Annotated in this window: 61 protein-coding genes and 1 tRNA gene (2 of these 62 running past the window's edge); 35 read left to right on the top strand and 27 right to left on the bottom strand. The window is 69.0% G+C overall.

The window, feature by feature from the left end; translation table 11 throughout:
• Positions 1-908 carry the 3' portion of an HD domain-containing protein gene (locus tag AAEP80_RS11270; protein ID WP_420364472.1) on the top strand. 109 nt of this gene lie to the left of the window's left edge, so the window shows 908 of its 1017 coding nt (coding positions 110-1017); its start codon lies off the left edge, out of view; it ends in the stop codon at positions 906-908.
• A complete protein-coding gene (locus AAEP80_RS11265) occupies positions 905-1186 on the top strand; it encodes a hypothetical protein (RefSeq protein WP_281264330.1) in 282 nt (93 codons plus the stop codon). The genes AAEP80_RS11270 and AAEP80_RS11265 overlap by 4 nt, the downstream gene beginning before the upstream one ends.
• Positions 1187-1207: 21 nt before the next feature.
• On the opposite strand, the gene AAEP80_RS11260 is transcribed toward AAEP80_RS11265, so the two are convergent.
• Positions 1208-2434 (bottom strand): ROK family transcriptional regulator, encoded by a 1227-nt coding sequence (locus tag AAEP80_RS11260; RefSeq protein ID WP_420364471.1) that lies wholly within the window; start codon positions 2432-2434, stop codon positions 1208-1210.
• A gap of 175 nt (positions 2435-2609) precedes the next feature.
• Here AAEP80_RS11260 and AAEP80_RS11255 point away from each other — a divergent pair, with 175 nt between their 5' ends.
• The 6 genes from AAEP80_RS11255 to AAEP80_RS11230 are packed head-to-tail and all read left to right on the top strand — an operon-like array spanning position 2610 to position 9364.
• On the top strand, positions 2610-3599 hold the full coding sequence (locus AAEP80_RS11255) for a carbohydrate ABC transporter permease (RefSeq protein ID WP_413602100.1): 990 nt from the start codon (positions 2610-2612) through the stop codon (positions 3597-3599).
• A gap of 4 nt (positions 3600-3603) precedes the next feature.
• Positions 3604-4542, top strand: a complete 939-nt coding sequence (locus tag AAEP80_RS11250) for a carbohydrate ABC transporter permease (RefSeq protein ID WP_420364470.1) — start codon at positions 3604-3606, stop codon at positions 4540-4542.
• The gene (locus tag AAEP80_RS11245) at positions 4539-5942 is read left to right on the top strand and encodes an ABC transporter substrate-binding protein (protein ID WP_420364469.1); all 1404 of its coding nucleotides are present in this window, start codon (positions 4539-4541) and stop codon (positions 5940-5942) included. Before AAEP80_RS11250 ends, AAEP80_RS11245 begins: the two co-directional genes overlap by 4 nt.
• Before the next feature lie 43 nt (positions 5943-5985).
• Positions 5986-6972 carry a Gfo/Idh/MocA family protein gene (locus AAEP80_RS11240; protein WP_420364468.1) on the top strand — a complete coding sequence of 329 codons (987 nt, stop codon included), beginning with the start codon at positions 5986-5988 and terminating at the stop codon, positions 6970-6972.
• A 53-nt stretch (positions 6973-7025) separates the two neighbouring features.
• Positions 7026-8045 (top strand): Gfo/Idh/MocA family protein, encoded by a 1020-nt coding sequence (locus AAEP80_RS11235; protein WP_281264324.1) that lies wholly within the window; start codon positions 7026-7028, stop codon positions 8043-8045.
• Positions 8042-9364, top strand: a complete 1323-nt coding sequence (locus AAEP80_RS11230; RefSeq protein ID WP_420364467.1) for a glycoside hydrolase family 125 protein — start codon at positions 8042-8044, stop codon at positions 9362-9364. Before AAEP80_RS11235 ends, AAEP80_RS11230 begins: the two co-directional genes overlap by 4 nt.
• On the opposite strand, the gene AAEP80_RS11225 is transcribed toward AAEP80_RS11230, so the two are convergent.
• Complete coding sequence (locus AAEP80_RS11225; RefSeq protein ID WP_420364466.1) at positions 9306-9572, bottom strand: DUF7218 family protein; 267 nt, start codon at positions 9570-9572, stop codon at positions 9306-9308. The genes AAEP80_RS11230 and AAEP80_RS11225 overlap by 59 nt on opposite strands.
• 25 nt (positions 9573-9597) lie before the next feature.
• On the bottom strand, positions 9598-9933 hold the full coding sequence (locus tag AAEP80_RS11220) for a DUF3140 domain-containing protein (RefSeq protein WP_402728540.1): 336 nt from the start codon (positions 9931-9933) through the stop codon (positions 9598-9600).
• 94 nt (positions 9934-10027) lie between these two features.
• Here AAEP80_RS11220 and AAEP80_RS11215 point away from each other — a divergent pair, with 94 nt between their 5' ends.
• Positions 10028-10927 (top strand): SDR family oxidoreductase, encoded by a 900-nt coding sequence (locus tag AAEP80_RS11215; protein ID WP_420364465.1) that lies wholly within the window; start codon positions 10028-10030, stop codon positions 10925-10927.
• 7 nt (positions 10928-10934) lie between these two features.
• Here the strand turns inward: AAEP80_RS11215 and AAEP80_RS11210 are convergent, their stop codons facing one another.
• Positions 10935-11156, bottom strand: a complete 222-nt coding sequence (locus AAEP80_RS11210; RefSeq protein WP_420364464.1) for a hypothetical protein — start codon at positions 11154-11156, stop codon at positions 10935-10937.
• Between the two features lie 135 nt (positions 11157-11291).
• Positions 11292-12458: an MFS transporter gene (locus AAEP80_RS11205; protein WP_420364463.1), complete on the bottom strand. Its 1167-nt coding sequence runs from the start codon at positions 12456-12458 to the stop codon at positions 11292-11294.
• Positions 12459-12481: 23 nt separating this feature from the next.
• On the opposite strand from AAEP80_RS11205, the gene AAEP80_RS11200 reads away from it, so the two are divergent.
• The 3 genes from AAEP80_RS11200 to AAEP80_RS11190 all read left to right on the top strand — a co-directional run bounded on the left by AAEP80_RS11200 (position 12482) and on the right by AAEP80_RS11190 (position 15008).
• A complete protein-coding gene (locus AAEP80_RS11200) occupies positions 12482-13051 on the top strand; it encodes a TetR/AcrR family transcriptional regulator (RefSeq protein WP_413602108.1) in 570 nt (189 codons plus the stop codon).
• A gap of 33 nt (positions 13052-13084) precedes the next feature.
• Positions 13085-13936, top strand: a complete 852-nt coding sequence (locus AAEP80_RS11195) for a PHP domain-containing protein (protein ID WP_420364462.1) — start codon at positions 13085-13087, stop codon at positions 13934-13936.
• Positions 13937-14021: 85 nt separating this feature from the next.
• Positions 14022-15008 carry an aldo/keto reductase gene (locus AAEP80_RS11190; protein WP_420364461.1) on the top strand — a complete coding sequence of 329 codons (987 nt, stop codon included), beginning with the start codon at positions 14022-14024 and terminating at the stop codon, positions 15006-15008.
• 30 nt (positions 15009-15038) lie between these two features.
• Here the strand turns inward: AAEP80_RS11190 and AAEP80_RS11185 are convergent, their stop codons facing one another.
• Complete coding sequence (locus tag AAEP80_RS11185) at positions 15039-15878, bottom strand: NAD-dependent epimerase/dehydratase family protein (protein ID WP_420364460.1); 840 nt, start codon at positions 15876-15878, stop codon at positions 15039-15041.
• A 38-nt stretch (positions 15879-15916) separates the two neighbouring features.
• Positions 15917-16783, bottom strand: coding sequence for an SDR family oxidoreductase (locus tag AAEP80_RS11180; RefSeq protein ID WP_420364459.1), 867 nt, complete (start codon positions 16781-16783; stop codon positions 15917-15919).
• Between the two features lie 167 nt (positions 16784-16950).
• Between AAEP80_RS11180 and AAEP80_RS11175 the strand changes: the two genes are divergently transcribed.
• Positions 16951-18594, top strand: a complete 1644-nt coding sequence (locus AAEP80_RS11175; protein WP_420364458.1) for a long-chain-fatty-acid--CoA ligase — start codon at positions 16951-16953, stop codon at positions 18592-18594.
• Between the two features lie 1211 nt (positions 18595-19805).
• Here the strand turns inward: AAEP80_RS11175 and AAEP80_RS11170 are convergent.
• From AAEP80_RS11170 to AAEP80_RS11160, 3 genes are read right to left on the bottom strand one after another with little or no spacing between them, the layout of a single operon-like run.
• Positions 19806-19949: a hypothetical protein gene (locus AAEP80_RS11170; protein WP_420364457.1), complete on the bottom strand. Its 144-nt coding sequence runs from the start codon at positions 19947-19949 to the stop codon at positions 19806-19808.
• Positions 19950-19983: 34 nt separating this feature from the next.
• Positions 19984-20814 (bottom strand): SMODS domain-containing nucleotidyltransferase, encoded by an 831-nt coding sequence (locus AAEP80_RS11165; protein WP_420364456.1) that lies wholly within the window; start codon positions 20812-20814, stop codon positions 19984-19986.
• A complete protein-coding gene (locus AAEP80_RS11160) occupies positions 20811-21323 on the bottom strand; it encodes an SLATT domain-containing protein (protein WP_420364455.1) in 513 nt (170 codons plus the stop codon). Before AAEP80_RS11160 ends, AAEP80_RS11165 begins: the two co-directional genes overlap by 4 nt.
• 174 nt (positions 21324-21497) lie before the next feature.
• On the opposite strand from AAEP80_RS11160, the gene AAEP80_RS11155 reads away from it, so the two are divergent.
• Genes AAEP80_RS11155 through AAEP80_RS11145 form a run of 3 tightly spaced genes read left to right on the top strand, consistent with a single transcriptional unit; the run spans position 21498 to position 23286 of the window.
• Positions 21498-22187: a hypothetical protein gene (locus tag AAEP80_RS11155; protein ID WP_420364454.1), complete on the top strand. Its 690-nt coding sequence runs from the start codon at positions 21498-21500 to the stop codon at positions 22185-22187.
• Positions 22187-22741: a GNAT family N-acetyltransferase gene (locus AAEP80_RS11150; protein WP_420364453.1), complete on the top strand. Its 555-nt coding sequence runs from the start codon at positions 22187-22189 to the stop codon at positions 22739-22741. Before AAEP80_RS11155 ends, AAEP80_RS11150 begins: the two co-directional genes overlap by 1 nt.
• A gap of 59 nt (positions 22742-22800) precedes the next feature.
• A complete protein-coding gene (locus AAEP80_RS11145) occupies positions 22801-23286 on the top strand; it encodes a GNAT family N-acetyltransferase (protein WP_420364452.1) in 486 nt (161 codons plus the stop codon).
• Between the two features lie 59 nt (positions 23287-23345).
• Here AAEP80_RS11145 and AAEP80_RS11140 read toward each other — a convergent pair whose 3' ends face one another.
• Positions 23346-24167: an SDR family NAD(P)-dependent oxidoreductase gene (locus AAEP80_RS11140; protein ID WP_420364451.1), complete on the bottom strand. Its 822-nt coding sequence runs from the start codon at positions 24165-24167 to the stop codon at positions 23346-23348.
• 145 nt (positions 24168-24312) lie between these two features.
• On the opposite strand from AAEP80_RS11140, the gene AAEP80_RS11135 reads away from it, so the two are divergent.
• On the top strand, positions 24313-25194 hold the full coding sequence (locus AAEP80_RS11135) for a helix-turn-helix transcriptional regulator (RefSeq protein ID WP_420364450.1): 882 nt from the start codon (positions 24313-24315) through the stop codon (positions 25192-25194).
• Between the two features lie 264 nt (positions 25195-25458).
• Here AAEP80_RS11135 and AAEP80_RS11130 read toward each other — a convergent pair whose 3' ends face one another.
• The 3 genes from AAEP80_RS11130 to AAEP80_RS11120 form a co-directional block, all read right to left on the bottom strand.
• On the bottom strand, positions 25459-25728 hold the full coding sequence (locus tag AAEP80_RS11130) for a hypothetical protein (RefSeq protein ID WP_420364449.1): 270 nt from the start codon (positions 25726-25728) through the stop codon (positions 25459-25461).
• Positions 25728-28133 (bottom strand): hypothetical protein, encoded by a 2406-nt coding sequence (locus AAEP80_RS11125; protein WP_420364448.1) that lies wholly within the window; start codon positions 28131-28133, stop codon positions 25728-25730. The genes AAEP80_RS11130 and AAEP80_RS11125 overlap by 1 nt, the downstream gene beginning before the upstream one ends.
• Before the next feature lie 300 nt (positions 28134-28433).
• On the bottom strand, positions 28434-29315 hold the full coding sequence (locus AAEP80_RS11120) for an alpha/beta fold hydrolase (RefSeq protein ID WP_420364447.1): 882 nt from the start codon (positions 29313-29315) through the stop codon (positions 28434-28436).
• Positions 29316-29406: 91 nt separating this feature from the next.
• Here AAEP80_RS11120 and AAEP80_RS11115 point away from each other — a divergent pair, with 91 nt between their 5' ends.
• The gene (locus AAEP80_RS11115) at positions 29407-29856 is read left to right on the top strand and encodes a MarR family winged helix-turn-helix transcriptional regulator (RefSeq protein ID WP_420364446.1); all 450 of its coding nucleotides are present in this window, start codon (positions 29407-29409) and stop codon (positions 29854-29856) included.
• Between the two features lie 84 nt (positions 29857-29940).
• Here the strand turns inward: AAEP80_RS11115 and AAEP80_RS11110 are convergent, their stop codons facing one another.
• A complete protein-coding gene (locus tag AAEP80_RS11110; protein WP_420364445.1) occupies positions 29941-30426 on the bottom strand; it encodes a GNAT family N-acetyltransferase in 486 nt (161 codons plus the stop codon).
• A gap of 444 nt (positions 30427-30870) precedes the next feature.
• Here AAEP80_RS11110 and AAEP80_RS11105 point away from each other — a divergent pair, with 444 nt between their 5' ends.
• The 3 genes from AAEP80_RS11105 to AAEP80_RS11095 all read left to right on the top strand — a co-directional run bounded on the left by AAEP80_RS11105 (position 30871) and on the right by AAEP80_RS11095 (position 32493).
• On the top strand, positions 30871-31074 hold the full coding sequence (locus tag AAEP80_RS11105) for a hypothetical protein (protein WP_071278458.1): 204 nt from the start codon (positions 30871-30873) through the stop codon (positions 31072-31074).
• A 79-nt stretch (positions 31075-31153) separates the two neighbouring features.
• Positions 31154-31525, top strand: a complete 372-nt coding sequence (locus tag AAEP80_RS11100; protein WP_420364444.1) for a PadR family transcriptional regulator — start codon at positions 31154-31156, stop codon at positions 31523-31525.
• Entirely contained in the window at positions 31522-32493 is a 972-nt protein-coding gene (locus AAEP80_RS11095; RefSeq protein ID WP_420364443.1) for a hypothetical protein, read from the top strand. The genes AAEP80_RS11100 and AAEP80_RS11095 overlap by 4 nt, the downstream gene beginning before the upstream one ends.
• A gap of 406 nt (positions 32494-32899) precedes the next feature.
• Here AAEP80_RS11095 and AAEP80_RS11090 read toward each other — a convergent pair whose 3' ends face one another.
• From AAEP80_RS11090 to modA, 4 genes are all read right to left on the bottom strand, one after another.
• Positions 32900-33193: a hypothetical protein gene (locus AAEP80_RS11090; protein WP_420364442.1), complete on the bottom strand. Its 294-nt coding sequence runs from the start codon at positions 33191-33193 to the stop codon at positions 32900-32902.
• Between the two features lie 48 nt (positions 33194-33241).
• Positions 33242-33907: an alpha/beta hydrolase gene (locus AAEP80_RS11085; protein ID WP_420364441.1), complete on the bottom strand. Its 666-nt coding sequence runs from the start codon at positions 33905-33907 to the stop codon at positions 33242-33244.
• Between the two features lie 40 nt (positions 33908-33947).
• Entirely contained in the window at positions 33948-34259 is a 312-nt protein-coding gene (locus AAEP80_RS11080; RefSeq protein WP_420364440.1) for a pyrophosphatase, read from the bottom strand.
• A 96-nt stretch (positions 34260-34355) separates the two neighbouring features.
• A complete protein-coding gene (modA, locus tag AAEP80_RS11075; protein WP_420364439.1) occupies positions 34356-35159 on the bottom strand; it encodes a molybdate ABC transporter substrate-binding protein in 804 nt (267 codons plus the stop codon).
• 179 nt (positions 35160-35338) lie between these two features.
• Here modA and AAEP80_RS11070 point away from each other — a divergent pair, with 179 nt between their 5' ends.
• From AAEP80_RS11070 to AAEP80_RS11035, 8 genes are all read left to right on the top strand, one after another.
• On the top strand, positions 35339-36112 hold the full coding sequence (locus AAEP80_RS11070; RefSeq protein ID WP_420364438.1) for a class I SAM-dependent methyltransferase: 774 nt from the start codon (positions 35339-35341) through the stop codon (positions 36110-36112).
• A complete protein-coding gene (locus AAEP80_RS11065; RefSeq protein ID WP_420364437.1) occupies positions 36109-37281 on the top strand; it encodes an MFS transporter in 1173 nt (390 codons plus the stop codon). The genes AAEP80_RS11070 and AAEP80_RS11065 overlap by 4 nt, the downstream gene beginning before the upstream one ends.
• A 10-nt stretch (positions 37282-37291) precedes the next feature.
• Positions 37292-38242, top strand: a complete 951-nt coding sequence (locus tag AAEP80_RS11060) for a GlxA family transcriptional regulator (protein ID WP_420364436.1) — start codon at positions 37292-37294, stop codon at positions 38240-38242.
• 381 nt (positions 38243-38623) lie between these two features.
• Positions 38624-39385 (top strand): carboxymuconolactone decarboxylase family protein, encoded by a 762-nt coding sequence (locus AAEP80_RS11055; protein ID WP_420364435.1) that lies wholly within the window; start codon positions 38624-38626, stop codon positions 39383-39385.
• A gap of 123 nt (positions 39386-39508) precedes the next feature.
• Positions 39509-39916 carry a cupin domain-containing protein gene (locus AAEP80_RS11050; protein ID WP_420364434.1) on the top strand — a complete coding sequence of 136 codons (408 nt, stop codon included), beginning with the start codon at positions 39509-39511 and terminating at the stop codon, positions 39914-39916.
• 101 nt (positions 39917-40017) lie between these two features.
• The gene (locus AAEP80_RS11045; protein ID WP_144713276.1) at positions 40018-41040 is read left to right on the top strand and encodes a zinc-dependent alcohol dehydrogenase family protein; all 1023 of its coding nucleotides are present in this window, start codon (positions 40018-40020) and stop codon (positions 41038-41040) included.
• Between the two features lie 77 nt (positions 41041-41117).
• Positions 41118-41492 carry a DUF2255 family protein gene (locus tag AAEP80_RS11040; protein WP_420364433.1) on the top strand — a complete coding sequence of 125 codons (375 nt, stop codon included), beginning with the start codon at positions 41118-41120 and terminating at the stop codon, positions 41490-41492.
• Positions 41489-42721, top strand: coding sequence for an MFS transporter (locus tag AAEP80_RS11035; RefSeq protein WP_420364432.1), 1233 nt, complete (start codon positions 41489-41491; stop codon positions 42719-42721). Before AAEP80_RS11040 ends, AAEP80_RS11035 begins: the two co-directional genes overlap by 4 nt.
• Positions 42722-42791: 70 nt before the next feature.
• On the opposite strand, the gene AAEP80_RS11030 is transcribed toward AAEP80_RS11035, so the two are convergent.
• Entirely contained in the window at positions 42792-43856 is a 1065-nt protein-coding gene (locus tag AAEP80_RS11030; RefSeq protein ID WP_420364431.1) for an aldo/keto reductase, read from the bottom strand.
• Positions 43857-43964: 108 nt separating this feature from the next.
• On the opposite strand from AAEP80_RS11030, the gene AAEP80_RS11025 reads away from it, so the two are divergent.
• Positions 43965-44870, top strand: a complete 906-nt coding sequence (locus AAEP80_RS11025; RefSeq protein WP_420364430.1) for a helix-turn-helix transcriptional regulator — start codon at positions 43965-43967, stop codon at positions 44868-44870.
• Complete coding sequence (locus tag AAEP80_RS11020; protein WP_420364429.1) at positions 44867-45856, top strand: aldo/keto reductase; 990 nt, start codon at positions 44867-44869, stop codon at positions 45854-45856. Before AAEP80_RS11025 ends, AAEP80_RS11020 begins: the two co-directional genes overlap by 4 nt.
• A gap of 64 nt (positions 45857-45920) precedes the next feature.
• Here AAEP80_RS11020 and AAEP80_RS11015 read toward each other — a convergent pair whose 3' ends face one another.
• The 4 genes from AAEP80_RS11015 to AAEP80_RS11000 form a co-directional block, all read right to left on the bottom strand.
• Complete coding sequence (locus tag AAEP80_RS11015; protein ID WP_420364428.1) at positions 45921-47234, bottom strand: MFS transporter; 1314 nt, start codon at positions 47232-47234, stop codon at positions 45921-45923.
• A gap of 556 nt (positions 47235-47790) precedes the next feature.
• The gene (locus tag AAEP80_RS11010) at positions 47791-48234 is read right to left on the bottom strand and encodes a barstar family protein (protein WP_261645874.1); all 444 of its coding nucleotides are present in this window, start codon (positions 48232-48234) and stop codon (positions 47791-47793) included.
• A 324-nt stretch (positions 48235-48558) separates the two neighbouring features.
• A tRNA-Val gene (locus AAEP80_RS11005) sits at positions 48559-48634 on the bottom strand.
• 293 nt (positions 48635-48927) lie between these two features.
• The gene (locus AAEP80_RS11000) at positions 48928-49524 is read right to left on the bottom strand and encodes a TetR/AcrR family transcriptional regulator C-terminal ligand-binding domain-containing protein (protein ID WP_420364427.1); all 597 of its coding nucleotides are present in this window, start codon (positions 49522-49524) and stop codon (positions 48928-48930) included.
• Positions 49525-49598: 74 nt separating this feature from the next.
• On the opposite strand from AAEP80_RS11000, the gene AAEP80_RS10995 reads away from it, so the two are divergent.
• Positions 49599-50696 (top strand): Gfo/Idh/MocA family protein, encoded by a 1098-nt coding sequence (locus AAEP80_RS10995; RefSeq protein WP_420364426.1) that lies wholly within the window; start codon positions 49599-49601, stop codon positions 50694-50696.
• A gap of 142 nt (positions 50697-50838) precedes the next feature.
• On the opposite strand, the gene AAEP80_RS10990 is transcribed toward AAEP80_RS10995, so the two are convergent.
• The 3 genes from AAEP80_RS10990 to AAEP80_RS10980 form a co-directional block, all read right to left on the bottom strand.
• Complete coding sequence (locus AAEP80_RS10990; RefSeq protein ID WP_420364425.1) at positions 50839-52086, bottom strand: phosphatidylserine decarboxylase family protein; 1248 nt, start codon at positions 52084-52086, stop codon at positions 50839-50841.
• An 80-nt stretch (positions 52087-52166) separates the two neighbouring features.
• The gene (locus AAEP80_RS10985; RefSeq protein WP_420364424.1) at positions 52167-53099 is read right to left on the bottom strand and encodes a hypothetical protein; all 933 of its coding nucleotides are present in this window, start codon (positions 53097-53099) and stop codon (positions 52167-52169) included.
• On the bottom strand, positions 53096-53650 hold the full coding sequence (locus tag AAEP80_RS10980) for an RNA polymerase sigma factor (RefSeq protein WP_420364423.1): 555 nt from the start codon (positions 53648-53650) through the stop codon (positions 53096-53098). The genes AAEP80_RS10985 and AAEP80_RS10980 overlap by 4 nt, the downstream gene beginning before the upstream one ends.
• 171 nt (positions 53651-53821) lie before the next feature.
• Here AAEP80_RS10980 and AAEP80_RS10975 point away from each other — a divergent pair, with 171 nt between their 5' ends.
• The 3 genes from AAEP80_RS10975 to AAEP80_RS10965 form a co-directional block, all read left to right on the top strand.
• Positions 53822-54199: a holo-ACP synthase gene (locus AAEP80_RS10975; RefSeq protein ID WP_420364422.1), complete on the top strand. Its 378-nt coding sequence runs from the start codon at positions 53822-53824 to the stop codon at positions 54197-54199.
• A gap of 114 nt (positions 54200-54313) precedes the next feature.
• Positions 54314-54583, top strand: coding sequence for an acyl carrier protein (locus AAEP80_RS10970; RefSeq protein ID WP_281264279.1), 270 nt, complete (start codon positions 54314-54316; stop codon positions 54581-54583).
• Positions 54580-54789: the 5' end (the start) of an acyl-CoA dehydrogenase family protein gene (locus tag AAEP80_RS10965; RefSeq protein ID WP_420364421.1), read on the top strand. 999 nt of this gene lie beyond the right edge of the window; only the first 210 of its 1209 coding nucleotides appear in the window; it begins with the start codon at positions 54580-54582; the stop codon falls past the right edge of the window. The genes AAEP80_RS10970 and AAEP80_RS10965 overlap by 4 nt, the downstream gene beginning before the upstream one ends.

The raw sequence follows: 54789 nt of genomic DNA, 5'->3' as shown, positions 1-54789 counted from the left end.
GGCCGGTCCGGCGGCTCGCGTTCATCGCCCACGCGGGCGCGGCGTCGATCACCACGACGCAGACGTACACGCGCCTCGAGCACTCGCTCGGGGTCCTCGCCCTCGTGGCGCACTTCGCCCCGGACGACGCGCTCGCCCGGGTCACCGGGCTGCTGCACGACGTCGGGCACCTGCCGTTCAGCCACACGCTCGAGGGGCTCGGCGGACTCGACCACCACACGCTCGGTCGCGCGGCGGTCCGCGGGCTCGCCGACGTGCTGCACGCCGGCGGCATCGATCCGGAGGACGTGATCAGCACGGACGACGGCGCACTGCCGTCCCCGCTGACGAACCGGAGCGGCGGCCTGAAGCTCGACCACCTCGACTCGTTCCTGCGCAGTGGTCAGGCGCACGGCCGGACGACCTCGCCGCCCGCGGAGCTCCTCGGCCGGCTGCGGCTCGTCGACGGTACCGTCGACACCGACGCCGCGACCGCCGCCGCGGTGGTGGACCTCGCGGTGCGCGAGGCCCGGGCGCAGCGGTCCGAGGCGAACATCGTCCCGAACGTCGTGCTCCGGTCGCTGGTGACGCGCGTGCTCGACGCGGGGACGCTCACCCCCTCCCGGTTCGCCGGGCTGACCGACGACGAGCTCTGGGCGGTGCTGCTCGCCGACCCGGCCACGGTCGACGAGGCCGTCGAACTCCGTCGGAACCCGGAACACTGGCAGTTCGCCGACGGACACACCCCGGCGTCGGACGACGCCCTCGCCCATGTGGTCCGACGGACCTACCTGGACCTGCCGACCGTCGACGGCGCGGTCATCACGAGCGAGGACGTCACCGAGCTGCAGCGCGGGATCCCCCTCGACCTCGCCGTGCAGCGCACCCGTGTGCCGAGCGCGCTCCGGAGTGGGACGATGACGTCATGACCGGTCCCGGGAGCACGAGCGACGGGCTGTCCCTGGACGAGGCAGCCGCGATCGCCGAACACGCGCGCGAGGGCCGTCTCGACATGGACGACCCGCAGATCCGGCAGCTCGTCGGCGAGGCGAACCGGATGATGGTCCGCACGCAGATGTGGGGCGAGCAGCCGGCGACGCCGAGGCGGCGGTGGAAGCGACGCGGCCTCGCGATCGGCGCCGCCGCCATCGTCGCGATCTGGGTGATCGGCCTGCTGGGCCCGCTCCTCCTGCGCCTCGGCGTCTGATACGGACGCTTCCGCGACCGCCTACCAGGGGTGGGCGATGTCCCGGGGCCGAGCCGGGCCTCCCGTCCGGACCTGCCGCACCGCGGGGACGACGGGACCGGCCGGGGCGGACGTGAGCAGCACGGCGCACGCCGCGCCGCGGGCGACGACGTCCTCACCGAGCGCCGTGAACGCCACCGCTGGCGCGCGACGCGAACCCAGGCGTTCGAAGAGCCTCGCGTGCAGTGCGTCGAGGAGGGTCGCGCCGCCGGCGAGTGCTGCGCTCCCGCCGACGACCACGCGCTGCACGTCGAGGAGCTCGACGACGTGGACGAGCGCCGACCCCAGCGCCGCGCCGGCCTCGGCGAGGAGCGGCCGTGCCGCAGGCAGCGCGCACAGCTGTTCGAACGCGGCCCGGACGGACGCCGGGTCGTCTGCGGTCGGCGCGAGCAACCCGGCGGCCACCCCGCGCCTGACCTGCTGGAGGGGCTGACACGCCTCCCAGAGCTCGGTCCAGCCGCCGTGCGCGTGCACGGGGATGCCGCCGAACTCCCCGGCGTTGCCGGTGCTGCCTCGGACGACCCCGCCACCGACCACGATGCCCGCTCCGACGCCGTGCCCGAGGTACACCGACACCAGGTCCTCGGTCGACCGCGCCGTCCACCACTCGGCGAGGGCACTCGCGACGACGTCCTTCTCGATGCGGACGGAGAACCCGGTGCGCTCCGCGAGTTCGGCGGCGATCGGGACGCCGGACCACGAGGCGAGCTGCACGGGAGCGCCGAGCGCCGCGCGGTCCCGCTCGATGGGGCCAGGCGCCGCGACACCGATGCCGGCCACGCGCGCCCGGTCGATCCGAGCGGACGTCACGAGGTGGTCGACCGCGCCGGCCATCGCGTCGAGCGTCGACGAGGGAGCGTCGACGTCGGCCGCACCGAGGTGCTGCTCGGCGACGAGCCCGCCGGCGAGGTCCAGGAGCACCACGGAGACCTGCGCGGGGTCGAGGTGGACGCCGACGGCGAAGCGACCGTCCGGCGCGAGTTCGAGGCGACGACCGGCCACCGGGCCGGCGACCCGGACCGCCGCGTCGATCTCCCGGACCAGGCCGTCGGCGAGGAGTCGGGCCGCGATGTTCGACACGGTCTGGGCGGTCAGTGCCGTCCTGGTGGTCAGCGCGGAGCGGGTGACCGGTCCGTCACGGCGCACGACGTCGAGCACCACGGCGCGGTTGTGCGCCGCGATGTGGGTCGCGTTCTGCCCTGCAGACATCTCAGCGATCCGGTGCTTGACGAAGCTCGTGCATGGTCCCTAGCATTCCTGACCAAGCGAATTTGTCAATCAATTGGATTGAACCGATCCGGACGGGCAGATCGCCGAGTGACCACACCGAGGTGGTCGCGCCCGTCGTCACACCGCTGTGCGACGGGAACTCGAAGGGACGCCCGTGACGACGACCGCTCGCCCGGCCACCACAGCGCGACCCGCTCCACCGACCGAGCGCACCGGTCGACGAGCGGGGAAGAAACACCCCTGGACCGCAGCGGAGAAGCGACGCCTCCGCATCGGTATCGCCTTCATCTCCCCGTGGATCGTCGGGGTCCTCGTGTTCATCGCGTACCCGCTGATCTACTCCTTCGTGATCAGCCTGACGCGGTACTCCGGCATGAACGCCGCGACCTTCGTCGGGTTCGGCAACTACATCGCCGCGTTCCTCGACCCGCTCGTCCACACCGCCGTGGGCAACACGCTGTTCTACGCGGTGATCGCGGTGCCCGTCGGCATCGTCGTGGCGATCGTGATCGCGCTGGCGATGAACCAGGACGTCAAGGAGATCAGCTGGTACCGGACGGCGCTGTACATCCCGTCCCTCATCCCGACCTTCGCCCTCGCGTTCATCTTCGTCGTGCTCGTCAACCCGCAGACCGGCATCGTGAACCAGGCGATGAAGCTCGTCGGGATCCCGGCGACGAACCTGCTCGGCGACCCGACGACCGCGAAGCTCGTGATCGTCGCGCTGGCGCAGATGGGTGCCGGCAACGCGGCGCTGGTGTTCCTCGCCGGCATGCGCGGCATCCCGAAGACCCTGTACGAAGCAGCACGCGTCGACGGCGCCGGTCCCGTGCGGCAGTTCTTCGCACTGACGCTGCCGCTGATCTCCCCCGCGATCCTGTTCAACCTCATCACGGGGATCAGCAACGGCCTGCAGGTGTTCACCGAGGCGTACGTGATCTCGTCCGGCACCGGCGGACTCGGGTCCCCGGACAACGGGACGTTGTTCTACATGCTCTACCTCTACAAGAACGCGTTCAGCTACGCGCAGCTCGGGTTCGCGAGTGCGATGGCCGTGCTCCTGTTCCTGGCCGGGATGATCCTCTCCGGGCTCGTCTACTGGCTGTCCAAGCGGTTCGTGAACTACGACGTGAGCGGGGAGTGACGCCATGACGATGCAGAAGGACCGAGTGTCCACCGAGACGTCGTCGATCGAGGACGTCCGCCCCAAGGACCGCAGGAACGCCCGCGCGGACCGCTCCAGGAACGCCGACGGCTCCGTCCGCTCCCCGTGGTCGTCGATCGGCGCCCGCGTGGTGCTCATCGCGATGAGCCTGCTGTTCCTCATCCCCATCTACTGGATGGTGATCTCCGCGCTGAAGAGCAACAGCGAGCTCGGCGCGTTCCCCCCGACCTGGTTCCCGCAGTGGCTGGACTGGTCGAACTTCGGCGACGCCGTGAACGCGATGCCGTTCTTCACGTTCTTCCGGAACACGCTGATCATCACCGTGCTCGTGACGCTGTTCTCGATGGTGTCGAACCTGGTCATCGCCTACGGGTTCTCCTGCATCGAGTGGCGTGGCCGCGACCGGATGTTCTACGTCGTGCTCGCGACGCTGTTCATCCCGTTCCCCGTGACGCTCATCCCGATGTTCGACCTGTACGCGCGGCTCGGCTGGATCAACACCTTCCTGCCGCTCGTCGTCCCGAGCCTGTTCGGGTCCGCGTTCTACGTGTTCCTCCTCCGGCAGTTCCTGCTGCAGATCCCGAAGGACCTGCTCGACGCCGCACGCATGGACGGCGCGTCCGAGTGGCGCATCCTCTGGCGCATCGTGTTCCCGCAGGCCAAGGCCGCGCTCGTCACGGTCGGCATCTTCGCCGCGGTGGGTGCGTGGAACGACTTCCTCGGGCCCCTCATCTACCTGCAGGACGAGAACGTGCAGACCCTGTCGATCGGCCTCCAGGTGTTCCGCCTGAACAACAGCGCGGACTTCCAGTTCAACCAGCTGATGGCGGCATCGATCCTCATCATCCTGCCGCTCGTCATCCTGTTCTTCTTCTTCCAGCGGACCTTCCTCAAGGGCATCCAGATCGGGAGCTTCAAGTGAACGCGCGACACAACGGCGCCGCCTTCGACCGCCGGACCTTCCTCCGCGCCGCCGCCGCGACGGGCGGTGCTGGTGCCCTCGCGTTGCTCGCCGCCGGGTGCGCGACGGGCGGTGTCGGCAGCAACCCGAACTCGGTGTCGATCTGGGGCGTCACGGGAACCTTCGTGCCGTTCCAGACCAAGGTCATCAACCAGTTCAAGCAGCTGCACCCGGAGATCGACGTCCGCGTCAACCAGGTGCCATCGCAGGGCACCGGCGACGCCACCAGCGTCATCACGGCCGTCCGCGGTGGAACAGCACCCGACCTGTGGCTCCTCGACCGGTTCAGCGCGGCGCAGTACGCGGCGATCGGGCTCATCGAGCCGATCGACGAGCTGATCGCCGAGTTCGAGGACGTCTCCAAGGAGGAGTTCCTGTCCTCCTGGCTCGGGTTCACCGTCGGCGAGCTGACCTACCAGGGCAAGACGTACGGCCTGCCGCACGACACCGACGCCCGCGGGATGTTCGTGAACCGCACGATGCTCCGCGACGCCGGGCTCGACCTGGACGAGTTCGACTGGGAGCAGAACGGCCCGGTGACGATGGACCGGATGGCCGAGGTCAGCGACAAGCTCACGAAGAAGGAGGGCGGTAACTACAGCAAGATGGGCCTCCTCCCCTGGTACGGCGAGGGCTGGCCGTTCACGTGGGGGCTCGGACTCGGGGCGTCGTACTTCGACCAGGCCGACTCGCAGATGACGATGGACTCCGGCAGCGTCAAGAAGATCTACGAGTTCTACGACGAGTGGGCGCAGCGCTACGGCTACCGCGCCGCCGACACGTTCATCGCCACGTACGAGCCCACGGGACACCCGCCGGGGCAGACCGCGTTCCTGGCGAATCGCATGGCGTTCATGGTCAGCGTTCCCTCGACGATCCAGACGTTCGACAACTACGGGCCGAAGGACCTCGACTGGAGTGTCGCGTACCTGCCGACCCAGGCCGCCGGTGACGACAAGTACACCTGGTCCGGCGGCTTCGCGCTCTGCCTGCCGAAGGGCTCGAAGAAGAACAAGGCCGTGTGGGAGCTGATGAAGTACTTCACCGGCAAGCGCGGCCAGGAGACCTACATGGTCCCCGCCACGAGCGTCCCGTCGAACATCGCCGCGCTGAAGGACCCGAAGGGCTCCGCGAAGTCGATCCGCTTCTTCGTCGAGTCGATGCCCGACTCCACCTGCCGCCCGCCCCTGCCCGTCGGTGGCGCCTGGTGGGACTCGCTCGCCGACGCCAGGTCGAGCGTGCTCCTCGGCACCGCGTCGCCGCAGGAGGCGGTCGAGCGCGCACAGGCGCGGGTCAACCCGATGATGCAGACCTACTCCCCGTTCAAGCTGCCCAAGGACTACGACAAGGTCCGGGTCTAGCTTCCCCGGGCCGGATCACGCACCACCACCACGAAAGGCAACCATGCCCAGCACCACCACCCCGATCCGCGTCGCCGTCCTCGGCTTCTGGCACGTCCACGCCGGTGACTACGCCCGCCAGACCGTCGAGCACCCGGGGACCGAGCTCGTCGCCGTGTGGGACGACGACGTCGCCCGTGGGCGCGAGGGCGCCGAACAGTTCGGTGTCGAGTTCACCGACGACCTCGACGCGCTGCTCGCCCGCGACGACATCGACGCCGTCACGATCACGACGTCGACCGACGTGCACCGCGACGTCATCACGCGCGCCGCACGGGCCGGCAAGCACGTCTTCACCGAGAAGCTGCTCGCCCCGACGGTGGAGGAGTGCGAGGAGATCATCGCGACCTGCGACGCCGCCGGGGTCACGCTGATCGTCTCGCTCCCCCGGCTGTACCACGGGTACACGCAGGCCATCCTCGAGGAGATCCGATCCGGCCGACTCGGCGAGGTCAACCACGCCCGCGTCCGCCTGTCGCACGACGGCGCGGTCCGGCCGTGGCTGCCGGAGCGCTTCTTCGATCCGTCGACCGCGATCGGCGGCGCGTTGACCGACCTCGGCTGCCATCCGGTGTACCTCACGCAGCTGTTCCTCGGTGCCCGCCCGGACTCGGTCGAGGCCGTCTACCGCTCCGTCACCGGCCGCGCCGTCGAGGACCACGCGGTCGTCACGGTCGGCTACGCCTCCCAGGCGATCGGCATCATCGAAGCCGGCTTCGTCGCGGGCACCCCGTTCACGATCGACGTGGCAGGCACCGGCGGATGGCTCGCGTTCTCCGACCAGGAGGCCCGGCTCACCGCCGGCGGGTCGGCGTACGGCGACGAGCCGGTCACCATCCCGGTCCCCGAGGACGGTCAGGACGCCTTCGGGCAGTGGGTGGACCACATCACCTCCGGCACGCGTGCCGACGACAACATCGCCCGCGCCGTCGAGCTCACGAGGCTCGTCGTCGCCGCGAACGCCGCTGCGCGCACCCCCGTCGCGGCCTGACCGGCCGCGCGATCGACCGACACCAGCAACCCAGCACGAAACCAGGAGTCACCATGTCCAACGACACCATCCGCGTCGGACTCATCGGCGGCGGCGGCATCGCGTCCGCACACATCGCCGGCTACGCCCAGCACCCCGACCTCATCCGCATCGCCGCGGTGGCCGATGCGTTCGCGTCGACCGCCGAGGCCCGCGGCGCCGAGCTCGGCGTGCCCCACTTCACCGACTACCAGGAGATGCTCGACCGCGCCGACATCGACGCCGTCGACATCTGCCTGCCGCACCACCTGCACCGCGACGCGATCGTCGCCGCGGCACGGGCCGGCAAGCACGTCCTCTGCGAGAAGCCGCTCTGCCTCACCCCGGAGGAAGCGCGCGACGTGCAGGCCGCCGTGAGCGAGGCGGGCGTCACGCTGATGTGCGCGCACAACCAGCTCTTCATGCCGGCGGTCGCGAAGGCGAAGGAGCTCATCGAGACCGGCGTCCTCGGCACCGTGTACGAGGTCCGCACGACGGACAGCTTCCGCAACGACTTCGACCCGGAGAACATGGGCTGGCGTGCACACGCGTCGAAGAGCGGCGGAGGCGAGCTCATCGACACCGGCTACCACCCGAGCTACCTGCTCATGCACCTCGCCGGCGGTGTCCCCGTCCAGGCGACGGCGCTGCTCTCGACCCACCGCCTGACGTTCATGGAGGGCGAGGACTCGGCGCAGGCCCTGTTCCGCTTCGACAACGGTGCCGTCGGCCAGCTCGTCACGAGCTGGGCGTACGAGCCGGCCGCCGGCACCGAGCGTTTCAGCGCCGTCGGTGAGCTCGGCTCCCTGACGAGCGACGGCACCACGCTCCGCTGGGACCTGCTCGACGGCACCAGCGAGACCGTGACCTACGAGGACGTGGACACCTTCGCGGCGGAGATCGGCGCGTTCGGCGCGTGCCTGCGGGACGGCACGCGTCCGATCCACACCGAGCGGGAGGGCATCGCCGTGCTCGGCATGATCCTGGCGGCGTACGAGGGCGCCCACAGCGGCACGATCGCGTCGGTGCTCCAGGTGGAGCCGGTCTCCGCGTGATCCTCGACGACGAGACCACCTCGGTGCTCCGGGCCGCCGCTGACGCGGTCCGGGGCACCGCCGGTGTCGGTGTCGGCGACCGGGTCGAGGAAGCCCTCACCCGCACGCTGACCGACACCATCACCCTCGACGACGACGGCACCGCCTTCGTCATCACCGGCGACATCCCCGCGATGTGGCTCCGCGACTCGACGACGCAGATGCTCCCGTACCTGCGCTTCGCCGCCGACTCCCCCGCGATCGCCGACGTCCTGACCGGGGTCGTCCGGCGGCAGTTCCGGTGCATCGACCACGATCCGTACGCCAACGCCTTCAACCGCTCGGCCACCGGCGCACACCACGATGCCAGGGACCTCTGCGCGGACCCGTCGGTGTGGGAGCAGAAGTACGAGGTCGACAGCCTCGCCTACCCGGTCCAGTTCGCCCACCGGCTGTGGACCGCGACCGGACGCACCGACCTGTTCGACGAGCGCGCCCACCGGGTCCTCCGCACGATCGTGGACCAGTGGCGCGCCGAACAGGACCACGACGCGTCCGCGTACCGCTTCGTCCGGGACGTCGGCATCGCGACCGAGACGCTCGACCGCGACGGTCGCGGCACCCCGGTCGCCGTCACGGGCATGACCTGGTGCGGGTTCCGGCCGTCGGACGACGCGTGCACGTACGGCTACAACGTCCCGGAGAACCTGCACGCCGCGCAGGCCCTGCTGGACCTCGCCGAGATCGCCCGCGACGTGTACGGCGACGCGCCGCTCGCCGACGACGCCGACGCACTGCGGTCGGCCGTCCTCGACGGGGTGCGTCGGCACGGCATCGTCGAGCACGACGGCGAACAGGTCTACGCGTACGAGGTCGACGGGCTCGACGGCGTCGTGCTCATGGACGACGCGAACATGCCGTCGCTGCTCTCACTGCCGTTCGACGCGCCCGACGTCATCGACCCAGAGGTCACCGCCGCGACCCGACGCTTGGTGCTGTCCCCAGCGAACCCGTACTGGTTCAGCGGAGCGGCGGCCGAGGGGATCGGGAGCCAGCACACCGAGCCGAACCGGGTGTGGCCGATCGCGCTCTGCGTCGAGGGCATCACCGGGACGCCGGAGCGCCGGCGGGAGCTCCTCGCCGTGCTGCTCGCGACGGACGCCGGGACCGGGCGCATGCACGAGTCGTTCGACGTGGACGACCCCGCCGCGTTCTCACGGGAGTGGTTCTCGTGGGCCGACGCGATGTTCTGCGAGCTGGCGCTGACCGTCGCGGACGACCTCAGTGGTCGCGCAGCGCCTCGATCAGCTCGCCCTTCCGCTTCGACGAGTACCCGGTGAGTCCGAGCTCCTTCGCACGCTTCCGGAGATCCGCGACGGTCCAGTCGTCGTAGGAGCCGGACTCCCCGCCCTTCTTCCCGACCGCCCGCTTGCCCTTCGCGGCCGCGGCGTTGCTGATCCGCGCGGACTTCTCCTTCGAGTTGCCCGCTTCGCGGAGTTCCTCGTACATCTCGGGGTTCTTCACGCCCCGCATCTGCTGGTTCGGCATGGCCGAGACCGTACGCCGCCGAGCCTCAGTGCTTCTCGGGGTCGTTGCCCCAGTTCATGAGCGAGTACCGCCACGCCGTGTCGTGCACGTCACCCTTCGGCCGCTGCTTCGCGTGCCGCGCGACGTACCCGACGACCTTCCGCATGTGCGCGTAGTCGGCGTCCGTGTAGTCGGCCTGCTTCTTCTCGAGGATGCGGACGATGTGCCGCCCGCTCTCGTGCCCGGTGGACTCGGTGCTCCCGCCGGACTTCTGCCCGACCTCCTTGGACTCGTCGGTGTCGAGCCACTTCCGGAGCTCGGACGCGGTCATGTTGACCGCATCGGCGAAGTCAGCCCTGGTCTGCTGGTCGTCGTCACTCATGGCACCACCATCGTCCGGATCGCTGAGCGTCCGGCGAATCCGGATCACGCACGCTCCTGACCACCTCTCAGGCGTCGACGGGTTCGGTGGGTGCATGCCGCACGACCAGTACGAATCCGCTGACCCACGCACCCGCTACCCCGACGTCTCGCCCGAGCCGCAGACGCAACCCGAGCCGGGTCTGCAGTCGCGGATGACGCCCGTCCCGGACCTCGGCGAGGACACCTACCGCGGGACCGGCCGCCTCGCCGGCCGCAAGGCGCTCATCACCGGTGCCGACTCCGGCATCGGCGGCGCCGTCGCGATCGCGTTCGCCCGCGAGGACGCCGACATCGCACTCGCCTACCTGCCCGAGGAACAGGAGGACGCCGACCACGTCATCGAGCAGGTCCGCGCCGCCGGACGGACGGCTGTCGCGATCCCCGGTGACCTCCGCGACCGCGAGTACGCCGGACGCCTCGTCGCCGAGGCGGCCGAGGGGCTCGGCGGTATCGACGCGCTCGTCAGCGTCGCGGGCAAGCAGGTCTGGCAACCCGATCTGCTCGACATCACCGACGAGCAGTTCGAGGCCACGTTCGACGTCAACGTGTTCGGGTTGTTCCGGCTCGTGAAGGCTGCGCTCCCCCACCTGCACCCGGGATCGACGATCACCACGACGGCGTCGGTGGAGGCGTACAAGCCCGCACCCGACCGGCTCGACTACGCGGCGACGAAGGGCGCGATCAACAACTTCTCCAAGGGCCTCTCGCAGGCCCTCATCGAGCAGGGCATCCGCGTGAACGTCGTCGCGCCCGGTCCCACCTGGTCGGTACTGCAGGTCACGAGCGGCGTCGACCCCGAGACCCTGCCGGAGTTCGGCAGCAGCGAGTCGCCGATGGGCCGCGCGGGTCAGCCAGCCGAGCTCGCGCCCGCGTACGTGTTCCTGGCGTCGCACGAGTCGAGCTTCGTCGCCGGCGAGACGCTCAACGTGAACGGCGGCATGGTCACGCCCTGACCGGTCCTCAGCGGCTGTTGCGCTCGTACCTTGCTGTGTACACGAGGAACGTGATGTGCCCGAGCAGCGCGATCCCGAAGAACACCAGCGCGACGGCCCACACCCGGTTCAGGGTCCCGTCGCCGACGAACAGCATCACGATGCACGCGATGACCGCCGCGGAGAGCAGACCGACCTGCACGGTCGACCAGGTCTTGCGCCAGCGGGGCTGCTGCGGCTGTGGGTTCACGAGACACCATCTTGCCGCACCGCGCGCGGCTCGACCTGGACACCGGACGCGCGCGCGGCTCGCGACGCGACCACGGGGCGGACGGGAGGCTCGGTGCGGGCGCGCACCGAGCCTCCCGTCCGGTGGTGCGCACGATCAGTGCCGCGGCCCGGCTGCCGGAGCGGAGACGAGTCCGACCAGGGCCGCCAGTGTGAACGCCGTCACCGCGCCGGCGACGCCGATCACGGCGCCGGCCGCTGCGGCGCCCAGGGCCTGCCCGAGCACCAGGGTGACGAAGAGCATCGAGGTCCCCGCCGACGCACGATCCGGGTCGATCTCGGTCGTCCAGGCGATCAGCGCCCCGGTCGCCGCGGTGTAGCCCCACCCGAACACCAGGCAGGCGACGAGCGCGACCGGGACGGCACCGGGCGCCACGGCGAGCGCGAGGGACCCGACCACGACCGCGGTCACGCTGATCGCCCAGAGCCGCGCGGGTCGCATGCCGACCGTCCACCGGCTCGTGACGACGACCGCAGCACCTCCGAGGCCGAGGGCGATCCAGGCGGTGATGGAGGCCTCCCGATCGACACCGGCGTCGACCAGGACCGATCGGCCGTAGTTCCAGACCGCTGCGGAGCCGGCGCCGAGCAGCAGCGCCGCGAGGAGGAGCCGGCGGTGCGCGACGAACCACGACCCCGTTGGTCGTCCTGCTCGGTCCACTCGTCCCGTCGTGTCGGCGTGACCGCGTTCCGTCGTGTCGTCGTGACCGCGGTGGTCGGTGCGGAGCACGGCGGCCCCGGCCAGCACGGAACAGGCCGCGGCGACGAACCAGGCGGTGCGCCACTCGGGCAGGACCGCGAGTGCGAGGAGCCCGGCGGCGACGAGCCCGGGTCCGGTCCCCGCGTTCACGACCGACTGCGCGCGAGGCACCCGATCCGGTGCCGTGTTCCGCGCGACCAGCCGGACGAGCGCCGGCGATGCAGCGCCCGCGCCCGTCGAGCTCAGGACCGCCGCGACGCCGAAGGTGGTCGCGTCGTGGCTCCACGCCATCCCGGCAGCACCGACCGCCGCGGTGCTCGCGGCCAGGACCACGAGCGAGCGCGGGTGCCTCGTCGCCGCGAGGAACCCGATCACCGCCCCGACGCAGTACATGGTCGACGCCCCAGCGGAGATCCACCCGGCGAGCGCCGCGCCGAGGCCCAGGTCCGCCTGCACGTCCGGCAGCACCAGGCCGTACGCGAGGCGGACGAGCCCGTAGGTCACCGCGACGAGGGCTGTGCCGGCGACGGCGAGCCCGGTTCCTTTCGAAAACGATCGTTTCACTTTTCGGAGTCTAGGGTGCTGACATGGCCATGCGTGCAGGAACCGAGCAGAAGCTCCTCGACGCCGCCGAGGACCTGTTCTTCACGCACGGCATCGCGGCGACCTCGGTGGACGCGGTCCTGGAGCGTGCAGGGGTGTCGTCCGCGACGCTCTACCGGGGGTACCCGAGCAAGGAGGCGCTCGTCGCCGCGACCCTCGAGCGGCGGCGGCTGGACTGGGAGGCGACGTGGACTGCTGCGGTCGAGCGGCAGACCGGTGATCGCGCCCGGCTCCTGGCGGTCTTCGACGCACTCGACGACTACCGCACCCGCTCGGCGGCGTCACGGTGGTGCGCGTTCCTCGGCACCGCGTCCGAGTACGCCGATGCGCCGTCGGAGATCCGCGTCGTGCTCGATGCCGAGTCGTCGGGCCTCCGCACGCGGCTCACGGAGTTGGCGGTGCCCCTCGTGGGTGATCGGGCGGGGACGCTCGGTGAGCAGTTGACGCTCGTCGTCTCCGGCGCGCTCGCCATGCGCCTCCGGGACGCCGATGCCGACACCGGTGTGGCACGAGCGGTCGCGTCGAGCCTGCTCGACGGGCACGGCATCGAGTGACGCGGACGTGGGCCTCCTGGCAGCATGGCCGGCATGAGGCTCACCGCGGATGCCCACGTGCACAGCGAATGGTCGTGGGACGCCGCGACCGACCCGGCGTCCGTCGGGCTGATGGAGCGCACGTGCGCCCGCGCCGTCCGGATCGGCCTGCCCGCGCTCGTCTTCACCGAGCACCTGGACTTCGAGGACCGGTGGCGGGTCGAACCCGGGGACATGGGCGACCACGCGGAGGCGTTGGTCGACGAGACGAACCACGTGCGCCTGCCGCCGTTCGACCTCGACGGGTACCTCGAGTCGATCGACCGGTGCCGCCGGGCGTTCCCCGCGCTCCGGATCCTGACCGGAGTGGAGTTCGGGCAGCCGCACGTCTGGGACGCGGCGGCGGCCGACGTGCTCCGGTCGGGGACGATCGATCGGGTCAACGGGTCGTTGCACATGCTGCCGTTCACCGACGGTGACCGGACCGAACCCGTCACGCTCTACCACGGTCGCGATCCCGACGAGGTGATGTGGGCCTACCTCGACGAGATCCCCCGCATGGTCGCCGGCTCGGCCTCGTTCGAGGTCGTCACGCACATCGACTACGCGGTGCGCTCGTGGCCGTCGGAGTCGGCCGGGCCGTTCGACCCGCGGCGGTTCGAGGAGGGTTTCCGGGCGGCGATGCGCGCGATCGCCGGGTCGGGTCGCGCGCTGGAGATGAACACCAGGCGGCTCTGGCCGTGGATCCCGGAGTGGTGGCGCGACGAGGGCGGGCGAGCCGTGACGTTCGGGAGCGACGCACACGCTGAGGAGACCCTCGGGGCGCACTTCCCGGAGGCGATGGCGATGCTCGAGCACTTCGGGTTCCGGGAAGGGACACGTCCAGAGGATCCCTGGCTGCGCTAGCCGTCTTTCGCGCTGGGGTGTTCTGTCCGTGACTCCTTCCGCGTGGGCCGCGTCCCTAGCGTGGATCTCGACGACAGGAGCACGCATGCACACCAGGACACTCGGCCAGGGCCTCGAGGTCTCCGCGATCGGACTCGGTGCGATGGGCATGTCCCAGAGCTACGGCCCCAACCCCGGCGACCGCGACGACATGATCGGCGTGCTGCGGTACGCCGTCGCGCACGGCGTCACGTTCCTCGACACGGCAGAGGTGTACGGCCCGTACGACAACGAGGAACTCGTCGGCGACGCGATCCGGCCGATCCGCGACCAGGTGGTCCTCGCCACGAAGTTCGGCTTCGACATCGTCGACGGCAGGTCGGTGGGCGTGAACTCGCGCCCCGAGCACATCCGCGAGGCGGCAGAGGGTTCGCTCCGCCGGCTCGGCATCGACGCGATCGACCTGTACTACCAGCACCGCGTCGATCCGGACGTGCCGATCGAGGACGTCGCCGGCACCGTCGGGGAACTCGTCGCCGAGGGCAAGGTCAAGCACTTCGGGCTCTCCGAGGCGGCGGCGGAGACCATCCGGCGCGCGCACGCCGTGCACCCGGTCACCGCCGTGCAGAGCGAGTACTCGCTGTGGACGCGCGACCCGGAACCAGCGGTGCTGCCGACCTGCGCGGAGCTCGGCATCGGGTTCGTGCCGTTCAGCCCGCTCGGCAAGGGCTTCCTGACCGGCACCATCGCCGTGGGGACGTCGTTCGGCGAGGGTGAGATCCGCGGGAAGGTGCCGCGATTCGAGGCCGAGAACCTCGCCGCGAACCAGGCCCTCGTCGACGCGGTACGGACCCTCGCCGAGACCCGTGGTGCGACGCCCGGGCAGATCGCGCTCGCGTGGCTCCTCGCCAAGCACCCGTCCATCGTGCCGATCCCCGGGACGCGCCGCACGGAGCGCATCGACGAGAACGCCGGCGCGACGGCGATCGCGCTCTCCGCCGACGACGTCGCCGACCTGGACGGACTGACCGACCGGATCGGCGTCGCCGGCAACCGCTACGACGCCGCGGGGATGGCCGCCGTCAACCGCTGATCCGAGACCGGCTGATCCGCTACCCGCCGCTCAGGCGTACCGGATGCCGTCGCCGGCGATGACTGCGCGGTACCCCTCGCGGTAGGTGGGGTACCGGAACGAGAACCCGGAGGACTTCAGGAGCGCGTTCGACAGGCGCTTCTCGGTCACCGGGACGTCGGCGGGCGCCTCGGGCAGGGGTCCGGCACCGAACTCTGCGGCGAGGAACCGCAGCACCTCGTCGCGGCGGACGGGCTCGTCGTCCGTGCCGATGACCAGTGGCGGTGCGGCGTCGAGCGTCGCGAGGTGCACGAGCGCCGCTGCGGCGTCGTCGCGGTGGATCCGGTTCGTCATCGGCGAGCGCCCTGGACCCGGGACGACGGTCGCGCGGCCGGATCGGACCTGGTCGATCAACCGGGTGCGGCCGGGTCCGTAGATCCCGGAGAGCCGGACGAGCGTCGCGTCGGGGACCCGCGAGCGGAGAAGCTCCTCGGCCTCGATGAGCACCTCGGCGGTCTCGCTGCCGCCGGTCGCGGGCGTGTCCTCGGTCACGATGCCGTCGCCGCCGTACACCGCAGTGGAGGACACGACGACGACGCGTGGCGAGGAGCCGGACGCGTCGACGGCGTCGAGCACGTGCCGGAGTCCGTCGACGTAGGTCGCGCGGTACGTCTCGGTGTCCCTGCTGCCAGCGGCGAGTGCGACGACCACGACTCCGGTGTCGGCGCTGATGACCGGGGTGTCGTGCCGCAGGTCGACGGCACTTCCCTCGATCCACGTCGGGAGCAGTTCGGGGCTGCGGCGCAGCCCGACCACGGTGTGACCGGCCTGGTGGAAGCGGAGTCCGGCGGCGGTCCCGAGGTCGCCGCAGCCGGCGATGACGACGTGCACGCGGTCGACTCTACGGCCGGCGACCTGGGGCTCCGCGGTCAGAGCGAGAACCCGCCGTCGCTCGTCAGCACCTGCCCGACGACCCAGGCCCCGGCCGACGTCGACAGCCACGCGATGAGCTCAGCCGGGTCCTCCGGCCGTCCGACCCGACCGAACGGCGTGCTCGCCAGGTACTCGTCCAGACCCTCGAGCGAGCGGTCCGTCGTCTCCGGGTCCATGTACCCGGTGTTCACCGGACCGGGGTTGACCGTGTTGAGGACGATCCCGAGCTCCAGCAGGTCGGCGGCGACGGTGGCGGTGACCCCCGCCAGCGCTGCCTTGCTCGCGGCGTAGGCGACCTCGCCGCGCATGGCGCCGTGGATCTGCCCGGACGTCATCCAGAACACGTGCCCCTGCGGCTCGGCGTACGGGCCGTTGCCGGTGATCCGGTCACCAGGACGCCGCTGCTCCTCGGTCTGCGGAGCCCGACGGCGGGCGAACTCCGCGGTGAGCAGCATCGTCGCCCGGGTGTTCACCTCCCAGAACGCGCCGAGCCGTTCCGGGGTCATGTCGAGGATGCTGCCGTCGTCCCCGCTCTTGGCGTGGTTGCACACCAGGACGTCGAGCCCGCCCGCGAGCTCTTCGGCCGTGTCGATCACACCGGCGATCGTCGACGGGTCCGACAGGTCCGCGGCGACATCGGCGAAGCGTGCGCCCTCGGTCAGGTGGGCGCGGATCCCGTCGCGGACAGCGTCGAGGTCGTCACCACCCCACGGCAGGTCGAGGTCGTGCGGACGGTGGTGGTGGATGACGATGCTCGCGCCGAGCGAGGCGAGCTTCGTGGCGACGGCGAACCCGATGCCGCGGCGTCGGGAGACACCGGTGACGAGGGCGGTCTTGCCGTGCAGGGGCAGGTGTGCGGACATGGTGAACCTCTCGAATCGCGCCGGATCGGCGCACAGATGGGAATCGAAGACGGTTCAGCGGCACTGCATGCCCATCACCGTACCCATCCCCGTCGCGCTCGACAACCGCTCCGAACAAGAACCGTAGGATCGGGGAACCTCACTCGTCGACGTCGCCGGAGGACCGCATGACCACCAACCACACCGCACCCGTCGCCCGACCGACCCGGGCAACCGCGTCGGTCGCCGCGATCCTCGCCGAGTCCGCCGCGCGGTACCCCGACGACGTCGCCGTCATCGTCGGCGACCGCAGCACGACGTACGCCGAGCTCTGGTCGCAGACGCTCGCCTACGCCGGGGCACTCCGCGATCGAGGCGTTGGCGAGGGGTCGAGGGTCGCGATGCTCGTCCCGAACGTCGAGGACTTCCCGCGCGTCTACTACGCCACCCTCGCCCTCGGCGCGGTCGCCGTCCCCGTGCACGCGCTGCTCAAGCGGCACGAGATCGAGTACATCCTCCGGGACAGCGGCGCGACGCTGCTGGTCTGCGCGGCCCCGCTGCTCGGCGAGGGTGCACCCGGTGCGGAACTGGCCGGCGTCGACCTCCTGACGGTCCTCGCACCGCCGGCGTCCGACGACGAGGCCCCGGTCCACGACCGGCTGGAGGCCCTGGCGTCGTCGAGCGAACCGCTCACCACCTACACGCCGCGAGACCCGTTCGACACCGCGACCATCCTGTACACGAGCGGGACCACCGGGAAGCCGAAGGGTGCGGAGGGATCGCACTTCTCCCTGCTCGAGCAGGTCAACACGAATCTCATGACGACGTTCGACATGCACCGCGGCGACGTCCTGCTGGGGGCGCTGCCCCTCTTCCACACGTTCGGACAGACGTGCACGATGAACACCGGCTTCCGGGTTGGGGCGACGATCGTCATGCTGCCGAAGTTCGACGGCGACTCCGCCCTCGCCGCGATGGTCGAACACGGCTGCGAGGTCTTCATGGGCGTCCCCACGATGTACATCGCCCTGCTCGACGCCGCCACCCGCTCCGAAGCGCGCCCACACCTGCGCTACGCGATCTCCGGCGGTGCCTCGCTGCCGTTGGCCGTCCTGGAGCGCTTCGAGAAGGTGTACGACGCCCCCATCCACGAGGGCTACGGCCTCACCGAGACCTCCCCGGTCGCGACGTTCAACCACGTCGGCGTCCCACCGCGGCCCGGCACCATCGGGACCCCGGTCTGGGGCGTCGACGTCGAGATCGCGGACCCCGAGGTGCACGACGCGATCGTGCTCCTGCCGCACGGCTCGATCGGCGAACTCGTCATCCGCGGGCACAACCTGATGAACGGGTACCTCGATCGTCCGGAGGACACCGCCGCGGCGATCGTCGACGGGTGGTTCCGGACCGGAGACCTCGGGACGAAGGACGACGACGGCTACCTGACGATCGTCGACCGGACGAAGGACATGATCATCCGGAACGGCTACAACGTGTACCCGCGGCAGGTGGAAGAGGTCCTCGCCACCCACCCCGACGTCACGATGGCGGCGGTGTTCGGCGTCCCCCACGAGCTGCACGGGCAGGAGATCGAGGCCGCCGTGGTGCTGCGTTCCGGAGCCTCCGCGACGCCGGAGGAACTCATCGGCTTCGTCGCCGGTGAGATCGCGGCGTACAAGTACCCGCGTGCCGTGCACGTCCTCGACGCGCTGCCCCTCGGTCCGAGCGGGAAGGTGTTGAAGCGGGAGCTGGTCGACCGGTTCGGAACGAGCACGGAGCAGACGAGCACGCTGAGCCCTGTCGGTATCGAACCGACGGCATCCACGGTGTGATGGTGGCCGGGGAACAGGCAGCCGCGGACCGAGACTTTGATGCGGACTTCGCCGTCGAGTGGACTCTCAACACGTGCCGCGACGCGAACGACTGGGCCAAGATGTTCGCGAAGCACCCAGGCGTGCTCGGCATGACACGGGCGACTGGTGACGAGGACCTCGCGATCGCATGCTCAGCGTTCCCGGACACCAGGGTCTGTGAGGGGAGGCATTGACCGCCTCCTGACAGCCTCGGCGACCCCGGTACGGCGTGCAGTACTCAGCGGACCGCGCGACACCCGTGCGTCGAACCGAGAGTGCGCGCCACCTCGATGCTGTGTGGACGCCACGGAGCCGGCGACTGGCAGGTTTCTGTGACGAGACCCACCACTTGTCGCCGACTCCGCTCACGAGTGCCGGCAACGGCGCACGCGTTCGACTGGACCGTACATCTCGTCGCCGTTCCCGCGGACGTTTCATCAGCAGATCGGGTAATGACGCGATGTCGGCGGTGGCTCACGCCTGACCTGCGATCTCTCGGAGTGCTGCGAGCTGGCCTCGCCACGCTTCCCGACCTTGGCGGGTGTGTCAGCGACGTGCGGGGCGTCTTCCCCGCGAACGCCGTCCCGACCGATACGTAGCCAGCTGCCTCCAGGAGGGCGAGAGCCACCCTGTGTGCTCGTTCGCCTGTCTGCTGAGACGGTCTGCTTCGGGCCGCCGTTGACCCCGGACCTCTCCGCATCGATCGGACTCGCACACCAGATGATGACCGCCATGCCGGCCGTGCCGCGCCTCGCCACGACTGTCGTCGACGTCTGAGACGCCGCAGACCTGCACTTGCGTGCCATGACCCACCCCGCGGCGGCAGGCAAACGGTTCCTCGCCTCGACAGGAGAGCCCATGTCGTTCCAGGACGTGGCCGCCGAACTGCGCGACGCGGTGGGTCTGCACCCCACCCGACTGCCCGTGCTCCCGGACGACGTCGTCCGCGAAGCGGCCAAGACCGACCCCGGGATGGCAGGCATGGTCGGCGAGCTCGGCGAGGTCCGACGCGTGTCGAGCGCAAAGGCACAAACGGTCCTCGACTGGTCGCCACGGTCGAACACGGAAGCGCTCCGGGACACCGCGAAGGCATTGCAGGAACTCGGAGCGCTCGGCGAAGCGGAGGACCGCACCGAGCTTTCGCCATGGGGTCCGCATGCCGATCCTTCAGCGAACGGATCGAACGACGTTCATGCTCCGCCGCGGGTGCCGGCGGCAGCGTCGAGGTCGGCGCGCACTGCTGCTGACTCAGCATCGACGGGCAGGTTGTCGAGTTCGCCGCTGGCGGTGATGCCGCTGTCTGGGGTCAGTGGGGGCGAAGGCGTCTCACCCACACCTCGATCGTCGAACCCCTGCCGGCGGAGGCGATCACGGCGAAATGAGCTGCTGGAGATGCAACTGCGCGCTGAGATAGTCCGACGCGAGGTACGCGCTTCTGGCTTGATCGGCTCGTGAGGCAGCCCACTCTGAATGCAGCCGCGCGAGCGGGAGGAGCGAGTCGCCTGCCGCGGTGATCCGGCGGCCATCGAAGCGGCTTGGGTCGTTCAACCCGGCGAGCTCGATCGCGTTGAGCCAGGAGAAGAAGCCCGTCAGGTCTAGCATCATCGCGAACGGTTGGTGCTCGCGCAGGTACTTCGCCGCACGCAACTCCAGGTACAGCGACGTGATCGGCGCCCCCGACCGGTACTTCCACAACTTTACGAGCCGCACGAAGTCCTTTGTCCGCGGGATCAAATCACGGGTGCCGTTGACGTACTCGTTGTGCTTCAACGGACTCGACTTCACCCACCCGGTGCCCTTCGGATCAGGGATCCAATAGTCATGATCGCCAGTGATGTGCGCCGGCATGACTTCCGTGGGCGGTCCGCTAGGCCACTCGATGCGCACCCCGGGACGGTCGATCGTGACGGACCGTGCGGACCACCGAAGCTTGTCCGCCAGGACGTTCTTCAACTGCAGCATGTCATCGTAGCTCTGGCTCGGACGGACATGCCGCATCGATGCGAAGTAGTCGACGTCGCTCCACACACGGAGGGCGGTCCCATGGGACCAGGACCCAGTCTCGAAGATCCGGAACGCATCCATGCCGGATACAACGGCATCCTGGATGGCGGTTCGGTGGGCACTCGCGACCGCGCGATCCTCCGCTGAGGGCGTCATCGCAGCGACAGCATCATCCAGGTAGCTCTGCACGGTCATCGGGCGTCCGCCCGATGAGTCTGACCGCCGTCGCGCTCGATGTTCCGTTTCGCCCGGAGATAGGCCCACCGCGGCGTCGGGTCCGCCCGTTCACGCGCAGCGTCGAGCTGTGACGCAATCTCGTCGAGACGGTCCCTGAGAACCGAGTCGTCAGCCGACGTCAGCGCGTCGACGCGCCGGAGTCGGCGTGCTCGGTCCTGAATCGCAAGAAACTGCACCGCAACTGATTGCGCGCGCTCCGCACGCTTCGCAGGCCGCAGGGTTCCATGAACGCCGGTTGCTGCTGCTGCCAACAACGCCAGCCCACCGGCAAGGTATTGCAACCCGTTCGTTGCGAACGTCAGCACACCGCCCACGGCGCTTCCCACAGCAATGACGCTTCCCAACGCCCAGCTCCAACCGGTCCACAGCTTCGCCGCTTCAAGGTTCCCCTGTTGCCCGAATGTCGCGTTCTCCTCAAGGCGATCGGCCTCAGCGCGGATCTCGTCTCGCACTCTCTCATCAGCCATCAGCTGCAATCTATGCGTTCTACGCGCCTCCCTTCAACCAGTCTCAATAGCCGATGGGTCACCGGACGACCCCACATTCTCGGACGCTGCACAGACGCATCGGGGTCTGTCCCGGGTGACTCAGCGGAAGCGTGCCCTGGATCTCAAGCACCGTTGAGGGTGTGAGGTGAACTCATGCAGATCAAAGAAGCCCTGCTTCCCACACGCTCCACCTCCACTGTTGCCGCGTTCTTCGACCGCCTCGGCTGCGTCATCACCCGGGACGGTTCGAGCGTGACCGTGAGGATCGGCCTGAGCCGGATGCGCTTCGTTGAGAGGGACTTCGACGGCTCGCACCACCTTGCGTTCACCATCCCGACCGGAACATTCGACAAGGCCCACCAGTGGCTCGAACAGCGCACGACGCTTCTGTCCGTCGGTGATCGAACGGAGTTCGAAGGACCAGGATCGTGGAACTCACGCTCGATCTACTTCGATGGCCCTGATGGTCAGGTGCTGGAACTGATCGAACGAAGAGCCCTACCAATCAGACACGTCGAGTCCTTCGCCGCCGATGACCTTGAATGCGTGAGCGAGATCGGTGTTGCAGTCCCGGACGTCCTCGCCGCGGTGACAACGCTCCGAGCAGCGGGTATCCGGCCCTACGGAAACAAGCCCACCAGCGACTTCGCTGCCGTCGGAGACGTCGACGGCCTTCTGATCCTGGTCACGCCCGGTCGCGCATGGTTCCCAACCGACTCGCGCCGCGTCGCAGACACTCCGGTGACTGTGATCACCTCCGTTGAGCGGGGATTGATGCTCGGAGCCGGAAAATCCCTTCGGCCCGCGACTGCAAGTCCCGCCGAGAGGGCGCCAAACGGCTGATGGTCTGCAAGGCTGCGAGCATGCCTTGGCCGTGCGCCGCCCGTCTGAAGTCAGACCGCCTTCTCCTCGAACCCTTGTCGATCGAGCACGCCGACGTGATGGTGAACGTGCTCGCGCCGAGAGAGCTGTACCGCTTCACCGGCGGCGAGCCGCCGAGCGCCGAAGAACTCCGAGCGCGCTACGCCCGCCAAGCCCGAGGCCAGTCCGACGATGGCACCGCAGGATGGCTGAACTGGATCACCCATCCTCGTAACGGCGGCCCACCGATCGGATTCGTGCAGTCGACTCTGCACCAGGCGGCCGAGGGCATGACCGCGGAGCTCGCCTGGCTCGTCACACCGAGCGCTCAAGGACACGGCTTCGCAACCGAAGCCGCACAACAAGTAGCGACGTGGCTGCACTCGATCCACATGCAGGAACTCAACGCACTCATCCACCCGGAACACGAAGCCTCGGCCCACGTCGCTCGACGAATTGGGATGCACTCGACAACAATCAGCCCTGACGGCGAGGTCCTGTCGCGGAAACGGCTCGCCGCGACGGACACGCGCTGAACGTGGTCTCGATAGCGGATCGGCCGCCGGTCGCCGTTCGGGGTGGATAGCGTCATGTCGTGATTACGATCGAGACCGTCGCTCCGACCACCGCCATAGCGGCTGACATCGTTCGGAACTACATGGCCGACGTCGCGGCACGGTGGTACCAGCGCCCGGCAACAGACGACGAGCTGAGCCAGGCACTCCAAGACGAGCCCTACGGCGATCTACAGGGGTCCACCGGCGCGCTGCTCGTCGCCGTCGAAAGCGGGCAACCCGTCGGCTGCGCCGGCGTCCGCTTCCTCGACAGTGTGGCTGAACTCACCAAGGTCTTCACGGTGCCGGCACATCGAGGCCGCGGAATCGGCTCGCAACTGCTGCACGCGGCCGAGCAGGTCTGCCAACAGCGATCAATGAGTACGGTCCGGCTCGACACCCGCGCGGGCCTCGCGGAGGCGTGCGCGATGTACGAGCGGAACGGCTACGAGCGCGTCGCGCCCTTCAATGACGAGCCGTACTCCGACCGTTGGTACAGCAAGACCCTTACTGCGGGCGTCCGATAGCCGATGGTGCAACGAGACCGCGCAACTACGTGAGGCGGATGCGCGGTCTCGTGTCCGGACTACTGCGCGGAAGCGGCGAGGGTCTGTTGCTGCTGCCAGGACGCGATGCGCTCGTTGTAGGTGTCGACGACGAGAGGCATGGCGTGCTCGCCGAGGATGAGTCGCAGGGGCGGCTGGTCCATGTCGGTCAGCGCGAGGATCGCGTGGCCGGTGTGGGTGGGGTCGGCGGCGGGCATGTTGCTGAAGAACTCGCCGGTGCGTGCTCGGGCGCCGTCGTAGGCCGACAAGGCCTCGGTCTGGTCGCCGGAGTCGCCCATGAAGTCCGTCGCGTACGCGCCGGGCTCGATGAGGGTGACCTTCGTGCCGAAGTCCTGGGTCTCCTGGGCGAAGGACTCCCCGAGCCCTTCGACGGCGTACTTTGATGCGCCGTAGAGCGCCGCGGTCGGAAAGCTCATCAGCCCGCCGAAACTCGACGTGATGAGGACCCGGCCGTGCTGCTGCGCGCGGAGGACGGGAGCAATGGCCTGCAGGAGCCAGAGCGCACCGAAGACGTTGACCTCGATCTGCCGGCGGGCCTGGTCCTCGGTGGTCTCCTCGACGGCGCCGAAGAGGCCGTAGCCGGCGTTGGCGACGATGATGTCGAGCTGATCGAACCGGTCCATGCCCTGCTGTACCGCGGCGAAGACTGCGTCGCGGTCGGTGACGTCGAGCTGGACGGCGTGCGTCTGCTCCGGGAAGCGCTCGACGAGTTCGGCGACAGCGTCCGTGTTGCGGGCGGTGAGGACGACGTTGTCGCCACGGTTCAGGGCGGCCTCAGCCCACACACGGCCGAAGCCGCGGGAGGAGCCGGTGATGAACCAAGTCCGGGTGGTGGTGCTCATGATGATCTGGGGTCCTTCCGGCGTGGCACGGCGCCACGCATCACCGACCAGCGAACCGGGGTGGCCACCGCTGAGGGAGTCCCGGTGAGAGGGTGCCTCAGAGTGCCTCCCTTCTTCCGGGAAGCGGTCGTACAGTCGGACGATCATGAGCGACCGAGAACAGATTCGCGACTTCCTCGTCAGCCGGCGCGCACGGACGACGCCGGAGTCCGTGGGCCTACCGGCTGGCGCTGCGAACCGGCGGGTGCAGGGGCTCCGACGCGAAGAAGCCGCGGTCCTCGCCGGAGTGAGTGTGGACTACTACGCGCGCCTCGAGCGCGGCGACGCGACCGGGGTGTCCGACGCGGTGATCGACGGTCTCGGCCGTGCGCTCGTTCTCGACGACGCCGAGCGTGCGCACCTGGAAGACTTGATCCGCAGCGCCGGCCGAGCGATCCGGCCGCAGCGCCGGCCGCCGTCTCGCGCAGCGACGCCGAGCGTGCAGCGGGTGCTGGACAGCATCACCACGAGTCCCGCGTTCATCAGCAACTCCCGCCTGGACCTCATCGCGGTCAACCCACTGTGCACGGCCCTCTACGCGGATCTTGCCGAACCGACCGGGGCAGCGATGAACCTGGCCTGCTACACCTTCCTCGACCCCCGCGCGGCGACGTTCTACCGCGACTGGGACGAGATCGCCGAGATGACCGTCGCGCTCCTCCGCTCGTCAGCCGGGCAGGACCCCTACGATAAGGACCTCTCCGACCTCATCGGCGAACTCGCCACCCGCAGCGATACCTTCCGCACCATGTGGGCTGCGCACCACGTCCGCCGGCACACCTCCGGGCGGAAGCGCCTGCACCACCCCATTGTCGGGGACCTGGAACTCTCGTTCGACTCCATGGCCCTCGCCGCAGACTCGTCCCTCGATATGACGGTCTACACGGCCGAGCCCGACTCCCCGAGCGCGGACGCGCTCACGCTCCTCACAAACTGGACGACAGCGACGCCCGCCGCCAACATGAGCGGCACCAGCGGCGTCCGATAGCCGATCCTTCATCGGGACGGCCGTGGACTTCGGGGCGGGCATTGGCTCGCGGGGGTCGGTCGCTGTGGTGCGCTTGTTGGTATGAGTGGGGATCTTCTGCTGTGGCTGGTCTGCGCGGTACTCGTTGTCGTGATCATCGTGGTGCTGTTGGTGTGGAGGACCGATCGCACCGTTCACGGGAGACACTCCGGCTGGCGGCGGTCGCGCCAAGCGCGCCGCGCAAAGAGTGTGGGCGGTTCCGGGTGTCCGGAACCGCCCACAGGGCTAGCTCAGCTGGAAGCCGACCGCTGGCCCCGATATGCCATCGATGAGTGCGACGGCTAGGTACGCGGCGCTGAGCACAGCTCCGATGGCGAGCACGATTCGATCAGTACGCGCACCGAACCACGCTGGGACGAAGAGAAGACCGAGGAACACAAGCCCGAGCCCGGGGAGCACGAAGTTGCTCGCGAGCTGCGCGAGGAGCACTGCCCCGAGGAGCAGCGCATGCTTCCCTGTGGCGTGATTGCCGTTGCCGCTGAGCCCCACTTCCATCAGAACCCGACGCCTTCACCGGCGGACTGGGTGCCGCTCTTCGTGAGTGTTGCGTGCATGCTCCCACCATATGTCGGACCGATCTTGCCGATGCCGTACCGGATGGTGATCTGCTCGTAGAGGATGTCCTTACCCTTGGGCGAGTAGTTGGCGCACTTGTCGACGGAGATGTTCGGACCGAAGCTGTAGCTCTCCTTGGTCGTGTCCTTCGTGTTGCACCGGATGTAGCCCTGATAGCCGCGGTACTTGGTCTTCGACCACGCTGACGCGCCGTCGTAGTACTGCAGGGTCTTCATGGTGCTCTTCCAGATCATCGACCGGCTGTTGATGTGCACGGCCGCGGTCTTCGAGCGAACCTTGCCGGCGGCGCGAACTACCGCACCACCGGTCGACGCCGTTGCAGCGCTGTCGGTGCTGTCGAAGGTTGCTTCCGGGGTCATGACCCCCATGCCGTCGTACGTTGCGGCGTCCTGGTCGTCGCTGGGCATCGTGGCGCAGACGTTGAAGTCATCCGGCTGCGTCGCAGTTCCTGACCGAGCGTTCTGCTGTAGCAGTGCCTCGGCGCAGTAGTTGTCGATCGGAGTGTCCGAGGCGGTGAACTTCCACGGCCCGAACGTCTTATCTGCCGCGATGCCAGCAGAGGTGCCGGTCACCCGAGCAGTCCAGTAGTACGCCTGCCCTGCGGTCAGTGAGGCAGCGGGACGGAAAACGTCAGCAGTCGCCGCGCTGGTCTCGATGGGGTCTGAGACGCCGTCCGGGTTGGCCGTCAGCGTGTACTGCGTGGTGACGTCGTCGGCGAATGAATCGTTCGTCGCCTTGAGGTATAGACCAGTGTCAGTGGAGGCGTATGCGGTGTCGACGGGGTAGCCGGAGACGCCGTTGGTGATCCAATCACCGCCGAGCGCGAAGAGCACGCTGGTGCTTGTGACGGCGTTGCCGGCCTGGTCCACGATGGTCGCGTCCACGCGGTGTTCGCCGCCTCGAGCGGCGACGGTTGCCTTCGCGGTCGTCGTCTTGGTGGCTGACAGGTCGACAATGCCCGCGTCGGCCCCGTCAACGGTGAGGCCGAGCTGCTGGCCCGTTCCCGTTGCGATCGGAGCAGTGACGGCGCAGGTGAAGTCCGCGGACGGGATCTTGTAGGTGGTGGAGCCGGCCGTGTAGGGGCAGGTCACCTTCGGAGCGATCGGGTTGGCATACCAGCCTTGCACGTCGAACACGTAGTTTGTGGCGGATCCGACGTTGTGTAGGTCGAGCTTGCCGTTTGCTCCGAGCGGCACCGTGATGGTGTTGGTACGGATGGTGTCGTAGTCGTAGTTGATCGCGCTCGTGTTGGGTTCGTCAGCGTCGTCTGCCCAGACGCGGGCGTAGCCGCCGTTCTGTCCACCATGCGCGACGGTGAGGGACAGCACGACCGCTGACACCCCGGAACCGATGACCGGGACGCCAGCTTGCCCGGCGACCTGGATGGCGCGGGTTTCGTTCGCTCCCACGATCTTGTTACCGGTTGCCCGGGAGTCATAGACGCGGCCGGTACCCGGGGTGAAGACGGCGCCGCTCTTGCCCGCGGCGGTGAAGTAGCCCTGCACGTCGACGACCAGGTTGATGGTGCTGGTGCCGTTGTAGATGTTGATCTTGCCGTCAGCAGAGAGCTGCACCTGGGCCTGCATGCCGGTCGTCGTGCTCCCGGCGTAGTTGAACGAGTTCGTCGGTCGAGTCCCGTCGGCCGCGTAGGGGGTGAGGTAACCCACCTTGTCCGTCGTGTTGATCGCAATGAGGTTCACGATCGCCCCGGAAGCGTCAGCAGGCACGCCGGCCGTGCCGGACACCTGGACGGTCACAGTCTTGCCGCCGGCAACGGTGGCCTTAGTCGCGCCCAGTCCGGAACGGGTGTCGACGATGCGCTTCCCGTTCAGCGGGACGAAGCCGCCGGGCGCGGTGCCGTCAGTGTTCGCCGTGTAATAGCCCTGCACGTCGAGGATCAAACGCACGGAGTTCTGCGTCTTGACCTGAATCGAGCCGTCAGCTGCAACTGCGAGGACAGAAGAGAACGACGTGTTGTCGTTGTCAATGCCGCCGTAAATACCCATCGACGTCGTCGAGGCGTTCGCATCCGGACGACCGTAGAGGATCGCCTGCGAGGGGATATCTGCCACGGTGGCGACGAGCGACACGGAACCGACGGTTCCGTCGTCGGGGAGACCGGCCATGCCGGCGACCTTCACGGTCCGCCAGGTGTCCGCTGGCATCGGCGTGTTGTATCCACCGATGTTGTTCTTGGTGTCCAGGACACGGCCCGTAGCCGGGACGAAGACACCGCCTGTTCCCGTATCGCTGAGCGCGTGCGCGGGCGTCGCGACGAGCAGCGAACCGAGAAGAGCGAGAGCGCCCAGGGCAGCCGCAGCCATGCTGCGTCCCCTCGGGCGTGAAGCGTGCAGCACTGTGCGCACGAGACCCCCTAGATCTGGAGACAGCCCCGTGCTGTCAACCTCGAAAGCGTAATCTCCAGGGCTTTCATAGCCACTCCCCCAGAGCGAGGCACAACCGCGACTATCAATCTGTAAGCGGATAGCGGCAGCGACCGTCGTCAGGGCCCGCTTGCGATGACCGCTAGCCGATCCGTCGGCGGGCAGGTCATGAGCGATCGCTCGACCTGGCGTGAAGCGATCAAGGTCCGCCGCACCCGAGAGCGCGACGGACCTTGATTGTCAGTCCTGCTTGACGAGGAACGTGCTGATGGCTGCGGCGAGACGGTCGGGTGCTTCCAGGGCGACGTAGTGCCCTACGCCCTCGATGAGGACGCTTTCGACCGGACCCTCGACGATCTGTGTCACGGTTCCTTCGGTGAAGGGACCACCGAAGCCACCGATTGCCAAGGCGGGCACGGCGAGCTTCTGCTGCGCACGCTCCTGGAAGTCGGCGCCCTCGGAGAGCATCGACTGGTAGAGCCCGATGGCGCCCTTCCAGCCGTCGCGCCGACCGTAGGTTCGGGCGAACTCGTCGACGTCGGACGCGGTGACGGAGGTCGGGTCAGCCGACATGGACGGGAACGCCCACGTGCCGAGGAGTTCCTTCTCGCGGCCGGTGAAGAGCATGTCGGCGATGCCCGGGGCAGCGAGGGCGCCGATGTGCCACGAGCCGCCGTGGGTGATGTCACCGAAGCCCTCGAGGCCGAAGCCGGCGAGACCCATCTCGGTGGCGATCAGGCTGCGGATGTCCGCGGGGTGATCCGAAGCGAGGCGGTAGACGGTGCCGCCGGAGATGTCCTGCGCAGCGAGGTGTACCGGCCCGACTCCGAGCTGGGCGATGAGGGCGTGCAGGTCCTCCGCGGCATCGGCACTGGTGAAGCCGTCGGCGGCGGTGGCGGAGTCCCCAAAGCCTCGGAGGTCGACGGCGAACACACGGTGCTCGGCAGCAAGGAGCGGGATCAGGCGGTGGAACGCCCACCAGGTCTCGGGGAACCCGTGGACCAGGAGGACCGGTGATCCGCTCGTGCCGGCGGAGACGTAGTGCAGCGTCGTTCCGTTGACGTCGGCGGTGTGGTGCTGAACCTCTGGGATCGTGGCTCCCGGTGCGGCGATGGTGTTCATGGCGCTCTCCTTCAATATGACAACCAGGTTGCCTAGTAAAGTAGTAGGCAACTAGGTTGTCAACCCTGCCGGATTCGAGTAAATTCGATGCATGGACGTCACCAGCGGCACCCAGTTCGCACGCCTCCTCCTGGGAGCATTCGAGGTGATGGTCGCGGAGGTCCGCGTCAGCCTCGAAGAAGCCGGCCACCCAGGCCTGACGGTCGCGAACGAGTTGGCCATGCAGGCGATCGACCACGGCGCGTCCAGCGCAGCGTCCCTGGCCCGCGAGACTGGGGTGAGCCGTCAGGCCGCGGCGAAGACGATCTCCATGCTCGAGTCACTGGGGTATGTCATACGAGACTCTGACCCTGCGGACGCCCGGAAGAAGCACCTGCGCGTCACGGCAGAGGGTCGCGCTGCCGTCGACGTCGGGGCAGCCGCTTTCAACCGGATCTACGAACGCTGGCAGCGGGAGAACGGACCGGACTCACGCGTGGCGATCGCGGCTATCGAGGAGCTGATGAGGCTCGGCCAATCGATTGAAAACCGTACCCGATAGCCGATACGTCAGTGCGACGCCTGTGGACAGCGCCGATCGTAGGCACATCGTGCCGGTCGTGTCGAGGTCTCGATAGCCGATCGTCTATCGAGACGCGAAAGTGCGACGGTAGTAGACCAGCGCGTCGTCTCGACTGACTTCCGTGAGCCCGTTCTTCACCAGGACTCGCTGAGAGGCGAGGTTGCTGACGGCTGTGTCGGCGACCGCGACTCGGGCACCCCAGGAAGAGGCGTGTTCGAGGGCAACTCCAACTGCTTCAGTCGCAAGACCTGCTCCGCGGGCTGACGGTACGAGGCCGTAGCCGAATTCCACCTGGCCCGACTCGTCCGGCGAGCCGAAGAACCCGAGGCCGCCGACAGCTTGCCCGTCGTCCGTCCTTCGGATGAGGTACATCGTGAACGGAGTGTCTGTCGGTTCAGCAACAGACAGGGACGTCAACGGGTCTACTTCATCGGCGAAGGGGTACTCGCTGTGCCAGTTGTCGCCAGGCTGCTCCTCGCGGGCGACGATGCGCCGGGCGAGGTCCGGGGAAATCGGCTCGAGCGCAAGGCGAGAGCTTCGAAGTATCACCGGCCGATCATCGCACCGCGCTCGTGTGCCGTCGAACGATCGGCTAACGGGACGCGCGCTTAGGAACTCACGCAGCAAGCGGTCTCGGCTAAAGAAACTGCAGTAGCTTCTAGCCATGTCCGACGAGCAGTCAGCGGAAGGGGAGCATACGCCGACAGACGTCGGAGCTCCGCCCCTCGTTCGCCCGCGCTTCTGGTTGCGACTCATGCGCACTTGGTCAAACCTTTGGCCGATCGCGTACCTCGCTGCCATCTGCTGGTTGCCGATTGCGCTGCACCGCCATAGTCCGCTCGATTCCGCGACCATCGGAGTCTGGGCAGCCATCGGCACGGTCGGTCTCGTGACTCGACTTTGGCAGCGCCGGCGACATCAGTAGCCGCTCAGCACGAGGCAGTACCGATAGTCGATCGCCCTACGGACGCCGGCGCGAGTTAGGTTGGCGCAATGGACGTCTTGAGCGCAAAGGTTCTCGGCTCGATCGCGCTCGCCTTCGGCCTGGTGTTCGTCGCGACGTCGATCATTCGTCTCACTCGACCCGACCTCGACGTGCTCTTGGTGATCTTGAACACCGTGCTCGGCCTCTTCTGGCTCGGCGCTGGCGCCTGGTTGTGGCGCTTCGCGCTTCGGAAGGCGAAGCGGGGCCGGTAAGGGATCGGCTAACGGGACGGCGCAAGGTCCGTGTGATCTACGCTTCCGCATGCTCTGATTGTATGAGTATCATGGCTGCATGAGTAGCAGTGATATGCGAGAGCCGACACTGCTGGTGCTGACGGCACTGGCGGGGGGCCGAGCGCACGGGTACGCCCTTATCGCGGAAGCGGCGTCCATCTCCGACGGCCGGGTCCGGTTGAAGGTCGGCACGTTGTACGCAGTCCTCGACCGTCTTCTCGATCAGGGGTTGGTGCAGGAAGCCGGAGAGGAAGTCGTCGATGGTCGCCTGCGGAAGTACTTCGAGATGACACCCGCGGGTGGAGACGCTCTCGAGAGCGAGGTGCGCCGGCTCGAAGCCAACGCGAGCGCGGCGCGCCGGCGCCTGCAGGGCTTCCAGACCGGGCACGTCACCGGTTCAGCGTTCATCGCACGTGGGGGGATCGCATGACCAGTACGAACCTGGAAGAGCAGTACCGGGCAGCGGTGCGCTGGTACCCGCCGAAGTGGCGACGCCGATTCGGCGAGGCGATGGTCGGGGTCCTCCTCGACGTCGCGGACGGTGAAGGCCGAACCGCCCCGGCCACCGGCGAGCTCGCCGACCTTCGTGGACGAGGGCTGGCGGAGTGGATCAACGTCGTATGCCCGCAGGACGTGCGGGCACTCGTGGCGTCCATCTCGGTCGGAGCTGCCGCCGCGTTCACGCTGACGTACTTCTTCTTCGTCTCATGGCCGCAAGGCTTCGACAGGGGCACCATCCCCGACAACGTTCCACTCTTTGGGCCGTTCCTGAACGCCGCGCCACTGTTCATCGCGCCTGTGCTGCTCATGTTCGTCGCGGCCGTCGCCGGATCGCGGGTACTCACCCATGCGATCGGGGTTGTGGCGTTGCTCGGAGTGGTCAGCGCGGCCCTGCTTCGCTCGGCAACTGGGAACTGGAACGGACCTGGCTCAACCACCGTCGTGTTCGTCGCGTTGCTGGTCATCTTCGCCTCCATCGGCGATCCACGCCGCAGACTCCCAAGCCTTGCCGCGTTCGGCTTGGTCGGGATCGCGTCGGCGCTCTTCGATTTCCTGCGACTCCCCACCGCGCGTCCGTGGGAGACACAATTCGTCGGAGATGCCGGCTGGTGGAGCATTGCGCTCGCTCCCTGGGTGCTGGCATCAGCTGGAGGAATCGTCCTCGTCAGCGTCCTCGTCCTACTTGCTCAGCGACGGACGGTCCTGGCTGCGGCGATCGCCGTCGCCTGGCTCCCGTGGGCGGCCGCAGCGACTGTGACACTGAAAGTGTTTGCCGGCGAGGAAGCCGACTCGTTCGTGATGGCGATCGGCTCGGTCGCACTCTGCCTCTTCGTGTTGCAGCAAGTGCGCACGAGAACGATCCGGCGAGGCACAGGGGACGCGTCCACACGAGCCTGAAGCCACCGATCTCAGTAGACCGTCCGATGATCGATCGGCTACTAGGACGATGCATCAGTCCGATCTGCAGGCGGTACATCCGAGCGGCTGAGCACCCGGAAACGATGCCAGCAAACGAACGTTCCTCCGAAGAGCAGGATCGCGACAAGGATCAGAAAGCCAAGTGCTGACCCTCCCTGCGGAGCGTCACTTGCTGCTCGCACAACTCCGATGACGACGAGGGTGACGGCGACGAGCGGGCAGAGGACGACCCCGACCGCTGCTTGAAGCCGAAGAAACTGCCGGGTCGTTCGTTCTCCGCGTCCCATGACACGGAGAGCAGTCCTCAAGCTCTGCGGTCCCAGGGTGCACTAGAACCGGCGTCTCGATGACCGGTCGACGATCGGGACGCGTCTATCGGCGGGGTCTACAACCCCTTGCGCTTGTTGGTCTCCCAGTAGCCGAGCACCACGTCGTCTCCCTCCGGTAGCTCTCGTTCGACGAGCAGCAGCAGACGACGTCCTTGGCGTTCATGGGAGCGCGCAGCCGCTTCAGTAGGCCAGCCGCTTTCGATGCCGTAGTTTTCGGTGAAGTCGCGGGCCCACTCGAGGATCTCGTGTTCAAGCTGTGGTGAAAAGGACGGTGTACCGGCGTCGCAAGGGCCATCGTCGTCCCATAGCGGCCAGTCGACGCTGTACTCGTTCATCAGCCGGTAGCGCATATCGGCAGGATCGCACAGGAGCCAAGACGCTGTCCGATAGCCGGTCGGCTACCGGACGCCGGCGTGCCTCAGCACTGAGGCCGCGACATGCTGGGGCTGCGAGATGTAGGGCGAGTGGCCGGCATTGAGCACTTCGTGACTGCTGCACCGCTGCGCGAAATGCATCTGCAGCGCTGGGCTCAGTGCGCGGTCGTCGGAGCAGACGATGTAGTGACTGACCAATCCCTCCCACGGTGCTGCTTCGACGACGCCCCTGCCATGCCCGGACGCCTGTGGCACAAGCAGATCAACAGCCCGCTGCGCACTCTGCGGATCGCAGTCCGCATAGAACAGGTCGGCCGCCGCTTCAGCGGGGATGAACGTGCCACCTGCCGGGTGCGGCCGCACTGAAGCATTCACCGGCGCATCAGGGCCGCCGAGTCGCGCGCAGCTCTCCCCGACCCTCGGCGCGAACGCTGCCATGAAGACGACTGAGGCGGCCCCCTCCACTCCAGCGACGACAGCACCGCCGTAGCTGTGGCCCACCAGGACGGGCCGCTCCCGACAAGTGTTGACAGTTCGTTGCACCGCTTCGGTATCGGCCGCCAGCGATCCACGGTGGAGCCGAGGCACGTAGACCGTCACGCCACCCGCTTCGAGCGCTTCCCGGAGTGGTTGCATGTGCAGCGGCTGGTGGTAGAGACCGTGCACGAGGATCACTTCTGGTGACGTCACGTACTGAGCCAATCCGTCCTCGTCGTCGGTGGCAAGCGGGCTACTGGGTGGGCTTCCAGACGAGCCACTTCCGAGCCACTTCATCAGCCACGTTCACGTCGAAGCGGCGCGCGATGAGGAGGACTTGGGCGAGCACGTCGGCCAGCTCGGATCGGAAGTCGCTCTCGAGTTCTTCACTGGTGCGTCCCTTGTCGCGCGCCTGACCGGCTCGAGCGAGGTACGCCTGTGTCAGCTCCCCCACTTCTTCGTTGAGCTTCAACACGAACCAGTCATCGGTGCGATCGATGCGGTGACGCTCTGCGTAGAACGCCGAGACCTGCTCGACCTCATCTCTCAGCTCATCAATCTGCACCACCGCAGTGTCCCACCCCCGGTCGTTCCAGCGTCGCTCGGGCACATCACCTCGTGTCCGATAGCCGATGGGTCACCGGACTGCCGCCCTCGATTTTCAGGAAGCTTGGAAGCCGGCCGCCTGAAGCACCTCCTGCCCGGCAGCAGAGCGGATGTAGTCGCTGAACGCTGCAGCGACTATGGGGTTCTTGCTCTCCTTGAGCACCGCTATCGGGTACGAGTTGACGGCAGACGAGGCGTCCTTGAACGTCACCCCGTCGACCTTGCCGGCCGCGCCCTTGACGTCGGTGACGTAGACCAGGCCCGCGTCCGCTTGCCCGGAGCTGACCTTCCCGAGCACGTCGGTGACGGACTGCTCCTCGCTGACAGGCCTCACCGTCACGCCGGTGGCCTGCTCTACCTTCTCCGTAGCCGCACCGCAGGGGACGGGGCTCGCGCAGGTGACGACCTGCACGCCGGCGTTAGTGAGGTCCTTGAAGTTGGTGATCTTCTTCGGGTTGCCCGGCGCGACCGCGATCTCGAGCGTGTTCTTGGCGAAGTCCTCCGGTGAGCCCTGGAGGTCGCTGGTGGCGAGCTTGTCCATGTTCTTCGTGTCCGCGGACGCGAACACATCGGCCGGTGCGCCATTCTGGATCTGCGTCACGAGGTCGCTGGAGCCGGCGAAGGAGAACTCGATCGTCGCGCCCGGGTGCGCGGCCTCGTACCGCTTCCCCAGCTCGGTGAACGTCTTCTGCAACGACGCGGCCGCGAACACCGTGATCGAGCCCGTCGCAGACGTCGACGAAGCAGAAGGCGACGACGAGGCGCCTGTCGTGCGGCCAGTGGAGCACGAGGTCAGCAACAGCGACGCCGCGGCAACCGCAGTCAGGAGGACGGGCAAGCGGGTGGCGCGGTGCGTCATGGCGGGTTCCGTTCGACAGGGCACGCCGCAGATGCGGCAATGTTTCGCCATTCAACACGAATCTGCGGTCCCGATTAGTTGGCGTGAGTTGGCGCGATTTGTACGGCCGTCGTCCTGATCACCGCTGGCGACGGGCGTGAGGTCGGCGGTTGGGTGGAGGTATGACAGATGAGCGTTCAGTGACGAACAAGACCGATGGCAGTGCCGGCGATGCGAACTACGGCGTAATCGGGGCCGGGTACGCGCAGTATCGACGTCCGGAGCCGGCGTTCATCGCGGCGATCCGGGCTGCGCTCGGCGACGCGCGAACGCTGGTGAACGTGGGCGCTGGTGCCGGCTCCTACGAACCGGCCGACCTGGACGTCACCGCCGTCGAACCCAGCGCGACCATGCGCGCGCAGCGTCCCGCCGGACTCTCGCCGGCAGTCAACGCCACCGCCGAGGATCTCCCGTTCGGGGATGACACCTTCGACGCCGCCCTGGCGTCGTTCACCGTCCACCAGTGGCGAGACCTGCAGGCTGGGCTCCAGGAGGTCCGCCGGGTGACCCGCGGGCCGGTCGTGATTCTCACCTGCGACCCGGCGGCGCTCACCCGGTCGTGGATCAACGACTACGCACCCGAGGTCATCGCCACAGAAGCCAGCCGATACCCGTCGATCGACGCTCTGCGCCTGGGACTCGGCGGAACCCTCAGCGTGGAGTCGGTGCCGATCCCGTTCGGATGCGTCGACGGGTTCAGCGAGGCGTACTACGGCCGCCCCGAAGCGCTCCTCGACCCCGGCGCCCGGCGCGCGAACTCCGCGTGGAGCTTCGTCGGTTCAGACATCGGAGAACGCTTCGAGCACACGCTGCAGGCTGACCTCGACTCGGGAGCTTGGGACGCCCGGCACGGGCAGCTCCGCTCGCAACCGACGTTCGACGGGTCGCTGCGCCTGGTGGTGGGCCACCCGTGACGACGGAGACCGTGCAGCGGCGAGGGAAGGTGCTCTGGCCGGTCGCGGCGTGGTTCTGGGCGTTGCAGTTCGCGGTGCTGAATCCGCTCCTCGCTGTGCTCCTCGTGACGCTCTACGGCGCGACGCCGGCCGAGGTCGGTTGGGTCCTCGGGCTGTACAACGTCGGCGGGTTTGCCACGTCCCTGGTCATTCCGACACTCGCGGACCGGGCCCGGAACTACCTGCGCCCGCTGGTGTTCTGCGCCGTCGGCGGGGTCGCTCTCGTCGCGGTCCTCGCCGTCACGACGTCGCTCCCGGTGGTGGTGCTCGCGCTGGTCATCCTCGGCGGGCCGCCTGGGGTCGGGTCGACGCTGCTGTTCGCGCAGCTCCGCCACGAAGGCGCACTACCGGCGCAGGTCATCCGGACCCGCGCGATCGTGTCCTTCGCTTGGGTGATCGGCCCACCTCTGGCGACCCTCGTCACCGGCGCCGCCGGCAACCCGGCAGCGCTCGCACTCCTCGCCGGCATCGGACTGGTCAACGTCACCACCGTACTCCTACTCCTCCGCCGACGCGGCACCACCCCCGCTGACGACGCCGCGCCAAGGCCGCGGCTGCTCGCGCAGCTCCACGGCTGGAACCGGTGGGGTGTCGTCGGAGCGTTCACGCTGCTGCAGGCGACCAACATCGCCACCGTGACGATCGCGACCCTGTTCGTGTCCCAGGACCTCGGCGCTCCGATCGTCTGGGCCGGCATCGTCCTCGGCGCTGCCGCCTTGCTCGAGATCCCCGCACTGCTGCTCATCGGCCGACTCCACGAGCAACGCCCCGTCCGGCTCCTCCTCGCCGGCGGCTGGGCCTGCGGCGTCGCCTACTACGGCCTCGTCGCGCTGGCGCACGAACCGTGGCAGCTCTTGGCTCTGCAACCGCTGAACGCGTGGTTCTTCGCCACCGTCGCCGGCCTCGGCCTGACCGTCTTCCAGGACGTGTTCCCGAGTCCCGGTCTCGCCACGGGGCTGTTCACCAACACCCGTCGGGCCGGAGCCGTCCTCGCGGGCCTGCTCATCGCCGTGCTCGGCGCATCCCCCGACCCGTACCGGGCCGTCTACGTCGCCGCTGGGGTCATCGTGCTCCTCGTTTTCGCTGGTGCCGCCGCGGTCGCCAATCGTGGTCGCGCCGCTGCGCGCTAGGTTCAGGGGCGTGACCAGCGACCGCGACCACCGGGTAGCGGTCCTCGTCCTGGACGGGGCGAAAGCGCTCGACGTCGGGATCGCCGCGCACGTGTTCGCGAAGCGGCCGAGCATGCCTTACGAGGTCCGCGTCTGCGCCGAGCATGTCGGCACCGTCGACGGGTGGAACGGCCTGGCCTACGCCGTCAGCCACGACCTTGACACCCTTACCTGGGCTGACACCATCCTCGTCCCCGGCTACCGGAACCCCGCCGACGTCACCACGCCGCCAGCGGTCATCGCGGCGCTCCGCGCAGCGTACGAGCGCGGTGCCCGGATCGCCGCGATCTCGACAGGCGCGTTCACCGTCGCCGCCGCCGGCCTGCTCGATGGGCGACGTGCGACGACGCATTGGCACTACACGGACGTGCTCCGCGACCAGTACCCGGACGTGGACGTCGACGAGCACGTCCTGTTCGTCGACGCGGGCAACGTTCTCACCAGCGCCGGCGCCGCGAGCGGCATCGACCTCTGCCTCCACCTCATCCGCCGCGACCACGGCGTCGCGCTCGCCAACCACGTCGCCAGGCGCCTCGTCAGCGCCCCCTACCGAAGCGGCGGCCAAGCCCAGTACGTGCCCCGCACCATCCCAGAGCCGCTCGGCGACGTCTTCGCCGCCACCCGCGCCTGGGCACTCGACCACCTCGACGATGACCTGTCCCTCGCCGTCCTCGCTAGCCAGGCGAACGTGTCCGCGCGGACGTTCTCCCGGCGATTCACGGCCGACACGGGCCTGACCCCGATGCAGTGGGTTCTTCGCGCCAGGATCGACCGGGCCCGAGAACTTCTCGAGCGCACCGACTTGTCGATGAGCCTGGTCGCAGAAGCCACCGGGCTGCGATCAGACGCGAACCTTCGACGCCACTTCGGCAGCATCATCGGCACTTCCCCCACCGCCTACCGAACCGCGTTCCAGGAATGAAAGGCCGTCTCGATCGCCGATCGGCTATCGGACGCCGTCGGGACCGACCGATCTGCGGCGTCCAAAGCCAATCTCGGCCGCAACACGGCACCATCCATCGAGTGACGTTCCGCGTCGAGGCTGGTGCTTCAAGTCCTACGTCCGCCTCCGGATCCCCTTTCGGGTATCGCGCCCAGAGCCGGAACGGGACAGGTTTTTCGGCAGCGAGGCCGGACACGACGGCGGTAGGAAGTGCAGCGACGTGCCGATCGGGCGCACGTTCTTCGTCAGTTGACACCGGCTGAGGGGTTCCCTGACCGGGCATCCCTGCGAGGGCGCGCAGCTCGTAGCGTCGGTGTCTGGTCGGGCCTGCCGGCCGCGGAGCGACGACAGGAGCCACCAGTGACCCTCCACGACGACGCACAGCACGAGCTCTCGATGCTGTTCCCCGACGCCACGATCGGACTCGCCGACACCGATCCGGAGTACTGGGCGGCGTACTCCGACTTTGCGTACGGCGAGGTGCTCGCCAGCTGTGACCTCGACCGCGAAGACCGGCTGATCTACCAGCTGGCGGCGACGATCGCGATCGGCGCGCTGAGCGAGTTCCGTGGACTGCTCGGTGCAGCGCTCGAGAACGGTGTCACGCCGGTGCAGGTGAAGGAGCTGGCGTACCAGGCCGTCGCCTACGTCGGTGTTGCCCGGGTCATCGACTTCATCGCGATCACCAATGACGTCCTCACCGAACGGGGCGTCGCGCTCCCGCTCCCAGGGCAGTCCACGACGACGCCTGACACCCGTATGGCGGTGGGAGCAGCGAAGCAGAAGGAGATCGTCGGCGCCGACAACGTCGACTCGATGTACGCGAACGCGCCTGCGGACGCTCAGCGGTTCCAGCGATTCCTCTCCGCAAACTGCTTCGGAGACCACTACACGCGGACCGGCTTCGACGTGCAACAGCGCGAACTCATCACCTTCGCACTGCTTGTTGCCCTCGGCGGAGCGGACAGCCAGGTCAAGGGGCACGTCGTCGCCAACATCACCGTCGGCAACACCCGGGCGCAGCTGCTCGACGTCCTCACCGTGCTCCTGCCCCAGATCGGCTACCCACGCACCCTCAACGGGCTCGCGCAGGTCGACGCCGCCGCACCTGCCGACAGCTGACGACGCCATGAGGGTTTCCCTGTCAGGGCATCCCTCACATATGCGCAGCGCCATAACGTCGGACATGACGCAGCCGATCGGTCCGTCGACCAGCTGCCATCGCCCGTCATGAAGGAGCAACCGATGTCCCAGGAGATCCTGCCGAAGCAACCGACCATCAAGAACCCGCCGGAGCAGTTCGCCGGCGACGTCTGGGTCGACCCGATTGTCGCTCCGCAGGATGGTGACCAGCGCGCCACGTTCGCGCTGGTGAAGTTCGCCCCCGGAGCCCGCACCGCCTGGCACTCCCACGCCCGCGGCCAGTTCCTCCGCGTCACCCAGGGCGTCGCGCACTTCGGAACCCGCGACGGCGCGCTGATCACAGCACATCCGGGCGACACCGTGTACGTCTCCGCCGGCGAGGAGCACTTCCACGCCTCCGCGGAGGGCACGTTCATGGAGCACTTCGCGATGCTCGAGAACGCCGATGACCCCTCGACCACCACGACCTGGCTCGAGCACGTCACCGACGAGGACCTCGCCGGCCACTGAGCCGCACGGCACCCTCGCCGACATCCCGCACCGTCGCGGCCGGACACATCGGTCCGGCCGTCGTCGTGTGCGCCACCACCCCTCACGAAAGGACTCCCGCCATGCGAGGAGCAGTGATGTACGCCCCGGGCGACGTCCGCGTCGACGAGCGCGACAAGCCCACCATCGTCAAGCCCACCGACGCCGTCATCAGGGTCGTCGCCACCTGCGTGTGCGGGTCCGACATGTGGCCCTGGCGCGGTGTCGAGCCCACCGAGCAGCCCACGCCGATGGGCCACGAGTACGTCGGTGTCGTCGAGGAGGTCGGCGACGACGTCCGGAACATCGAGGTCGGCCAGTTCGTCATCGGCTCGTTCATGGCCTCGGACAACACGTGCGAGATCTGCCAGGCCGGCTTCCAGTCCGGCTGCGTCCACGTCGAGTTCGTCGGCGCGGGCGGCGCGCAGGCCGAGTACCTGCGCGTCCCGCTCGCCGACGGCACCCTCGTCGCGACGCCGGAGATGCCCGCCGACGACAAGATCCCGTCCCTGCTCGCAGCGTCCGACGTCCTCGGCACCGGCTGGTTCGGCGCGAAGGCCGCCCAGGTCGGCCCCGGCAAGATCGTCGTCGTGGTCGGCGACGGCGCCGTGGGCCTCCTCGCGGTCCTCGCCGCAAAGCAGCTCGGCGCGGACCGCATCATCGCCATGTCTCGTCACGAGTCCCGACAGGCCCTCGCTCGGGAGTTTGGCGCCACCGACATCGTCACCGAACGCGGCGACGAGGGCGTCGCGAAGATCAAGGAGCTCACCGGCGGGCTCGGCGCACACTCCGTCATCGAGGCGGTCGGTACGCAGGAGTCGATGATGCAGGCGATCCGGTCGACCCGGAACGGCGGGCACGTCGGCTACGTCGGTGTCTCCCACGACGTCGAGCTGCCCGGCGAGGAGCTGTTCTTCTCCCACGTGCACCTGCTCGGCGGCCCGGCGCCGGTCCGGGAGTACCTGCCGGAGCTCATCGACCTCATCTGGACCGACGCGATCGACCCCGGCCGCGTGTTCGACCTCGAGGTGTCCCTCGACGACATCGCCGAGGGCTACCAGGCCATGGACGAGCGACGCGCGATCAAGGCCCTCGTCCGCCTCTGACGGCGCCCGTCCCATCAACCGGGCCTCCGGCGGCGTCCCCCTCGCCGCCGGAGGCCCACCTCACGAACAGGAGCACCATGCCCACCTGGAACCCCGACACGATCGCCGCGATCGCCAGCAGCGACGATCTCCACGTCAGCCCGTTCCGTGCCGACGGCGTGACCTACGGCACGCCGACCTGGATCTGGTCCGTCGTCGTCGACGGCGACCTCTACGTCCGCGCCTACAACGGGCGGAACTCCCGCTGGTACCGGTCCGCGATCGAACAGGGCGCCGGACGGATCAGCGCCGCCGGCACGGAGCACGACGTCACCTTCGAGGCGGCCGGCCCGGATCTGAACAGCCGCATCGACGCCGCCTACGAGACGAAGTACGCCGGCAGCGAGTACCTGCCGCCGATGCTGCAGGACGGCCCGACCTCGGCCACCGTCCGGATCAGCCCGCGTTCGTGAGTACAGACACCACGTCCACAGACACCACGCCCACCGACAGCACGCCGGCGGCCGGCACGGCCTCCACGACGGGTGGCCGGCTGCCGTTCGTGGTTCCGCTGCTCGCCGTGGGCACGTTCCTGATGAGCACGAGCGAGAACATCGTCGCCGGGCTCCTGCAGGAGATGTCCGCCGACCTCCATGTACCGGTCGCGCAGGTCGGTCTGCTCGTCACCGCGTTCGCGGTCGGGATGATCGTCGGCGCCCCCGTGATGGCCGTCGCCACCCTTCGGCTGCCGCGCCGGGGAACGCTCATCGCCGCACTCGTGGTGTTCGCGCTCGGCCACGTCGTCGCCGCGCTCAGCGACAGCTTCACCGTCGTGGTCATCGCCCGGGTGATCACCGCGGTCGCGACCGGCGCATTCTGGTCCGTCGCCTCGGTCGTCGCCACGACCGCCGCCGGCCCCGCCAGGAGCTCCCGAGCGCTCGGCGTGATGATGAGCGGCGTCGGCCTCGCAACGGTGGCCGGCGTCCCGCTTGGCTCCCTCGCCGGCCAGGTCATCGGCTGGCGAGGATCGTTCTGGGCTCTCGCCGTCCTCGCTGCCGTCGCCGCGGTCGTGATCCGCCGGTACGCACCGGCCGACGGATCCCGTGCGCAGCAGTCCGCGATGGCGGAGATCCGGGCACTCCTCACCGGGCGAATCCTGCTGCTGGTGCTCGCGACGATCCTGATCACCGGCTCCTACATGGGCGCCTTCGCGTACATCTCCCCGCTGCTCACGGACCGCACCGGCCTGCCGCTGTGGGCGGTACCGATCGTCCTGGTCTGCTTCGGGATCGGAGCGCTCGTCGGGACGAACCTCGCCGGTCGACGCGCCGACACGAGACCGATGAGCACGTTCATCGGCGCTGCGGTCGGCGTCGGGGTCGTCCTGGCGCTCCTGCTGCCGTTGTCGGCGTTCGCCGTTCCGACCCTGGTGCTCGTCGTCGCTCTGGGCATCACCGGGATGGCCGTCCCGCCCGTCGCGACCGGCCTCGCGGTCCGGTTCGCCGCGTCCGCGCCGACCCTTGCTGCGGCGGTCGCCGTCGCGGCGTTCAACCTCGGCATCGCGATCGCCTCCGGAGTGGAGAGCGCGGCGCTCGACGGCCCGCTCGGTGTCACCGCCCCGGAGACGATCGGCGTCGGGCTCGTGGTCCTCGGGCTCGTCCCACTCACGCTCCTGGCGCTGCGCACGCGGGGCGCTGATTGAGGTGCCCCACTGACGGACGGGAGGCGCGGTGCCAGCTGGCACCGCGCCTCCCGTCCGTCATCGGGCGTCGTCACTGCGCAGCCTGGATGGTGTCCATCAGCGGCACGCCGCCGTCGACGCTCCGGGCACGCTGGGCTGCGCCGAACGGGCCGTACGGGTACTGGCCGACCTTCGGCGCGCTGACGGCGTCGAGGCGGTCGCGGATCGCGTCGTCGAGGTGCAGGTCAGCGGCCGCGAGGTTGTCGTGGAGCTGGTCCGTGTTCCGAGCTCCGATGATGGGGGCGGTCATGCCGGGGCGGTCGTGAAGCCAGCTCAGCGCGACGCGTGCGGGGCTCTGGCCGATCTCATCGGCTGCGGCGACGAGCGCGTCCACGACGTCCCACGTCTGCGGGTCCGCAGCGCGGTAGGACGCCGTGTACTCGTACACCGGGTTGTCGGAGCTCGCTCGGGTGCCCGAGCTCGGGTTGCTGTCCCGGCGGTACTTGCCCGTCAGGAAGCCGTCGGCGAGCGGTGACCACGCCAGGATGCCGAGGCCGTTGTACGCGGCGCCGCCGAACACGTCGGACTCGCTCTCCCGGGACAGCAGGCTGTACTGCTGCTGGATGGTGACGGGGACGTCGACGTCCATCGCCTTCGCGGTGGAGACCATGAGCTGCAGCTGCCAGCCGGTGAAGTTGGAGATGCCGACCTGGTGGATCTTGCCGGCACTGATCGCGTCCCGCAGGAACGAGAACGTCTCCTCGACCGGGGTGATCGGGTCCCAGGCGTGCAGCTGGTAGAGGTCGACGTTGTCGCGTCCGAGGCGCCGCAACGACTGGTTGAGCTGGCGGTCGAGGTGCCGGCGGGAGTTGCCCTGGTCGTTGATGCCCGGACCGAGTGGCGACCGAGCCTTCGTCGCGATGACGATGGTGTCGGTGACTTCTGCCGGGCGGGCGGCGAACCACTTGCCGAGGGTCTCCTCGGACTTCCCGCCGCCGTAGACGTTGGCCGTGTCGATGAAGTTGCCGCCCGCGTCGACGTAGGCGTCGAGGACGGCGAATGCGTCCGCTTCCGGGGTCATCGTCCCGAAGTCCATAGTGCCGAGTGCCATCGACGAAACGACGGTGCCGGAGCGACCGAGTGTGCGGTGCTGCATGGTGTTCCCTTCTCGTGCTGTCGGGGTCGATGGTCGTCGCGGACGCTGCCGTGAGGGGTTCCCTGGTAGTACGTCCCTCCTGGACCTGCTCACTCATAGAGTCGCTGCATGAGCTCGAACCGCGATGACGTGAAGGACTTCCTCGTCAGCCGGCGCGCGCGGGTGCGTCCCGAGCAGGTCGGCCTGCCGGCGGGTCCGAACCGACGGGTCGAGGGTCTCCGCCGCGGCGAGGTCGCGATGCTCGCCGACGTCAGCGTGGAGTACTACTCCCGCCTCGAGCGCGGCAGCCTCGCGGGCGTGTCCGACGGTGTGCTCGAGGCGGTGGCTCGGGCGCTGCTGCTCGACGATGCCGAACGCGATCACCTGTTCGACCTGGCGCGCGCCGCGAACGCCTCCCCGGTGCGCACCGGCCGCCGCTCCTCGACACCGAAGACGCTCCGGGTCGGCCTGCAGTACACCCTCGACGCGTTCACCGGCGGTCCGGCGTTCATCCGCAACGACCACCTCGACATCCTCGGCGCGAACGCCCTCGGACGAGCCCTCTACGCCGACCTGTTCCGGAAGGCGGACCGCCCGAACCTCGCCCGGGCGGCGTTCCTCGATCGGGAGTGGTCGGAAGCGTTCTACCCGGACTGGGACCTCGCCGCCGACCAGAGCGTCGCGATCCTCCGCGCCGCCGCGGGACACGACCCGTACGACCGGGACCTGCAGGACCTGATCGGTGAGCTCTCCGCGCGCAGTCCGGAGTTCCGCGCGAAGTGGGGTGTCCACGATGTGCGCCGGCACGCGACCGGGGAGAAGCACTTCACCCATCCGGTGGTCGGCGCGCTCGACCTGTACTTCGAGGGCTCGCGCCTGATGAGCGACCCTGCGTTGAGCTTCCTGCTCTACACCGCCGAGCCCGGCTCACCGACCGCCGACGCCCTCCGGCTGCTCGGATCGATCGACGCCACCGACCGCCGCGACGCAGTGCGCGCCGCGGCCGACCCCGACCGATCAGGAGGACGCCCGTGAAGACACGGACACTCGGAACCGACCTCGAGGTCGCCGAGATCGGGCTCGGCTGCATGACGATGACCGGCGGCTACGGCGCCGACCCCGACTGGGCCGCGATGATCGCCCTGCTCCACGGCGCCGTCGACCAGGGCGTCACCCTGTTCGACACCGCCGAGACGTACGGCCCCCACCGCAACGAGGAACTCCTCGGCGAGGCCCTCGCCCCCGTCCGCGACCAGGTGACGATCGCCACGAAGTTCGCCAACGCGATCGACCCCGACACGCACCGACCGCTCGGACGGCTGCTGCGCCCCGACGAGGTCCGCGCCGCCGCCGAGGGGTCGCTCCGCCGCCTCCGGGCGGACCACATCGACCTCTACTACCAGCACCGCGTCAACCCCGAGCACCCGATCGAGGAGTTCGCCGGCGCCGTCCACGAGCTGATCACCGAGGGCAAGGTGCTTCGCTACGGCATGTCCGAGGCCGCCGAGACGACCATCCGCCGCGCGCACGCCGTGCAGCCGGTGACCGCGATCCAGAGCGAGTACTCGCTGTGGTGGCGCCGCCCCGAGACCGGGGTGCTCTCGACATGCGACGATCTCGGCATCGGCTTCGTGCCGTACAGCCCGCTCGGCAAGGGCTTCCTGACCGGAACGATCGACGCCTCGGTGACGTTCGGCGACAACGACCTGCGCGCCAGCATCCCGCGGTTCGAGGGCGACGCGCTCACCTCGAACGTCGCGCTGGTCGACGGAGTGCGGGAGATCGCCGCGGGACTCGGCTCAACGCCGGGACAGGTCGCGCTGGCGTGGCTTCTGGCCCGCAAGCCGTGGATCGTCCCGATCCCCGGCACGACGAAGCCGCACCGGCTCGCCGAGAACCTCAGGGCTGCTGCCGTTGACCTGTCTGACGCCGACGTCGACCGTCTCACGGCGCTCTCCGACTCCGTCGAGATCGTCGGCGGCCGGTACCCGGACTTCCTCGAGGCGCAGACCAATCTCTGACGACGGTCACGGTCGCGGATCGCACGGGAGGCCTGGTGCCAGCCGGCACCAGGCCTCCCGTCCTTCATGCGGTCCGAATGCGGGTGGCCGCGACCGCGGCCATCAGGATGACGGCGCCGGCGACGACGAAGCTGACCTGGGTGCCGACGACGAATTGCGCTCGGTCGGCCAGGAGCGCTCCGAACACGGCGATCGCGACCGCACCGCCGACTTGACGGAACGTGTTGAACACCGCGCTTGCGGTGCCGGAGCGTTCCGCTGGGACGCTTGCGAGCACCACGGACGTCGCGGGCGGCATCGCCACGGAACCGCCCCCGCCGGTCAGGATGGTGCAGACTGCGACGGCGATCCACGAGTCGAGCGGTGCGAGCACGATCATCACCACCAGGCCCAGGACCATCGTCGTCAGGCCTGCGACGACCGGGACGCGGGCACCGAAACGGTTGGCGAGGGTGCCGCTGACGATGTTGCCGACGATGCTGAACGCGGCCGACGGAAGGAACACCAAGCCGGCGAGCAACGGCGACAGTCCGAGGTGTTGTTGCAGGTACAGACTCAGCACGAAGACGCTGCCGAAGTTGCCGACCATGAACGTGAAGCCGACACCGAGCGCAATCCGCATCCCGCTCGACCGGAACAAGTCGAGCGGCATCATCGGGTGCCGACCGCGCGCCTGGACGGCGACGAACCCGACGAGCGATGCCGCGGCGATCACGAGTGCGGTGACGACGTACCAGGTGGTGAAGCCGTTCGCCCCGCCTTCGATGAGGCCGAACACGAGCCCCGCGAGGGTGAGCAGCGCTAGCAGCTGACCGGCAGGGTCGAACCGGCGGGGACGTCGTGGTGAGGGTGCCACCTTCACCAGCAGGCTCAGCATGACGGCGCACACGGGGAGGTTGATCGCGAACACGAGCCGCCAGTCGATCGTCGTCAGCGCGCCGCCGAGAAGTGGTCCGACGGCTCCGGCGACCGCACCGCCGACCGCCCAGATGCCGAGCGCGTGGGCGCGTTCGCGGGCGTCGGGGAACGCCTCGCGGATGAGCGCCATCGACGCCGGCAGCATGACCGCCGCCGCCGCACCCTGGAGGGCGCGCGCGGCGATCAGGGCACCGAGTGTCGGTGCGAGCGCGCAGGCGACCGACGCGATGAGGAACCCGGCGATGCCCCACCCGATGGCGCGCTTCGCGCCGATGCGGTCCGACAGGTTGCCGGCAAACAGCAGCAGGGAAGCGAACAGCAGCGTGTACGCGTCGATGACCCACTGCAGGCCTGATGTGCTGCCACCGAGCTCACGGCCGATCGTCGTGAGTGCGACGTTGACGATCAGGATGTCGAGGGTGATCAAGAAGAAACCGAGCGAACCCAGGAGCAGCGCCACCCGAGGTGCTCGTGGCGAGTCGGGACGTGCAGGGTGGACCGTGGCGGTCGTCGAGGTAGTCACAGTCTGATGCTCGCTGTCTCCGCGCAACGGCGGGATGCCCTGACGGGACACCCCTTGCGACGACGCGTCGCTTAGGAGATCTGTCGGGAATGCCCACGCGAACGACGGCCGACCACATGAGGAGCGCGACCACGATATCCATTGCGACGGTGGACGCAACCCGAGCACCGCTGTTCACAAGTGATTCTGGTCGACGCCGACCGTCTCGATGGCCGATCGACTATCGGTCGCGGGAACGACGCTCGGCTCGAGCTCGACGTCGCTCATCACGCCTTGCCCTCCACTCGGCGTCCTGCTGATCCTGCAGCGGGCTTCGACCCATGCTCCCGCGGGCCGCGAGGAAGATGAGCACGGCGACGACAACCAGTACCACCGGCACGAGGAACTGCAGAATCAGCATCGCTACCCCTATCGATCGGTCGTGCCACTTCAGGTGTGGGTAGAGCTCAGCGAGCCGTCGGCGACAGAGGTGCCGTCCGGTTGCCGATCCTCTTCAGGACAAGATCGTGAGGAGCCGGTTCCCGAAGAGTGCTGCGTAGCGTCCCTGCCTCCTCAGAATGTGCTGCACGTCGTCGGCTATCCGTGGGAGTCGTTGAGTGAAACGCTCGAAGCCGGAGAGGATCAGGACGAGGCCAGTCTCGGTCGCATCCCACCCGTAGTCCGCCTCGGCTACGTCTGACATGCAGTCGTTGAGCGCGTCCAGGTTCTTCCCGAAGTGGCTGGGGAACTGAAGGGCCGTCGCGAAGGCGATGTGCATCTGCTTGCCTTCTTGCCAAGCCCCGGCGTCCAGCTCGATGACCCGATAGCCCTCGCGCCGAAGCCACGTCTCGGCATTGCGCAACGCAGCATCGTCTCGCAGCCTGCGGACGAATCCGTCGCGGGCAATCTCAAAGTCCAGCCTGTTGCCGAGGATGTCGTCGGTGGAGAACGCGGGCACGCTCGAACCGTAGTACGCGAGGAGGTCAGAGTGCGGCCGCGACCGATCTCGCAAGAGCCGTCGCTGCCCATCAGCGTCTCCGATGGGGGTCCTGATGGTCGTCCGATAACCGGTCGTCGACCGGACTCGCCGACATCGAGAACGCGGAGCCGCTTCCCGCCGGCGAGGTCCGTGCGTCGCCGAGGTGTCTGCCAGCGCTGGCTGTCGGAAGCTCTTGTCTCACATAGGCGGTCCGCGATCTTTCTCAGTGAAGGTGCCTCATGCGGACGCTTCGCGCGCGTTCCCAGGTCTCGGGGCGTGCGTCCCTCTGATCACGGCTTCCCTTGGTGGGCCCTGCCGGGATCGAACCGACGACATCCACGGTGTAAACGTGGCGCTCTACCAGCTGAGCTAAAGGCCCTCGACAACCATCGTAGCGGCCGCTCCGTCGGGAACAGCGAGCCGGGATCCGGTCCGCCGCGGTTGCGCGCAAGCTGGACCAGTGGACGTCGCGAAGACCGCCGATGCGCTGCTCGAGAACGCGCTGCAGCACGGGCAGTCCGTGCTGCGTGTCGATGGTTCCACGCCGCTCCGAGAGCTCCGAGCAGCGGTCCGTGCAGCCGAGCGTCGCCGGGCCGTCTCGATCCGCACGGGCACGACGGGCGACGTCCTCTCCGTCGTCATGAGGGACGCGGTGCTGCGTGACGAGGCCCGTCAACAGCAGGTGATGCTCCGCATGGCGAGCTCGGCGCTGGCACGAGCGGCTCGACCGTCGAGCGCGCCGAGGCCGTTGAACAGGCGGAACACGATCGGCCCGAAGAGCAGGTCGATCACCACGTCGGGGTCGAGGTCGTCCCGCAGGTGACCGGCGTCCATCCCCGCGCGGACCAGATCGCGCGTCGCCGCACGACGAGCGCCGAAGAATGCCCGCGCGATGATCTCGCCGCCACCCGGCTGCGCCACGGAGGCCCCGATCAGCTGGACCGCGACGATCCCGTCGGCGCTGGCGTAGAAGTCGGCGAGTCGCGCCACCTGGTCGAGGAGGTCGTCCTCGACCCGTCCGGTCGACACGGTCGGGACCGCCTCCGTCACGAGGTCACCCCATGCCTCGACGGCGAGCGGGAACGCCCCGGCCCAGTGCCGGTAGATCGTCGCCTTCCCGACGCCCGAACGTCGTGCGACCTCGTCGATGCTGAACTCGGGCCACCCCGCATCGGCGAGCAGAGCGGCCGCCGCACTGATCGCTGCGGTCCTCGACTGCAGGCTGACCGGCCGCCCGCGTTTCGGTCCTGCAGACGCTCCGGCTCCCATGCACACAACATAGCGAACGGACCGTTCCGAAAGATATAGTGAACGCATCGTTCCGAAAAAGGAGGGCTCTCGCCATGGAAACGCTTCGCGTCGGCATCATCGGCGTCAACGCACAACGAGGGTGGGCGCGAGAAGCCCACGTCCCTGCCATCGCCGCCACCGAAGGACTCGAGCTGTCGGCCGTCGCCACACGCAGTCAGGCGAGCGCCGATGCGGCCGGGGCGGCATTCGGGGTCGCGCGGGCGTACAGCGATCCCCTGGAGCTCATCCGGGATCCCGACGTGGACGTCGTCACGGTCGCCAGTTCGGTGTCCGCGCACGAGCCCCTCATCCACGCCGCCCTCCAGCACGGGAAGCACGTCGTGACGGAGTGGCCCGTCGCGGTCGGCACCGCGGCGATGACGACCATCGCGGGTGCCGTCGCGGTGGCAGGAGTGCGGTCGGCGGTCGGACTGCAGGCCCGTCGCAATCCCGCCGTCCTCAGAGCGGCGCAGCTCCTCGCGGACCACGCCGTCGGCCGCGTCCTCGTCGTGCGCGTCTCCTCGACGACGGCCGGGTTCGGTCCCACGGTCGACGAGAGCACGGCACCGCTGGAGGACCCGGATGCGGGCATGCACCTGCTCACCATCCAGGCAGCGCACACTCTCGACGTCGTCGCAGCACTCCTCGGGTCTCCGGTCGAGGTCTCCGCGCTCCACACCGTCCGGTTCCCGGAGCTCCGGTCCACGACGGGCTCCACCGTGCCCAGGACGCTGCCCGATCACGTCGCGGTCCTCGGCAGGTTCTCCGACGGTGCGGCACTCGTCGCCGAGGTCGTGGGCGGCCGCGGCCCGGACGACACGCCGTTCCGCCTCACGATCGAGGGGTCCACCGGCGTCCTCGAACTCGTCGGCGGGGCGCCGCGGGGGTTCCAGGCGGGGGTCCTCGAGCTGTTCGTCGACGGCCAGCGGCAGCCGATCGACACGCCTGCGCTGCCGGACTCAGTCGTGAACGTCGCGGGCGTCTACCGAGCACTCCGCGCCGACGTCCGCGACGGCACCTCGACCGCGCCCTCGTTCGTCGACGCGGTCCGACTCGCACACCTGGTCGACGACCTCCGTCGGAGCGACGACACTCGGGTCTCGGTGACCGCGGACCAGGAGTGGCCGCGCGCGCTCCGTCGCATCGGTTGACCGCCGCGGGCCGGCACCCGGGGCGAACCCGACAAACGGCTCCAGGCGGCGGTCGCCGGGCGCGCCCCGTGACGGACTGGAGGCTCGGTACCGGCTGGCACCGAGCCTCCAGTCCGCAGGATCCGCGGACCGAGCCGACGGGTCAGACCGACGCGGCGGTCGCGATCTGTGTGTGCAGGTGCACCAACGCGGGGTGCCGCGGGTCCGGGAACGCCTGCACGGCGAACGACTCGATCGCACCCGGTTCGAAGACGAGGCACTCGGTGGACCCGCCGAACTGGAAGTACCCGAGCTCGTCGCCCTTGTCGACGTGACGGCCGGGCTCGATGCCGTCGCCGATGACGCAGGAGGACACCTCGATCATCCCGACGGGGACGACCGCAACGTGTCCGAGCGACGGGTTGTCGGCTTCGATGATGATGATCGCCCGCGCGGCGACGTGCGCCAGGTAGCCCTGCGAGTCCTTCGGCTCCACGGCGTCCGAGCCCTCGGCGTCGGCTTCTGAGAAGTACGTGCCGGGCTGGACGAAGGCGCGGACGATGGTTCCGGCGACGGGTGCGTGCCAGCGGTGGTAGTTCGTGGCACTGAGGAACGCCTGGTACACGGACCCGCCGACGAACCGGTCCACGGACTCGTCGTTCGCGAGGAGGTCCTCGAGGGAGTACGGCTGCTGCTTCACCCAGAACTCATCACGACGTTGCACGTTCGTCGCGATGGCGTACGGCGTGGACTCGCTCGAGCTGACCACGACGGTGTCGTCGTCAGGTGCCGCGACGGGGCGCTGGCCGTCCTTGAACCGGCGGATGAAGAAGTCGTTCCAGGACGTGAAGCCCCAGTGCTCGGCGTCGGGGTCGTGCTGGAACTGGTCCATGCCGACGACCTGCCGTGCCTGCTCCGACTTCCACCCGTCGGGTGCGTCGACGATCACGGACAGCGAGGCGGGGCTGTCGAGGTACTCGGCCCACGCGTCCAGGACGTCCTTCAGTGCGGCGTTCACCTTCGGGTCCCGGTAGACGGCGAACCCGGCCGGGGTGGCCATCGTCCAGTCGAGGATCGCGGCGAACGGGGTGGTGACCATGCCGCCGTCGCTGAACGCCGGAGCAGTCGTCATGACCTCGTTGACGAGGGAGAAGAACTCGTCGATGTCCTCGATGTGCCGCTTCCGGTACTGCTTGCCGTGCGGGACCTGCTCGATCATGCGGGTCATCCCCATCCGGATCACCGGGTCGGTGTCGAACAGGTGCCGGAACGCGGCGACGGCGGGGTGCAGCGGGCGGTCGCGGTGGGCGCGAGCGCGTTCGCGGTGCCCTTCGATCCAGGCTTCGAGGTCGTCCTGACCGGGCAACCACCCGCCCCGGCGTTTGTGGTCGGTCTCTGCGGGTGTCGTCATGTCCCGAACGTTAGTCACCGGGCCAGGACGTGCGACGAACACCCCCGGCGAATCCTCACAGGGCACACGTCTGGCTGGCGTCACCCGGCCGCCGGCGGGTCCTCCGGCATCGGGTGCTCCCCCTGCCAGATCGCGTCCACGGCGCCGAACTCCCTCGGGTAGCACTGCGTGTCGAAGACCTCGCTCCCGTCGGACGGCGTGGTGTACAGGAACCAGGGACCGATCCCCCGCCCCTCGCCGTTCCACCCGCCGTCCGAGTACCAGGAGAGCGGGACGTCGGCCATCGGCTGCCCGGCCTGTGCCTGACACGCGAGCAGCCGGTTGAACGCCGTCCGGTACTCGTCCAGCGTGACGACGCCGTCGGCCGTCTCGGCCTCCTGCTGCGCGGACGGACGAGCGATCTGCGGCGACCGAGCCCAGGACACCCACACGCCGTACCGGTCTGCGTCGTCGGCGGAGACGGTGACCGTGGCGTCGCCGGTCGCCGGTGCCGCGGCGAGCGCCCATCCGATCTGCTCGGACTCCGGGTCGGCGCGACGACCACACGCGGCGCCCTCGACCGGGCGACCTCCCACCTCGACGGTCGGGGCACTGCCGTCGAGGCATGCCCACGCCACGGCGACGCGGTCCGCGCCGGATGGTCGGGAGGACAGGGTCAGCGCGGTGTCGCCGTGTGTGACGCGGAACGTCGGGGTGCCGAGGAGCCGGCCGTGGTTGACGTCCTCGACCATGGACCGCGTCGTGGCACCGAGCGAGGCCTGGACCGCGGTGTCCGGATCGCTGCCGGGGAGCGCCGCGGCGGTGAGCCCGCCGGTCAGTCCGCCACCGACCAGGAACGCGGCGACGACGGCTGCGACCGTGGCCCGGGTCGGTCGACGCCGACGGCGCGCTCGGGCCGCAAGAGTGGACACGACCTCGGCGACGAGGGCATCGCGCATCGCGGTCAGTCGTGGGGAGCGTTCGTCGTCCCGGAGGGAGCGTTCGTCGTCCCGTGGGGAGCGTTCGTCGTTCACAGTGCGCCTCCGAGGGGTTCCGCTGTGGCTGTGTACTGCTGGTGGAGCCGGGCCTTCGCCCGGTGGAGTCGGGACTTGACGGTCCCGGCGGGGACGCCGAGTGCCGTCGCCGCCTCGCGTTCGCTGAGTCCCTCGAGGACGCAGAGCGTGAGGACCCGTTGGTCGGCGAGCCCGAGGCCGCGGAGCGCGGCGACCGCGTCCCCGTCGGTGAACCGATCGGCGGGGTCTGGAGCGGGGTCGTCGACGGGGAACCGGCCGAGGAAGCTGCTGTGTCTGCGGGTCGAGCGGGTGAGGTTGTGCGCCGCGTTCGTCGTCGTCACGAGCAGCCAGGGCAGCAGGGAGTCGTCGACGAACCGGACGTGGTCACGTCGCCGCCAGGCTTCGAGGAAGGCGATGGCGACCACGTCGTCGGCATCGGCAGGGGTGGGGACGAGTCCGACCGCGTGTCGACGGAGCCGTGGAGCGTGCCGGTCGAACACCCGCCCGAACGCCTGGCCGTCGCCCGCGGTGCTCAGGGCCCAGTCGGCGCGGTCCCCCGTGAACTGGTTCATGTCCTGTGGTGTCCGCGGCCCCGCGATCGGTTCCCTCGTCGGCGTGTCGCGGGCCGCAAAGCCGTGGTCGCGCACGATCCGGAGCCTAGGCCACCGGGTCCGGCGGCACCGGCCGACCGTCCGGCAGCGCGATGCGGCCCGGCGACCGGCCGGGGCACGTACGATCTCGGCATGACCGCCGTCCGCACCGGGTGCGACCTCGCCGCGGTCGACGACGTCCTCGCCGGGATCAGCGCGCACGGCGAGCGGTACCTCGCCCGGGTGTTCACGGTCCGGGAGCGCGCCGATGCCCGCGACGACCCGGAGCGCCTCGCCGCGCGGTTCGCCGGCAAGGAGGCCGTGATCAAGCTCCTCCGCCCCACCGGCGGGCAGGCGGTGCCGTTGCACGACGTCGCGATCGTGCTCGACGGCCACGGCGCCCCGGTGGTGGAGCTCTCCGGCGCAGCCCTGACGCTCGCCGAGGCGCAGGGGATCACCGTCGTCGACGTGTCACTGTCCCACGAGCGTGGGCTGGCGCTCGCGACGGCGGTGGCGCTCGCAGACCGGTGAACGGGCCCCGCATCGGGACACCCTGAACCGCTGTTCAGCCCCGGGCGGGTCGTTGCGGTTTCGCGCATCCGGACGGCGGCTTTCCGGGGCATCCCCGTCCCTAGGGTTGCTCGCATGCAGCCGGACCAGAACACCCTCGCTGACACGACCGAACAGGCCGTCCGACGCGCGCTCGCCGACCACGGGCGGCTCACCGTCGACGCGTGGGACGTGGCACCGATCGCGGACCTCTACCTCCTCGGGCTGACGTCCCACGCGACCGTCAACGTGATGCTCGCGATCGAGAACGACCTCGACGCGGAGTTCCCCGACCACCTCCTGCATCGAGCGACGTTCTCCTCCGTGGAGTCGTTGACCACCGCGGCGGCCCAGGTGACGGCGTGACCACGCTGCAGCCGGAGTCCCCGACGCGGTCCGTGGTCGCGGCCGGATCCACCGCGGACCGCTTCGCCGAGCGCACCGCCGCCGTCGCAGCCGTCGCCGCGCAGTTCGCCGACGAGGTCGACCGGGACGCCAGGCCCCCTCGCGAGGCGATCGCCGCGATGCGCGAGTACGGCCTGCTCGCCGCTGCGGTCCCGGTCGAATGCGGT

The organism is Curtobacterium sp. L3-7, from assembly GCF_048756585.1.
In the GTDB taxonomy this organism is placed as follows: Bacteria; Actinomycetota; Actinomycetes; order Actinomycetales; family Microbacteriaceae; genus Curtobacterium.
Note: the sequence above shows the minus strand (reverse complement) of the source record. Positions and strands in the feature narration are given on the sequence as shown.

Coding starts and splice junctions, on each gene's coding strand:
- AAEP80_RS11265 (WP_281264330.1), top strand. CDS start 905: ATGACCGGTCCCGGGAGCACGAGCGACGGGCTGTCCCTGGACGAGGCA.
- AAEP80_RS11260 (WP_420364471.1), bottom strand. CDS start 2,434: ATGTCTGCAGGGCAGAACGCGACCCACATCGCGGCGCACAACCGCGCC.
- AAEP80_RS11250 (WP_420364470.1), top strand. CDS start 3,604: ATGACGATGCAGAAGGACCGAGTGTCCACCGAGACGTCGTCGATCGAG.
- AAEP80_RS11240 (WP_420364468.1), top strand. CDS start 5,986: ATGCCCAGCACCACCACCCCGATCCGCGTCGCCGTCCTCGGCTTCTGG.
- AAEP80_RS11235 (WP_281264324.1), top strand. CDS start 7,026: ATGTCCAACGACACCATCCGCGTCGGACTCATCGGCGGCGGCGGCATC.
- AAEP80_RS11225 (WP_420364466.1), bottom strand. CDS start 9,572: ATGCCGAACCAGCAGATGCGGGGCGTGAAGAACCCCGAGATGTACGAG.
- AAEP80_RS11220 (WP_402728540.1), bottom strand. CDS start 9,933: ATGAGTGACGACGACCAGCAGACCAGGGCTGACTTCGCCGATGCGGTC.
- AAEP80_RS11215 (WP_420364465.1), top strand. CDS start 10,028: ATGCCGCACGACCAGTACGAATCCGCTGACCCACGCACCCGCTACCCC.
- AAEP80_RS11200 (WP_413602108.1), top strand. CDS start 12,482: ATGGCCATGCGTGCAGGAACCGAGCAGAAGCTCCTCGACGCCGCCGAG.
- AAEP80_RS11195 (WP_420364462.1), top strand. CDS start 13,085: ATGAGGCTCACCGCGGATGCCCACGTGCACAGCGAATGGTCGTGGGAC.
- AAEP80_RS11190 (WP_420364461.1), top strand. CDS start 14,022: ATGCACACCAGGACACTCGGCCAGGGCCTCGAGGTCTCCGCGATCGGA.
- AAEP80_RS11180 (WP_420364459.1), bottom strand. CDS start 16,783: ATGTCCGCACACCTGCCCCTGCACGGCAAGACCGCCCTCGTCACCGGT.
- AAEP80_RS11175 (WP_420364458.1), top strand. CDS start 16,951: ATGACCACCAACCACACCGCACCCGTCGCCCGACCGACCCGGGCAACC.
- AAEP80_RS11165 (WP_420364456.1), bottom strand. CDS start 20,814: ATGACCGTGCAGAGCTACCTGGATGATGCTGTCGCTGCGATGACGCCC.
- AAEP80_RS11160 (WP_420364455.1), bottom strand. CDS start 21,323: ATGGCTGATGAGAGAGTGCGAGACGAGATCCGCGCTGAGGCCGATCGC.
- AAEP80_RS11155 (WP_420364454.1), top strand. CDS start 21,498: ATGCAGATCAAAGAAGCCCTGCTTCCCACACGCTCCACCTCCACTGTT.
- AAEP80_RS11150 (WP_420364453.1), top strand. CDS start 22,187: ATGGTCTGCAAGGCTGCGAGCATGCCTTGGCCGTGCGCCGCCCGTCTG.
- AAEP80_RS11140 (WP_420364451.1), bottom strand. CDS start 24,167: ATGAGCACCACCACCCGGACTTGGTTCATCACCGGCTCCTCCCGCGGC.
- AAEP80_RS11135 (WP_420364450.1), top strand. CDS start 24,313: ATGAGCGACCGAGAACAGATTCGCGACTTCCTCGTCAGCCGGCGCGCA.
- AAEP80_RS11130 (WP_420364449.1), bottom strand. CDS start 25,728: ATGGAAGTGGGGCTCAGCGGCAACGGCAATCACGCCACAGGGAAGCAT.
- AAEP80_RS11125 (WP_420364448.1), bottom strand. CDS start 28,133: ATGGCTGCGGCTGCCCTGGGCGCTCTCGCTCTTCTCGGTTCGCTGCTC.
- AAEP80_RS11120 (WP_420364447.1), bottom strand. CDS start 29,315: ATGAACACCATCGCCGCACCGGGAGCCACGATCCCAGAGGTTCAGCAC.
- AAEP80_RS11115 (WP_420364446.1), top strand. CDS start 29,407: ATGGACGTCACCAGCGGCACCCAGTTCGCACGCCTCCTCCTGGGAGCA.
- AAEP80_RS11105 (WP_071278458.1), top strand. CDS start 30,871: ATGGACGTCTTGAGCGCAAAGGTTCTCGGCTCGATCGCGCTCGCCTTC.
- AAEP80_RS11100 (WP_420364444.1), top strand. CDS start 31,154: ATGAGTAGCAGTGATATGCGAGAGCCGACACTGCTGGTGCTGACGGCA.
- AAEP80_RS11095 (WP_420364443.1), top strand. CDS start 31,522: ATGACCAGTACGAACCTGGAAGAGCAGTACCGGGCAGCGGTGCGCTGG.
- AAEP80_RS11090 (WP_420364442.1), bottom strand. CDS start 33,193: ATGCGCTACCGGCTGATGAACGAGTACAGCGTCGACTGGCCGCTATGG.
- modA (WP_420364439.1), bottom strand. CDS start 35,159: ATGACGCACCGCGCCACCCGCTTGCCCGTCCTCCTGACTGCGGTTGCC.
- AAEP80_RS11050 (WP_420364434.1), top strand. CDS start 39,509: ATGTCCCAGGAGATCCTGCCGAAGCAACCGACCATCAAGAACCCGCCG.
- AAEP80_RS11045 (WP_144713276.1), top strand. CDS start 40,018: ATGCGAGGAGCAGTGATGTACGCCCCGGGCGACGTCCGCGTCGACGAG.
- AAEP80_RS11040 (WP_420364433.1), top strand. CDS start 41,118: ATGCCCACCTGGAACCCCGACACGATCGCCGCGATCGCCAGCAGCGAC.
- AAEP80_RS11030 (WP_420364431.1), bottom strand. CDS start 43,856: ATGCAGCACCGCACACTCGGTCGCTCCGGCACCGTCGTTTCGTCGATG.
- AAEP80_RS11025 (WP_420364430.1), top strand. CDS start 43,965: ATGAGCTCGAACCGCGATGACGTGAAGGACTTCCTCGTCAGCCGGCGC.
- AAEP80_RS11000 (WP_420364427.1), bottom strand. CDS start 49,524: ATGGGAGCCGGAGCGTCTGCAGGACCGAAACGCGGGCGGCCGGTCAGC.
- AAEP80_RS10995 (WP_420364426.1), top strand. CDS start 49,599: ATGGAAACGCTTCGCGTCGGCATCATCGGCGTCAACGCACAACGAGGG.
- AAEP80_RS10990 (WP_420364425.1), bottom strand. CDS start 52,086: ATGACGACACCCGCAGAGACCGACCACAAACGCCGGGGCGGGTGGTTG.
- AAEP80_RS10980 (WP_420364423.1), bottom strand. CDS start 53,650: ATGAACCAGTTCACGGGGGACCGCGCCGACTGGGCCCTGAGCACCGCG.
- AAEP80_RS10975 (WP_420364422.1), top strand. CDS start 53,822: ATGACCGCCGTCCGCACCGGGTGCGACCTCGCCGCGGTCGACGACGTC.
- AAEP80_RS10970 (WP_281264279.1), top strand. CDS start 54,314: ATGCAGCCGGACCAGAACACCCTCGCTGACACGACCGAACAGGCCGTC.